General features: G+C 41.7%; 43 protein-coding genes, 2 pseudogenes and 1 riboswitch. Of the genes and pseudogenes, 25 read left to right on the top strand and 20 right to left on the bottom strand.

The window, feature by feature from the left end; genetic code table 11:
• The 7 genes and pseudogenes from O9332_RS19740 to O9332_RS19710 form a co-directional block, all read left to right on the top strand.
• Positions 1 to 332, top strand: a pseudogene (locus O9332_RS19740) (DUF3782 domain-containing protein); the annotation flags it as partial.
• Positions 303 to 461, top strand: a riboswitch (cobalamin riboswitch). Its footprint overlaps the pseudogene before it by 30 nt.
• A gap of 56 nt (positions 462 to 517) precedes the next feature.
• Positions 518 to 1942 (top strand): precorrin-3B synthase, encoded by a 1425-nt coding sequence (cobG, locus tag O9332_RS19735; protein WP_002759766.1) that lies wholly within the window; start codon positions 518 to 520, stop codon positions 1940 to 1942.
• Between the two features lies 1 nt (position 1943).
• Positions 1944 to 2570, top strand: a complete 627-nt coding sequence (locus O9332_RS19730) for a precorrin-8X methylmutase (RefSeq protein WP_043999110.1) — start codon at positions 1944 to 1946, stop codon at positions 2568 to 2570.
• A complete protein-coding gene (gene cobI, locus O9332_RS19725; protein WP_002759768.1) occupies positions 2567 to 3271 on the top strand; it encodes a precorrin-2 C(20)-methyltransferase in 705 nt (234 codons plus the stop codon). The genes O9332_RS19730 and cobI overlap by 4 nt, the downstream gene beginning before the upstream one ends.
• A 337-nt stretch (positions 3272 to 3608) precedes the next feature.
• Positions 3609 to 6171, top strand: a pseudogene (locus O9332_RS19720) (SUMF1/EgtB/PvdO family nonheme iron enzyme).
• 324 nt (positions 6172 to 6495) lie between these two features.
• Positions 6496 to 6735 carry a hypothetical protein gene (locus O9332_RS19715; RefSeq protein WP_002750429.1) on the top strand — a complete coding sequence of 80 codons (240 nt, stop codon included), beginning with the start codon at positions 6496 to 6498 and terminating at the stop codon, positions 6733 to 6735.
• Positions 6725 to 7063 carry a type II toxin-antitoxin system PemK/MazF family toxin gene (locus O9332_RS19710; protein ID WP_002759771.1) on the top strand — a complete coding sequence of 113 codons (339 nt, stop codon included), beginning with the start codon at positions 6725 to 6727 and terminating at the stop codon, positions 7061 to 7063. The genes O9332_RS19715 and O9332_RS19710 overlap by 11 nt, the downstream gene beginning before the upstream one ends.
• Positions 7064 to 7401: 338 nt before the next feature.
• Here the strand turns inward: O9332_RS19710 and O9332_RS19705 are convergent, their stop codons facing one another.
• Together O9332_RS19705 and O9332_RS19700 are read right to left on the bottom strand one after the other, a co-directional pair.
• Positions 7402 to 7734 carry a DUF5615 family PIN-like protein gene (locus O9332_RS19705; protein ID WP_002736383.1) on the bottom strand — a complete coding sequence of 111 codons (333 nt, stop codon included), beginning with the start codon at positions 7732 to 7734 and terminating at the stop codon, positions 7402 to 7404.
• Positions 7724 to 8041, bottom strand: coding sequence for a DUF433 domain-containing protein (locus O9332_RS19700; RefSeq protein WP_002750425.1), 318 nt, complete (start codon positions 8039 to 8041; stop codon positions 7724 to 7726). Before O9332_RS19700 ends, O9332_RS19705 begins: the two co-directional genes overlap by 11 nt.
• A 436-nt stretch (positions 8042 to 8477) precedes the next feature.
• On the opposite strand from O9332_RS19700, the gene dprA reads away from it, so the two are divergent.
• The gene (gene dprA / locus O9332_RS19695) at positions 8478 to 9626 is read left to right on the top strand and encodes a DNA-processing protein DprA (protein WP_288027022.1); all 1149 of its coding nucleotides are present in this window, start codon (positions 8478 to 8480) and stop codon (positions 9624 to 9626) included.
• 9 nt (positions 9627 to 9635) lie between these two features.
• Here dprA and trxA read toward each other — a convergent pair whose 3' ends face one another.
• On the bottom strand, positions 9636 to 9959 hold the full coding sequence (trxA, locus tag O9332_RS19690) for a thioredoxin (RefSeq protein WP_002759773.1): 324 nt from the start codon (positions 9957 to 9959) through the stop codon (positions 9636 to 9638).
• Positions 9960 to 10336: 377 nt separating this feature from the next.
• Between trxA and O9332_RS19685 the strand changes: the two genes are divergently transcribed.
• Complete coding sequence (locus tag O9332_RS19685) at positions 10337 to 11542, top strand: acetate kinase (protein ID WP_288027020.1); 1206 nt, start codon at positions 10337 to 10339, stop codon at positions 11540 to 11542.
• Between the two features lie 3 nt (positions 11543 to 11545).
• Here the strand turns inward: O9332_RS19685 and O9332_RS19680 are convergent, their stop codons facing one another.
• The 5 genes from O9332_RS19680 to O9332_RS19660 form a co-directional block, all read right to left on the bottom strand.
• Positions 11546 to 12097: an anti-sigma factor family protein gene (locus O9332_RS19680; protein WP_002759775.1), complete on the bottom strand. Its 552-nt coding sequence runs from the start codon at positions 12095 to 12097 to the stop codon at positions 11546 to 11548.
• A gap of 113 nt (positions 12098 to 12210) precedes the next feature.
• A complete protein-coding gene (locus O9332_RS19675; RefSeq protein ID WP_002759776.1) occupies positions 12211 to 12867 on the bottom strand; it encodes a sigma-70 family RNA polymerase sigma factor in 657 nt (218 codons plus the stop codon).
• A 102-nt stretch (positions 12868 to 12969) separates the two neighbouring features.
• Positions 12970 to 13095: a hypothetical protein gene (locus O9332_RS19670; RefSeq protein ID WP_288027017.1), complete on the bottom strand. Its 126-nt coding sequence runs from the start codon at positions 13093 to 13095 to the stop codon at positions 12970 to 12972.
• Between the two features lie 45 nt (positions 13096 to 13140).
• Entirely contained in the window at positions 13141 to 13731 is a 591-nt protein-coding gene (locus tag O9332_RS19665) for a PAP/fibrillin family protein (protein WP_002759778.1), read from the bottom strand.
• Positions 13732 to 14166: 435 nt separating this feature from the next.
• On the bottom strand, positions 14167 to 14436 hold the full coding sequence (locus O9332_RS19660; protein WP_002759779.1) for a globin family protein: 270 nt from the start codon (positions 14434 to 14436) through the stop codon (positions 14167 to 14169).
• Positions 14437 to 14585: 149 nt separating this feature from the next.
• Between O9332_RS19660 and rseP the strand changes: the two genes are divergently transcribed.
• From rseP to O9332_RS19645, 3 genes are all read left to right on the top strand, one after another.
• Positions 14586 to 15677, top strand: a complete 1092-nt coding sequence (rseP, locus tag O9332_RS19655; RefSeq protein WP_002759781.1) for an RIP metalloprotease RseP — start codon at positions 14586 to 14588, stop codon at positions 15675 to 15677.
• A complete protein-coding gene (nth, locus tag O9332_RS19650; RefSeq protein WP_002759789.1) occupies positions 15677 to 16333 on the top strand; it encodes an endonuclease III in 657 nt (218 codons plus the stop codon). The genes rseP and nth overlap by 1 nt, the downstream gene beginning before the upstream one ends.
• Before the next feature lie 218 nt (positions 16334 to 16551).
• Positions 16552 to 17160, top strand: coding sequence for a rhomboid family intramembrane serine protease (locus O9332_RS19645; protein WP_002759790.1), 609 nt, complete (start codon positions 16552 to 16554; stop codon positions 17158 to 17160).
• On the opposite strand, the gene O9332_RS19640 is transcribed toward O9332_RS19645, so the two are convergent.
• Positions 17157 to 17483, bottom strand: coding sequence for an antibiotic biosynthesis monooxygenase family protein (locus tag O9332_RS19640; protein ID WP_002759792.1), 327 nt, complete (start codon positions 17481 to 17483; stop codon positions 17157 to 17159). The genes O9332_RS19645 and O9332_RS19640 overlap by 4 nt on opposite strands.
• 160 nt (positions 17484 to 17643) lie before the next feature.
• On the opposite strand from O9332_RS19640, the gene O9332_RS19635 reads away from it, so the two are divergent.
• Positions 17644 to 18186, top strand: a complete 543-nt coding sequence (locus O9332_RS19635; protein WP_002759793.1) for an NADPH-dependent FMN reductase — start codon at positions 17644 to 17646, stop codon at positions 18184 to 18186.
• Here O9332_RS19635 and folB read toward each other — a convergent pair.
• Both folB and O9332_RS19625 read right to left on the bottom strand, forming a co-directional pair.
• Positions 18173 to 18529 carry a dihydroneopterin aldolase gene (folB, locus tag O9332_RS19630; protein WP_002759795.1) on the bottom strand — a complete coding sequence of 119 codons (357 nt, stop codon included), beginning with the start codon at positions 18527 to 18529 and terminating at the stop codon, positions 18173 to 18175. The two genes, O9332_RS19635 and folB, sit on opposite strands and share 14 nt — an antisense overlap.
• 239 nt (positions 18530 to 18768) lie before the next feature.
• Positions 18769 to 19752 (bottom strand): glycosyltransferase family 2 protein, encoded by a 984-nt coding sequence (locus O9332_RS19625; RefSeq protein ID WP_002759797.1) that lies wholly within the window; start codon positions 19750 to 19752, stop codon positions 18769 to 18771.
• 404 nt (positions 19753 to 20156) lie between these two features.
• Here O9332_RS19625 and O9332_RS19620 point away from each other — a divergent pair, with 404 nt between their 5' ends.
• The 6 genes from O9332_RS19620 to O9332_RS19595 all read left to right on the top strand — a co-directional run bounded on the left by O9332_RS19620 (position 20157) and on the right by O9332_RS19595 (position 25888).
• The gene (locus O9332_RS19620) at positions 20157 to 21077 is read left to right on the top strand and encodes a glycosyltransferase family 2 protein (protein WP_043999111.1); all 921 of its coding nucleotides are present in this window, start codon (positions 20157 to 20159) and stop codon (positions 21075 to 21077) included.
• Positions 21078 to 21091: 14 nt separating this feature from the next.
• Positions 21092 to 22051 carry a GDP-mannose 4,6-dehydratase gene (locus O9332_RS19615; RefSeq protein ID WP_002759805.1) on the top strand — a complete coding sequence of 320 codons (960 nt, stop codon included), beginning with the start codon at positions 21092 to 21094 and terminating at the stop codon, positions 22049 to 22051.
• Positions 22052 to 22053: 2 nt separating this feature from the next.
• Positions 22054 to 23271 (top strand): glycosyltransferase family 4 protein, encoded by a 1218-nt coding sequence (locus O9332_RS19610; RefSeq protein WP_002759807.1) that lies wholly within the window; start codon positions 22054 to 22056, stop codon positions 23269 to 23271.
• Between the two features lie 30 nt (positions 23272 to 23301).
• Positions 23302 to 24285, top strand: coding sequence for a glycosyltransferase family 2 protein (locus tag O9332_RS19605; RefSeq protein ID WP_002759808.1), 984 nt, complete (start codon positions 23302 to 23304; stop codon positions 24283 to 24285).
• 27 nt (positions 24286 to 24312) lie between these two features.
• The gene (locus O9332_RS19600; protein ID WP_002759809.1) at positions 24313 to 24867 is read left to right on the top strand and encodes a phycobiliprotein lyase; all 555 of its coding nucleotides are present in this window, start codon (positions 24313 to 24315) and stop codon (positions 24865 to 24867) included.
• 85 nt (positions 24868 to 24952) lie between these two features.
• Positions 24953 to 25888, top strand: coding sequence for a MerR family transcriptional regulator (locus tag O9332_RS19595; RefSeq protein WP_002759811.1), 936 nt, complete (start codon positions 24953 to 24955; stop codon positions 25886 to 25888).
• Positions 25889 to 26117: 229 nt separating this feature from the next.
• On the opposite strand, the gene O9332_RS19590 is transcribed toward O9332_RS19595, so the two are convergent.
• Together O9332_RS19590 and O9332_RS19585 are read right to left on the bottom strand one after the other, a co-directional pair.
• A complete protein-coding gene (locus tag O9332_RS19590) occupies positions 26118 to 27533 on the bottom strand; it encodes a mechanosensitive ion channel domain-containing protein (RefSeq protein ID WP_288027012.1) in 1416 nt (471 codons plus the stop codon).
• A 9-nt stretch (positions 27534 to 27542) separates the two neighbouring features.
• The gene (locus tag O9332_RS19585) at positions 27543 to 28193 is read right to left on the bottom strand and encodes a nitroreductase family protein (protein WP_002759814.1); all 651 of its coding nucleotides are present in this window, start codon (positions 28191 to 28193) and stop codon (positions 27543 to 27545) included.
• A gap of 459 nt (positions 28194 to 28652) precedes the next feature.
• Between O9332_RS19585 and O9332_RS19580 the strand changes: the two genes are divergently transcribed.
• Positions 28653 to 30077, top strand: a complete 1425-nt coding sequence (locus O9332_RS19580; protein WP_002759815.1) for a PP2C family protein-serine/threonine phosphatase — start codon at positions 28653 to 28655, stop codon at positions 30075 to 30077.
• A gap of 28 nt (positions 30078 to 30105) precedes the next feature.
• On the opposite strand, the gene O9332_RS19575 is transcribed toward O9332_RS19580, so the two are convergent.
• Positions 30106 to 31347 carry an AmpG family muropeptide MFS transporter gene (locus O9332_RS19575; protein WP_223213006.1) on the bottom strand — a complete coding sequence of 414 codons (1242 nt, stop codon included), beginning with the start codon at positions 31345 to 31347 and terminating at the stop codon, positions 30106 to 30108.
• Between the two features lie 306 nt (positions 31348 to 31653).
• Here O9332_RS19575 and O9332_RS19570 point away from each other — a divergent pair, with 306 nt between their 5' ends.
• Together O9332_RS19570 and O9332_RS19565 are read left to right on the top strand one after the other, a co-directional pair.
• Positions 31654 to 32274 (top strand): GNAT family N-acetyltransferase, encoded by a 621-nt coding sequence (locus O9332_RS19570; RefSeq protein WP_002759819.1) that lies wholly within the window; start codon positions 31654 to 31656, stop codon positions 32272 to 32274.
• 317 nt (positions 32275 to 32591) lie between these two features.
• Positions 32592 to 34004 (top strand): LCP family protein, encoded by a 1413-nt coding sequence (locus tag O9332_RS19565; RefSeq protein ID WP_288027007.1) that lies wholly within the window; start codon positions 32592 to 32594, stop codon positions 34002 to 34004.
• Between the two features lie 94 nt (positions 34005 to 34098).
• On the opposite strand, the gene O9332_RS19560 is transcribed toward O9332_RS19565, so the two are convergent.
• Both O9332_RS19560 and O9332_RS19555 read right to left on the bottom strand, forming a co-directional pair.
• On the bottom strand, positions 34099 to 34785 hold the full coding sequence (locus O9332_RS19560; RefSeq protein WP_288027005.1) for a Uma2 family endonuclease: 687 nt from the start codon (positions 34783 to 34785) through the stop codon (positions 34099 to 34101).
• A gap of 32 nt (positions 34786 to 34817) precedes the next feature.
• Entirely contained in the window at positions 34818 to 35510 is a 693-nt protein-coding gene (locus O9332_RS19555; protein ID WP_002759825.1) for a Uma2 family endonuclease, read from the bottom strand.
• Between the two features lie 155 nt (positions 35511 to 35665).
• On the opposite strand from O9332_RS19555, the gene O9332_RS19550 reads away from it, so the two are divergent.
• A complete protein-coding gene (locus tag O9332_RS19550) occupies positions 35666 to 36307 on the top strand; it encodes a Uma2 family endonuclease (RefSeq protein ID WP_002759827.1) in 642 nt (213 codons plus the stop codon).
• A 138-nt stretch (positions 36308 to 36445) separates the two neighbouring features.
• The gene (locus O9332_RS19545) at positions 36446 to 36949 is read left to right on the top strand and encodes a hydrogenase maturation protease (RefSeq protein ID WP_288027002.1); all 504 of its coding nucleotides are present in this window, start codon (positions 36446 to 36448) and stop codon (positions 36947 to 36949) included.
• On the opposite strand, the gene O9332_RS19540 is transcribed toward O9332_RS19545, so the two are convergent.
• The 3 genes from O9332_RS19540 to O9332_RS19530 all read right to left on the bottom strand — a co-directional run bounded on the left by O9332_RS19540 (position 36876) and on the right by O9332_RS19530 (position 41194).
• Positions 36876 to 38558 carry a mechanosensitive ion channel family protein gene (locus tag O9332_RS19540; protein ID WP_002759831.1) on the bottom strand — a complete coding sequence of 561 codons (1683 nt, stop codon included), beginning with the start codon at positions 38556 to 38558 and terminating at the stop codon, positions 36876 to 36878. The genes O9332_RS19545 and O9332_RS19540 overlap by 74 nt on opposite strands.
• A 3-nt stretch (positions 38559 to 38561) precedes the next feature.
• Positions 38562 to 39659, bottom strand: a complete 1098-nt coding sequence (locus tag O9332_RS19535; RefSeq protein ID WP_002759832.1) for a saccharopine dehydrogenase family protein — start codon at positions 39657 to 39659, stop codon at positions 38562 to 38564.
• 92 nt (positions 39660 to 39751) lie between these two features.
• Complete coding sequence (locus O9332_RS19530; RefSeq protein ID WP_002759833.1) at positions 39752 to 41194, bottom strand: sensor histidine kinase; 1443 nt, start codon at positions 41192 to 41194, stop codon at positions 39752 to 39754.
• Positions 41195 to 41901: 707 nt separating this feature from the next.
• Here O9332_RS19530 and O9332_RS19525 point away from each other — a divergent pair.
• Positions 41902 to 42882, top strand: coding sequence for a DUF3616 domain-containing protein (locus O9332_RS19525; protein WP_288026999.1), 981 nt, complete (start codon positions 41902 to 41904; stop codon positions 42880 to 42882).
• Between the two features lie 341 nt (positions 42883 to 43223).
• On the opposite strand, the gene tnpA is transcribed toward O9332_RS19525, so the two are convergent.
• A partial coding sequence (gene tnpA, locus O9332_RS19520) for an IS200/IS605 family transposase (protein WP_288026997.1) occupies positions 43224 to 43561 on the bottom strand: 338 nt, incomplete at its 5' end.

The raw sequence follows: 43561 nt of genomic DNA, 5'->3' as shown, positions 1-43561 counted from the left end.
TTAGTCAAAGAGTCAGAAAACGTCTCGACGGTAAAACCCTAGAAATTGATGTGTTAGTAACTAATGAGAATCATGTGCTAGTAGTGGAAGTCAAAAGTAGTTTAAGTGTAGATGATGTCAAAGAATTAATCAAGAATCTAATCGAATTTAGGCAATTTTTCCCAGAATATAACCACAAACAATTATATGGGGCAGTAGCCGGCATTGAAATCGAAGAAGGAGCGGATAAATATGCTTATCGTCAAGGTTTATTTGTCTTGGCACAAAGGGGTGAAAATGTAGCGATTCTTAACGATACTGAGTTTCAACCGAAAACGTGGTATAATATTTAAGCTTGTCTTTGGGAAAGTCCAGTGCAATTCTGGTACTGTGCCGCAGCTGTAATCAAGTAAAAAGTAAAAAGAGTACATCTTCCCTTTTTCCTTGCGAGTCAGAATGCCAATTACAAGTTTTTAATCGGTAGATAGACAAATAATTTTCTAACTACTTCTCTGCGTCGCATGGAGAACAAACAACGGTGAATTGGTTAGTTGAAGCAAATGCTTGTCCCGGTTTATTTTATGGAACTGCTGCCCAGGATGGGTTTTTAATTCGTCTCCGCACCCCCGGTGGATGGCTCAATTCTCCACAGGGAAAAGCGATCGCCACTTGGCTCGAACAATGGCAGACGACAATACAAGTTACCAATCGGGCAAATCTGCAAATTCGCGGACTGCAAAAATCCCCCAGTTTAGAAGAATTTCAAACCCTGCAAAAATTAGGGTTAGCTGCCCATAATCCCAGTATCGATCATCTGCGTAATATAATGTCTAGTCCCACGGCTGGAATTGACTGTCAAGAATCGATCGATACTCGTCCATTAGTCCAAGAATTAGATAATTTTATCCAAAATTATCCATCAATTGCCCAACTAAGTCCTAAATTTAGTATCGGCATCGATGGCGGTGGTGCAGTGGGAATTGGCACTGGTTCAACTATGGCCTGGCAACACCGCTATAACGAGATTCAGCTATCGGCAATTACCGTCAATAATCCGACAAATTTAACTTCTCTTGTTTGCTTTCGATTAGCCCTCGGAGGAGATAAACAATTCTATGACACGGACTTATTAATTGAGCCAGAAAACTGTTTAGCTGTGGTCAAAGCTCTAGTAAAGGTTTATGTCGATTATGTTCAACAAACCCCCAATATCAAGGGTAAAAAACCTCGGATGAAACACCTGCTCAAAGATTGGGGATTGGCCAAATATCTCGAACAAGTTAACTCCCAATTACATCGGACTTCTACCGGCATAATAAAAGGGCAAGAATACCAGCAGGCTGCCCATTCTACTCAACCCTATTTTCATCTAGGAATTCATCCTCAAAAGCAACCCGGATTGTCTTATATTGGTCTATCATTAAGATTAGGACAATTGACGGCTAATCAACTATGGGGATTAGCGGCACTATCAGAAACTTTTGGCAGTGGTCAGTTACGATTAACCCCTTGGCAGACTGTTATATTACCCGATATTCCCGATGAAAAAGTGTCAGAATTGTTGCCAAAACTGGCATCACTAGGATTATCCGCTTCTCTTGGATGGGATGCGGGGATAGTTGCCTGTAGCGGTAAACCGGGCTGTGCAGCGGCGGCCACTGCAACTCAAATTCATGCTTCTCTCTTGGCAGATTATTTGAAAGAACGCTTAACCTGCAATTCTCCTGTTAATATTCATTTGACAGGTTGTGCTAAATCCTGCGCTCAACCAGGTCTAGCCGAAATTACCCTTTTAGGAACTACCATCGAGGAAAATGGCCAAATAATGGAAGCTTATCAAGTCTATGTGGGTGATAGTCAAAAATTCTTAAAAACACCCATATTTGAGGGAGAATTTACCAAGATTCCCCCGCTCATAGCCCAAATTTTAAGCTCCCAAAAATCGAAAAATTTAGATGAATAGAATGGAATACATTAAGAATGGTGAGGAAATTTACCGCAAATCTTTTGCTATTATTCGGGCTGAAACTAACTGGAAAAATCTCCCCGATGATTTAGCTCATGTGGCGGTTCGTCTAATTCATTCCTGTGGGATGACAGACATAACAAAAGATTTAGAAGCATCACCGGACGCGGTTAAAATCGGACGAAATGCCCTCGCTGGGGGTGCAGCAATTCTCTGTGATTCTCAAATGGTCGCTAATGGCATTACCAAAGCCCGTTTACCTAAAAATAATCCGATTATTTGTACCCTCAATCATCCAGAAGTGACCGAGTTAGCACGGCAAATTAATAATACCCGCTCCGCTGCCGCTTTAGAACTTTGGCGACCTCATTTAGCTGGAGCGGTGGTAGCCATTGGTAATGCACCAACCGCACTTTTTCGCCTACTAGAATTGCTCGATCAAAATGTAGATAAACCAGCTTTGATTTTAGGCTTTCCCGTGGGATTTGTAGGAGCGGCAGAGTCGAAAACAGAATTAGCAACTAATAGTCGTGGCGTGCCATTTATTACCCTGCACGGACGTAGGGGAGGCAGCGCAATCGCGGCAGCAGCAGTCAATGCTTTAGCAAAAGAGAACGAATTATGAATAAATTAGGCAAACTTTATGGATTAGGAATCGGGCCCGGCGATCCCGAATTGTTGACGCTAAAAGCACACCGGATTCTCACAACTGTTCCGGTAATTGCCTATCCTACCTTAGAAAGTGGCAAAGTTTTGGCACGGGCAATTGTGTCGGATTTTATCCGTCCCGAGCAGATAGAAATTCCCATGCCTTTACCTTTTAGTGTCGAGCGCAGTTCTCAACCTCATTATGATATTGCCGCCGAAAATATCGCCGAACAGTTAAACTTAGGTCTAGATGTGGCGGTGCTATGTGTGGGCGATCCGATGTTGTATGGCACGTTTATGTATATCTTTAATCGCTTGTGTGATCGCTTTTCAATTGAAGTCGTGCCGGGTATTTCTTCAGTGATGGCAAGTGCAGCAATGCTGGGTGTACCTATCACTTATCGAAATGACGTATTTAGTATCATGCCCGCTACTTTAGAGGCGGAAATATTGCGGGATCGCCTAGTATTTATTGATGCAGCGGCGATTATTAAATTAGGCAGACATTTCGCTAAAGTTCGCGATATTCTCGATGAATTAGGATTATTAGAACGCGCCCTCTACATCGAACGAGCAACCTTACCCAATCAGCAAATTATTCCGATTACAGAAGTCGATCCAGAGGCTGTCACCTACTGGTCATTAATTCTGATTCCTAGTAAAACTAAACCCCAATAACTCTATAGACACTAAGTTAAATCTTCTATCCCCTAACTGACAGAACCTATAGGGTTTAGATAATATTATGAAAATGTCTTTTCTTCGTTGCTTTTTTTGTTGCATAGGAGGCTATATACAGCGTTTCTCGGATTGATAAGTAGGTAGGCGTTAAAAATTATCAGATGCCCCCCTTATCAAGGGGGGATTAAAGGGGGGACTAAGGGGGGATCGGCACCCCCCTTATCAAGGGGGGCAGGGGGGATCGAACCTAAAATCTATTTTTAATTTAATTATAACCAGCTACTTAAGGTAATCTATTTTCTTCTCCGTTCTCTGTCACCTAAAAATAACTACCATGTCCGATTTTCCTGAATCTATCCGCAATACTAGCGTCAGCGATCAAGCGACTAATAATGATGCTCTCGGATTTGAGCCTTATGTAATAGCGATCGCTGAATTTTTGTTGCATCAGCAGACACAACCACCCCTAACTTTATCGGTTGAGGGAGAGTGGGGTAGTGGCAAGTCTTCTTTTATGAAAATGTTAGAGGAATATTTACGAGAAAAGGGAGGTCGGACGGTTTGGTTTAATGCTTGGCGACACGATAAAGCGGAGTCGGTATGGGCAGCTTTTGCGCTGTCTTTTATTAAGCAGATTTCTACGCCCAAAAATTGGCGAGATTTGCCTCGAATTATCCTAGGACACTTTAAATTACAATTATTGCGTTTTAACCTAGAAAAAGGCTTATTTGAATTAATTAAAGCTTTACCAGTAATAATTTTTGTGATTTGTGCCTCAATTGCCATTCCTTTTATTTTAATCATTTATGGAGTTGAAGGAATTAACGAATTAATCAGAGCAGCAACCTCTCAAGATGTTTTTTGGAGCAAAATTAATTCAGTTTTTAAGTTATTATTTACTGCGGTCGGTGTCACCTTATCAGGAGCGGGGATTTTCGCTGGTATTAAGAGTTTATTGAGAAATTTTCAAAGGTTACTCCAAAACCCTAAAAACAACCTAATTAAATACATAGAAGCCCCAGATTATAAAAAACAATCGGCATTTGTAGAAGAATTTCATGAAGATTTTGCTAAAATTGTCGATGCTTATATTGGCAATGATCGGGTATATGTATTTATTGACGATTTAGATCGTTGTGAACATCCAAAATCAGCGGACTTGATGCAGGCGATTAACTTGATGATTGCTGATGATCCTTCAGTGGTGTTTATTTTAGGAATGGACAGAGAAAAAGTAGCCGCTAGTTTAGCGGTAAAATACGAAAACATTCTCAAGTATTTACCGTCGGAAACCACAGAAATTGATCCTGATATTTTAGCGAGACGTAGTGCTAATAAAGGGTTGGCTTATGGTTATACTTTCATTGAAAAGTTTGTCCAGCTTCCCTCTTTTTTTAGTTCCCCAACCATCCCGGTCAGATTTTGAGCATTTTTTGATTCAGCTTGCTACTTCAACTCCTCCCAATTTACAGCCAGCTAAATCCCGTTCCCAATTTTTTCAGTCATTCTGGGGTAAGTTTAAGTTAGCTTTACCCCAGAGAAATAATTCGCAAAAGCATCTCACTTCCCCAACAAGTAATCAGACAAGTGATTTAAAAAACTTGTCTCTAGATAATCCTTCGATAGAATCCGAACAAACCGAAAAACAGAAAGCACAAGCAGCTGTAATTAAGCGATTAGAAGCGATTCAAGTCAACAAATCTGATAATAGAGATTCCCAAACAGTGCGGAATGTCATTATGATGGTGGCTCCCGCATTGGATTACAATCCGCGACGGATTAAACACTTTATCAATGTCTTTCGTCTCAAGGTTTATATCGCTAATGAAACTGGTTTATTTTTTGAGAAGCGAGACAAGGATGATAATTTGTTAGAGCCTTCTTTGACTTTTGAACAGTTAGGTAAATTTACTGCCATTAGTTTAAAATGGCCATTGTTATTGTCAGATTTAGAAAATGATCAGCAAATTTTAGCAAAATTAGAAGAATTTGCACTAGATGAAGAAAAAACCCAAGAATATGAAGAGTCGATTCGCTATTGGGGTAGTCATACTAAGCTTAAAGCTTTAATGGCTTACGGTCATGAAAAATCGGCAGCTAACTCTAAATTTAGCTTGGCAGAGGTAAATGTTGATAAATTATTACAAGTATCGCCCAAGATAATTCGGCAACCTGAAACTGTAATTTTACCAAACTTTAACCCAGAAATGGTGGATATACCCGCTGGTAAATTTAACATGGGTTCTAATGAGAATGAGAATGAAAAACCGATACATGAAGTAATTGTGCCAGCATTTCAGATAGGCAAATATCCTATCACCCAAGCACAGTATCAAGCGGTGATGGGATATAATCCTTCCAGGTTTTCAGGAAATCCCCAGAACCCGGTAGAAACCATTAATTGGTTTGATGCTCAAGAGTTTTGTGAAAAATTGAGCCAGTTAACCGGAAAAAACTACCGTTTGCCTACAGAAGCAGAATGGGAATATGCCTGTCGCGCTGGTACAAAAACCCGATTTAGTTTTGGCGATGATAAAGAGCAACTAGGAGATTATGCCTGGGTTGATGGTAATTCAAATAATACAACCCATCCTGTTGGGGAAAAGCGGCCTAATCCTTGGGGAATCTATGATATGCACGGCAATGTTTGGGAATGGTGTGCTGATCAAAATCATGAAAGTTATGCTCGCAAACCAGACAATATTAGAGAAAATGGCAGTCTTGCATGGAGAGATAACAATATAACTAATAAGTCATCAATAATACGGCGTGGCGGTTCGTGGTGCCGCGACCCTTTGGCCTATAGCTCAGCGTATCGAGGCAAAAGCGTTGCCGATATTCGCAACGATATCGGTTTTCGTGTTGTGTGCGATCTCCCCCAATCAGTTAACAGTTAACTGTTAACTGTTATCAGTTGGGAGCCACCATTGGCGCAATAATATTGTAGGGGCGAATTGCATTCGCCCTCTTTGAATAACTTCTACTGCTCACCTATAGGTGAGGGAAAGTCACAAATAGGAGATGCAGCCGATAATTTTCTGGAAATATAGTCTTTAAACCCTTGTCTGGCAAAACTACAAGGAATAATCAGCACTGATTATCACACAAAGTCGAGGAGAGCCATAGGGCGAGCCTGAGAATGGAGATCGCTGTAGTTGCCCGTCACCGCTTTTCAAGGTTACTTTAATGTTAGAATCGAATCACTTCTTTTAGGTTTTGCTATGCGTGCGATTGAAACCACTGGTATCCTCAATACCCAAGGGCAAATTCAACTTGATCATCCTATTCCCCAAGAAAAAGATCGGTTTGTGCGCGTCATTCTTTTGATGTCGGAGGATGAACTGAACGAAAAAAACTGGCTAGATGCCGTTTCCCATAACCCTAGCTTTGCTTTTCTGCAAGATCCCGAAGAAGATATTTATACCCTTAACGATGGACAACCTGTAACTAATGAAGGGTAAAATTGTATTAATTCAATTTCCCTTCGACGATTTATCTTCCAGTAAGGTTCGTCCTGCTTATTGCCTAACCAATCAAATTGGAGGCTATCAACACATTATCTTTGCCCTAATTACCAGTCGTATTCCAGAAAATCCCCTTCATACAGATATTATTCTGAGACCAGAAAATCCAGATTTTATGATCAGTGGTCTTCGCCAATCGTCAGCCATCAGACTCGATCATTTAGTAACACTTCGCTCTTCACTGATTCAGCGTGAACTAGGCTCATTATCATTAAAAACACAAACCTTAATTGTAGATATTTTGTCCGATATTCTACGTTCTTAAAAAAAATACGATCACTGATTTCTTCGGGGGCATTATTTAACGCAGTTTTTAGCTTTAAATTACGATAAATTTATCCGCTTTATACGTTACGCTATGCTAACCCATTCTACGGTTACTCATCGGCCATATTATCAGGAATAATGGGTATTTCCGTCACTCCCCAATCGGTCGGATAAAGCCCTCAATCAATGAAACGATAAACACCAGGAAAAGGCCAATACTACGGTTTTAAACATAACCCATGCCGCACAGGATTGTAATGAATATAATCACAGTGTAAAGATTCAATCTTGTAAATTGCGTTACCCAACCTACCTTTTTTCTCTGAATTATGATTTTTATAAAAACTCAACATTTTTATACATATAATCAGGCTCTAAACATTCCCAAATTAAAACTAAATCACTAATAATTTTGCCAATAGATTGACGTTGATGTGAATAAATAATCCCCCAATGCTCTAATCCCATTGAAGACAAAACCAGAAAATCATCATCAAAAGTAAAAATGACTCGGCCTTGCGATAAAGCATAAGCTAATTGTTCCTCATCGGAAGACCCCATCAGTCCTTTTTCTGGAGAAGTTGTAACATCAATCCCTCGCATTCTTAAACCTTTAGCGATCGCATTAGAGACGCTTTCATCTAGGTGAAACTTAAGCTTATTGGCCATTATTTCCCTTTAAAAGTTTTTCGACCAATGAAGGTTTATCCCCTTGTAACTGTTTAGCAAAATTTTCGCTGGATTCAATATCTTGGCGAATTTCTTCTCGATGATCATGGTAATAAGCTAAAGCTGCATAAACATCAGCTAAAGTAATCGTTGGATAATTATAAACAATTTCATCAGGACACATCGCCATTCTTTCATGCCAAATAACAATGTCTTGTACCTTAATACGATGTCCAGCAATACGAGGTTTACCGCCACAAACACCGGGTGTTACTTCAATATGCTGTTTAAGCACTAAAGATGACATAATAACTCATTTACTCTACTTCTAGATATCCTAGCATTTTTCTTGAAAAAACGCAACCACCGATCTTTTAGGATACGTTACCTAACGTGCCTTTTAATGTGAAACATTTTAGACATTTTCATATTATTATCCGTTACGCTATACTAAAATATTCTACCGTTACTGCTACAATTGGCTCCAAAGACCACTATAACCAACTAAAACCATGACTCAAGCCACTTTTGCAGAAATACTAGAAGCAACTGAACAACTTCCCCGAAAAGATCAAGAACAACTTATTCACATTTTAAAAAAGTGAAAGACATTGACGAGGCTCAACAATACCTCAACAACTAATGGAAGGGATTCCGGCAAGATTAAAATAAATTAAGGTCATCTGGCCGCAGTCAGTTTTAACCGACTGAAAATATTACTTGGTCTGAGGAGCTTTTTCAAATTGACAGACGATCGCGTTTATTGGTTAGCATGGTCAAGTATTGCTGGAGTTGGGCCAATTTCCCTGAAGCGACTCTATCAGCATTTTGGCAGTGTCGCTGTGGCCTGGAATGCCACCGATACTGCGATCGCAGAAGTGGCGGGATTTGGCAAAAAGTTAATGGTAGCGGTACGGGAAGGGCGATCGCAAATTGACCCAGAAGCTCTTTTCGCCGAACATATCCAGAAAAACCCCCTTTTTTGGACTCCTAGCGACCCAGAATATCCCCGCTTTCTCTGGGAAATTCCCAGTCCTCCCCCCTTACTTTACTATCAAGGAAAGGTCAATTTAGAGGAAAATCAGGGAAATATCCCCACCGTCGCCATTGTGGGTACTCGTAACCCCACGGATCACGGCCGGCGCTGGGCGCGGCGCTTAAGTACCCTTTTGGCCCAACAGGGATTTACTATTGTTTCTGGTATGGCCGAAGGAATTGATGGCGAGGCACACCAAAGCTGTTTAAAAGCGGGGGGAAGAACGATTGCCGTCTTGGGAACGGGGGTCGATGTGGTTTATCCTAGTCGTCATCGGCAGCTACACGCGGACATCCAAAAGCAGGGTTTAGTCATTAGTGAACATCCCGCCGCAACTCAACCGAATAAAGCCCATTTTCCCAGTCGTAATCGCATTATCGCCGGTTTAAGTCGCGCGACTATTGTTATCGAGGCCCCCGAAAGGTCTGGCTCCCTGATTACGGCCAGTTATGCTAACGAATTCGGCGGCGATATCTATGCTTTACCCAATTCTCCCGATATTGCCGCCGCTAGGGGCTGTTTACAACTGATTCATCAGGGGGCAGAAATTATCGTTTCTGAGGAGAAATTATTAGAAATGTTGGGGGCAATTCCCACCACGAACCAATCCGCACCGGTTAATCTCTCCCCTTCACTCCCTCTAGAGACATCCCCGGTCGTTAATGCTGCTCCTCCAGTCAATCTAGAACCTAGACTAGCACAAGTCTATCAGTTATTTGACAGAGATGCCCTGTTGTTTGACATTATTGTTCAAAAAATGCAAATCCCCACCTCAGAAGTGGCGGGGATCTTATTGGAATTAGAATTAATCGGTTTAGTGACTCAGTTACCCGGTATGCGTTACCAGAAAACCTAGTCAACTCCTCTACAGGTGTTTATCTATGGTGGTAGCTAAAGTGGTTTTCGGTACAGCCCCGACCACCATATCAACTTTTTGACCTCCTTTGAAGATCATCAGAGTGGGAATACTGCGAATCCCATACTGACTAGCGATAATGGGGTTTTCGTCGGTGTTGAGTTTCACCACCTTGACTTGCCCTTCGAACTGTGCGGCAATTTCTCCCACAACGGGAGCCACCATTCGACAGGGGCCGCACCAAGGAGCCCAGAAATCCACTAGGACAAGGTCGGCACTATCTAAAACTTCATCTTTAAAGGTGGCATCTGTAACGGCAGTAACCTCTGACATACTTAAGAAATCCTCTAGTAATCACGGTTATCTAGAATACGCAAAAATTCCGTTCTAGAGATTCGTGGTGCGATGTTGACATTCCACTGGTGAAAAGGACGAGAACTAGCTCTAAATCCACTATAGAGGCCTTAACTTGCATCAGAGGTAGCTTCTTGGATTAATTTCACAAGGGGTATTCTTCTATTTTATAACCCTAGAGGCTCTATTTTGACTTTTTTTTGATAAAGTTTTGTAATATTGCCCGAGTCAGGGATGGGTGATCACAGCCGGATAAAATTTTCTTGAAGAAAAACCCGAAAAGTCAGCGATTTTATCTAGACTTAACCTGAGTTTGATTATGATCGCCATAGGCCACCTCCTAATTGAGCTTTTCTATGAAAATTCTGGTCTTAAATGCGGGATCGAGCAGTCAAAAAAGTTGTTTATACGATTTAGATATTCTCCCCTCCCATCCTCCCCAACCAATTTGGGCAGCGGGGATCGATTGGACAGTTAACCCTGATTACGCGGTTTTAACGGTAAAAGCTCAGGGAATTAAACAGGAAATTAATCTTTCTAGTCAGGATCGTCCGGCAGGAATTGCTCGGATGTTAGATACCTTAGTCACTGGCGAAACTAAGGTAGTAGCCAACCTCGCAGACATTAGTATAGTCGGTCATCGAGTTGTCCATGGTGGCACGGAATATTCCCAGGCAACTATGATCACTCCCCAAGTCAAAGAAACGATTAAAAAGCTGATTCCCCTGGCTCCTAGTCATAATCCCGCTCATTTAGAAGGAATTGAAGCGATCGAGCAAGTTTTCGGCGATGTTCCTCAAGTAGCAGTGTTTGACACCGCTTTTCATCGTTCTATCCCTCCCGAATCTTCTCTTTATCCCATTCCCTACCAATGGAGTGAACTGGGAATCCGTCGCTATGGTTTTCATGGCACCAGTCATCAGTACTGCTCCCAACGAGCCGCCGAATTGTTAGGAAAACCCCTGGAATCCTTGAAAATGGTGATCTGTCATCTGGGCAATGGTGCTTCCCTATCGGCAGTCAAGGGGGGTAAAAGTATCGATACTACTATGGGATTTACTCCCCTAGAGGGATTGATGATGGGAACCCGCAGCGGTTCGATCGATCCAGGGATTCTGATTTATCTAGAGCGAGAATATCAATATAATCCCGATAGTTTAAATAGTTTACTCAATAAAGAATCGGGTTTAAAGGGAATTTCGGGTATTTCTGGGGATATGCGGGCAATTACGACGGCGATGGCCGAAGGCAACGAGAGGGCAAAATTAGCATTTGAGATGTATATTCATCGTCTGAAAGGTTTAATCGGATCGATGATCGCTTCTCTAGAGGGGTTGGATGTGTTGGTATTTACGGCAGGAATCGGCGAAAATTCAGCTTTAGTACGGGAAAAAGCCAGTCAAGGCTGGCCTTTTTTGGGTTTAGAGTTAGATTTAGCTAAAAATGCCGCTCGTCCCCGGGATGAGGATATCGCCAGCGAGACATCTAAAGTGCGAGTGATGGTAATTGCTACGGCGGAAGATTGGGCGATCGCACGAGAATGCTGGCATTTATCTCCATAGACCTTACCTTTGGCCATTCTCTTTTGGCTGTTCCGTTGCGGGAATCTCCATAATCGGATGGTTAAGAGCAATCATCAAATGGTCTCCCTCTTGGCTAATACTGCTCGGACTGCTCGCCATTTGGGAGAGGGGATCATTGCGTCCCGAGACGAAGTAGGAGCCAACAGCGATCGCCATAGCGGTGAAAATTGCGCCACCATAAACATAATATTGCCGACGACGCTGACCATCGACTTTTCTGAACACCTGTTCTGCCAATCGGTCGCTGGCCATAGTAGCCGGTACGGGAATTTGCTTTAAATTAGTTTGTAATCCCAAGAGCTGCTGATAGAGTTTTTTAGCGGCAGCATCATGGTCTAACCAATGCTGAACTAGCTTCCGTTCCTCTACCGTTACTTCGTTATCAATATAGGCGCTAATTAAATCGAAACGATGAGCTTCTTCGTTATCCTCATCTAAGAATAAAATATCCTCGGTTGCGGAGTTGCCATCGCTGTCATCGTGACGTAACAAAGACTTGATCCATTGAACGTCTTCGGGTTGATAATTATTCATGGTTGACCTCGACCAGAAGCGATCGGTATGCAATCACTTTTCACCAGCACGGAGCTAGTTAAATTTAACGACTCCTCACTTCGGCCGTTAGTGCCGAATCACCACAATTTTATTTAGCCTTCCGTAAAATAGGGCTGTAAAACAGATTGTAATTTAGCGCGAGCGCGAGCAATGCGGGATTTAACAGTTCCTAAAGAAACTCCCGTCATCTCGGCAATTTCTTCGTAGGCCATGCCTTCAATTTCTCGCAGAATAATAGTTGTCCGAAAAGCTTCTGGTAAATCAGCGATCGCCGCCTGTAATTGATCGTAGAATTCGTGGGTGGTGAGATGTTCATCGGGACTGGGGTAATCGGACTCGATATCCCAATCGATTTCGCCATCTTCCACGCGCCGGGGAGCATCGAGGGAAATGGGGTGATTAACCCGCTTGCGTTTCCGCAATTCGTCGTAAAAAAGATTAGTGGCAATGCGACTTAACCAACCGCGGAACTTGAGGGGTTCATGGAGACGGTTAATATTGCGATAGACGCGAATCCAGACCTCTTGAGCCAAATCAGCGCGATCTTGCCAATCGGGAGCCAAATGATAGAGTAATTTATCAATATGAGCTTGATAGCGCCGCAGCAGTTCCGCAAAAGCTGCTCGATCGGGCTGGCACCCTTCCTGACAGCGTGCAATTAGATCGTAGTTGGAGAGTTTGTCAGGGGACACGGGGTTTTGAGACTTTTTGGCCTCAAGTGACCAAGATGCTGGAATCGATTGACTCATGGGATTTCCTCTAAGGATATAAACTCCTCACTCAGAGCTTGAGGACGGGAGAATTCAGTAAAGGTTCCCGAAAATAAATAATTTTTTTCCCATATTTTGATTCTAACCGATCGGGGCATTCATCTGGGGGAGCAAGTGGGGAGGTGGGGTAGTGGGGTAGTGGGGTGTCGGGTGTGGGGTAGTGGGGAGGTGGGGTAGTGGGGTAGTGGGGTAGTGGGGAGAATACATAAAAGCTGTCTCGGAGTCTCGGAGTCTCCTGAATAGCTCTGTAAGTTAGGTTTTTTCCTTAGCGAGAATAAAGACGCTGCCCTCGCTGCCGCGGCCGATGCGGAGATCTTCATCGAGATAGGTGATATCGAGCCAACCTGTTTGTTGGCGATTATTGAAAGAAAAATCGAGGGGAGGAAATTTTTTGCCACTCTCGATCGCATCGATAAATTCTTGGGGAGAATGATAATTGAGAAGACGTTGCAGACCGAGGATCGAGCGCTCAAATTTGACCATTACCCGGCGCTCGGATGTGGGTTCAAAGGTAGCGGAGACGATTACTACCCCTTCTAGCCAAGGTAGTCCGATAATTTCGGCGATATTGTAGAGTTTGGCCTTGTTCAGGTCGAGATATTGATAAATTTGCCCTAATTGAAAAAAAGGTAGGCGATCTATTCCCAGAATGTTGCGGCTGCTGGTGAATAGCAAACGCCAATTGCCCCCTAATAGTTGTTTAACTTCGAGGGGATGGGGATGGGGATTGTGATCCTCCAATTGTTCGATCGCCGCTAAAATCCGCACGCGGTCGCTTTCTGTCGCCAGGAGTCCGCGATTTCTACCAGCGATCAATTCTAATAATTTCGCTTTGGCATCCATAGAATAGACCTCCTGTAAAAATCAAAAATTGTTGTTAGGGTTAGGAATCAGTAGCTAGGAGAATTAAGAATGAATAATAATCAATTAAATAGTCTATTTACAGATTTTATACAATTTAATCGTTATTTGTGCCGTTTTTGAACCCTCAAAACTAATTATGCAAGAGGTTTAATCTCCCTTACTTTTATAAACTGCCTCGACCCGCTAGGTACTCGCTCAAGGTTTTTGCTGATCCCAAGAGGCTCACCTGCGCCGATGATTTGAGAGTTTCAACGGGGTTTTAACCTCGGTGAGCGGCATTTTCAACTGTTGACTTGATTATTTTAACACAGATTAAATGCCTCGGTTTTAAAACTTTTTCATAACCGTAATTAAATGATCGAAATAGGAAGTAATTGCGTTTTTTTCTGAGTCGCTAAAATACTCTAAGCTGTATTATTTTAAAGCTTCTAACCCCGAAATAATCGCCCGATCGTTATCAACGATACTATTAGAATTATCCCGCAGTTTTCGAGCTTGTTGACTATAAACAAGTAAATCAGGCTCTAAATTGACGATAGTATCTAAATCGCTATCGCTGAGATAGCAAGTTTGATCATCCGCTTGTTGCCAAATAGCGATCGCTGATTGCTGATAGGGCCAATTAGCGAAACTGATGATTCTCGCTTTTGGGATCAATTGCTGGGTGCGCTCACTCAAAGGCATCGATCGCTCTCCGTTAGGTCAGATTAGGCAGTTAAGATCACTTCTATCATAAATGATCGAAAAATTAGCGATAACTCCAGATTTTTTGAAATCTGTCCAAGAGGATCGCTTACAATAAACAAAAGCTAAGTCATTATAATTTGATCATCATGTCAGTTTTAATAGCGATCGGTGTACTTGCCCTATTAATTGTCGTTCACGAATTGGGTCATTTTGCCGCTGCTCGTTGGCAATCTATCCATGTTAATCGCTTTTCCATCGGTTTTGGTCCAGCTTTAGCTAAATATCAAGGTAAAGAAACGGAATACGCCCTCCGCGCCATTCCTTTAGGGGGTTACGTTGGTTTTCCCGATGACGATCCCGATAGTCAAATTCCCAATAACGATCCTGATTTATTACGCAATCGTCCTGTTTTCGATCGAGCTATCGTCATTAGTGCGGGAGTAATTGCTAATTTAATTTTTGCCTATTTTTTGCTTGTTACCCAAGTCGCTACGGTGGGTTTTCCCCAAATTAACTATCAAGAAGGGGTAATTATTCCAGAGGTTTTTACGGCTGAAAATTCCGTCGCTAAACAAGCGGGAATACAAGCGGGTGATATCGTCCTCGCTATCAATGATCAGCCCCTTGGTGCTTCTCAAAATGCCATTATTGACTTCCGTGACATTATTCAATCTTCCCCCAATCAACCCCTAAAATTAACCATCAAACGCCCGACAGAAACTCTCGATTTAATTGTTACTCCTGAATTGGGAAGTGATGGTCAGGGTAAAATTGGGGTTAGATTGGCTCCCAACGGTCAAGAAACTCGCCTGAAAGCCGATAGTTTTGGCCAAGCTTTTAGCTTAGGTGCGGGTGAATTTCAACGATTAACCCTATTAACCGTGCAAGGTTTTGGGCAGTTAGTTAGTAACTTTAAAGACAGTGTTCAACAGGTAGCAGGACCGGTTAAAATTGTCGAATACGGAGCCGCAATCGCTCGTAATGATGCGGGTAATCTTTTTCAATTTGCCGCCCTAATTAGTATTAACTTAGCGGTGATTAATATTCTGCCTTTACCTGCTCTTGATGGTGGTCAGTTGGTATTTTTATTAATCGAGGCTTTGGTAGGTAAACCTCTCCCGACTAAACTGCAAGATAACATCATGCAAACAGGTCTAGTTTTACTCTTAGGATTAGGAGTTTTCTTAATCGTGCGCGACACGGCTAACCTAGCAGTTTTTCAGGATTTATTCCAGTGATGGACTCTCGAAAAAAAACTGAACCTCAACTGCGCGCCCTAGAAATTTTAAGCAACTTAAAGCGATTATATCCAGAGGCAACCTGTAGCTTAAATTATCAAACTCCCGTGCAGTTATTGGTGGCAGTGATTCTCTCGGCACAATGCACTGATGAGCGGGTAAATAAGGTAACTCCTGCTTTATTCGCTCGTTTTCCCGATGCTAAATCCTTAGCTTTTGCCGAGCGAGAGGAGTTAGAAACTCTCATTCGTTCCACGGGATTCTATCGCAATAAAGCTAAAAATATTCAGGGTGCTTGTCAAAAAATCCTCAAGGATTTTCAGGGGGAAGTACCCAAGACAATGGCGGAATTATTAACGTTACCCGGGGTAGCTAGAAAAACGGCTAATGTGGTACTTGCTCACGCTTACGGGATTATTGAGGGGGTGACAGTAGATACCCACGTTAAGCGCTTAAGTAATCGTTTGGGTTTAACTACTAATAACGATCCAGTGAAAATTGAACGGGATTTAATGGCTTTACTACCTCAACCAGATTGGGAAACTTTTTCTATTAGTATTATTTACCACGGCCGGGCAGTTTGTAAAGCAAGAAATCCCGCTTGTTTTTCCTGTCAATTAGCCCCTCTTTGTCCCGCAGCAAACAGTAAACAGTAAACTGATAACTCACACCTGATAAGTAGGGAGGCAAAATTATTTGTAGGATGGGTTAGCGGTAGCGTAACACAATCGGGCGTTGGGTTTCATGCTTCAACCCAACCTACGTTCATCTTATATTTAATTCCACCCACCTACTTAACTGGTAACTGAATCACTGGTAACTGAATCACTGATAACTGATAACTGATAACTGATAACTGATGTGGGGGGCTATAATGGGAAAAAATAACTCATCCATCAATCTTATGAGTCAAGGATCTCGGCAAGAAATAAAAACCCAAGCAATAATCCTCGCTACCTTTGTGGCGATTTTTTGGCTGTTAGAGATTTTAGATCAATTTGTTTTTCGGGGCAGTTTAGACATTTTCGGGATTATTCCGCATCAAGTCATCGGATTGCGGGGTATTCTTTTCGCACCTTTCCTACACGGTGACTTTCCCCATCTTATCGCTAATACCGTTCCTTTCCTGATTCTTGGTTGGTTGGTGATGTTACAGGAAACCAGTGACTTTTTTATTGTGACTGGGTTAACTATGCTGGTGGGGGGGTTAGGAGTCTGGTTATTTGCTGCTCCCGGATCCATCCATATCGGAGCAAGTATCTTGATTTTTGGCTATTTAGGTTTTTTATTACTGCGGGGCTATTTCCAGAGAAATATTCCTTCTATACTCTTGTCAATTCTAGTCTTCTTACTCTACGGTGGCACAATTTGGGGCGTTTTGCCTTCCCGTCCGGGGATTTCTTGGCAAGGACATTTATTTGGTTTCCTAGGCGGGGTTTTAGCCGCCAAATTAATCGCCACCGAAAAGAAACATTATCCCTAAATGGGGGAACCTTCTATCTCGCTACATACTTCATAAAAATCGGTGACAGGCGGTTTCGCAAACAGAGGAGCCATGGATTTCAGCAATAATTCGTGGGCTTCGCTTTTATTTGCCTCCATATCATCGATTTTATCCCAGATGATCACGGCAATTCCTTCGTCGGTTCCGGGTTTTTGCAACAGAAAAGCTCCCTGGAATCCCGTGGAATAGGTGGAAACGGCTTTTTCGTAGAGTTTTTGGGCTTCGGAAAAACACCCCGGTTTAAATTCACCAATAGCCACATAGGCATATTTATGTTTGAGAAAATCGAGAAATTCTGGCATGGCAATGAGGGGAAATGGAATAAATCTTTCTTTCTACTCCTATTAAAACTTAGATCGATCGCCCCCTCCGCCCCATCGACATATTTTTTTAACTAAGCTTCCCCAATTGTCTCTTTTTTTGTTAGCTTATATGTAGTCGTTATGAGTTTGTATAAGTTCTATGATCAAAATTGTTGGTATTAATGGCAGTTTACGCCCAGGATCCTATAGTGCGATGGCGTTAGAAGTTGCTATCAGTCGAGTACAGGCGTTAGGAGTAGAAACGGAGATAATTGACCTGAGAAAACTCTCTTTACCCTTCTGTAACGGGGGAGATGACTATTCTGACTATCCCGATGTGGCCAAAATGCAGCAAACGGTTAAATCGGCAGCGGGATTAATTTTGGCGACACCGGAGTATCATGGCAGTGTCAGTGGTGTGATGAAGAATGCCCTAGATTTAATGAGTTTTGAGGAGTTATCGGGAAAGGTTGCTGGATTAATCAGTGTTTTAGGCGGCCAATCCAATAGTAACGCCCTAAATGACTTAAGAATCATTCTCCGTTGGGTTCATGCTTGGGTAATTCCCGAACAAATTAGCTTAGGACAAGCGTGGAAAGTCTTCAACGAAGACGGAAAAATCCTTGACGAGAAGCTTTCCCAACGTTTTGACGCTTTTGCGCGAAGTTTAGTCGATAATACCCGTAAACTCAACGGGATCTAGTAATATCGATGGTGATTTTACCGGTGAAATGGGGAATTGGGGCGGCAGGTTTCGATAATTGTACTCTTACCTGTCGCACTCGATCGAGTTCTAGGATATCCTCAGCGATAACCGTGGCCAATTTTTCCACTAGGGCAAATTTGCCGGTTTCAATCTGGTGTTTGACAATTTTGATCGCCTGTCGATAATCTAGAGTATCTTCAATCGCGTCACTTTTGCCAGCAATGCTGATATCAACTTCTAGGGATAAATCCACCTCAAACCATTGACCTAAAACCTGTTCTTCGGCCAGATATCCTGTGTAACCGTAGGCCCGAATTCCTGTAACGTGAATAGTATCCATAGATAGTTAAATTAAAAAACTGGCGGCTTTTCCCACAAAGATGAAGTGTAACCTAATTTGGTATCGACGACCCACTCCCCAAAAGGAAAACTTCCTATCTTGTCACCATTAAGATAACTGCTAAGTAAGTGGTTCTAATTAAATAGAAGATAGATTTTGCCTTCGATACCCCCTTAATCCCCCCTTGATAAGGGGGGTGTCTGACAATTTTTAACACCTACCTACTTATAAGTTATCGTTTACACGGCTCTCACCTGTTCGGCGTAATCTTTGGGACGTAGTTGACGGAAACCTTGAAAAGCCAATTGTCTCAAGTTTAGAGGTAAATAGGAAAGCAGTAAACCCAGTCTGGCCCGTCGGGATTTTCCTGACAATTTCGAGGCTTTTTCTATTAAAACTCGCCCGGCTTCGGTTTCTCCCTTTTCAATTAATTTTATCCCCAAACATTCCTGTAAAAAAGCCGTCCTTTTCACTCTTTCTTCTTCTAATTTTACATCATTAAAGTGATAACCTTCTGTACAAAACAAGTTTGCTTGCAAAAAGTGAACCGCTTGTTTTAAGCTAGTTTGCCCCCCATGGAAACGATATTCCATTAATAATTCTGGCAGAAAATAAGCTTGTTTTCCCGCTAAAGCTAAACGCACTAATAAATCAAAATCTTCACAACCATCCGCCTGAGGGCGCATATAATCCACATCGGCTAAAGATTGATAACGAAAAAGAGTCGAACCCACCTGTAAACTTTTACAGGAAAAAGTTTGTCTTTCTAAATCAGGAATAATCCCTTGTTGTAATCTATCTTTGCCCCATTTCGCTGAATTTTTTTTTGTTGCTGATGCAACTCTTTGTCCAAATCTATCAATAATCCAGTGATCTGTACAGACAAAATCAACGTTTTTTTCTTGATCTAAAATAGGGACAGTTTTCGCTAAAAATTCAGGAGTTAGTCCATCGTCATCATCGAATTTAATAAAATATTCTCCCCGAGCAGCCGTAAAACCCGATCGCATATTTAAACTTCTACCAAGATTTTGGGGATGACGCAGATAAATTATTCTCGAATCCTGAAATGCTGCCACCACTTCTGGGGTATGATCAGAAGAACCATCATCACAAACAATTAACTCAAAATCTTCATAAGTCTGCCGCAAGACACTATTAATCGAATAGCTGAGATAATCGGCGCGGTTATAGGTGGGAATACAAACAGTTACTTTCGGCATAATATTTTCAGTAATCAGTAATCAGTAATCAGTAATCAGCTTCTGAAGGCAAGAGGCAACAGGCAAAAGGCACAAGACAGTATCTGGCAATTCTCCTACCTAAAAAGAAGGTTATAAACTAAGTACATCAAAGCTTTTAGCTTAACAAATTAGGTTTTAGATTGGTCGAGTGGAGAGTGTTATAGCAGTTATCTTCATGGTGAGATAGGAAGTTTTCCTTTTGGGGAGTCGGTCGTCAATACCAAATTAGGTTATACTTCATCTTTACGAGAAACGCTATAAGTAAAAAGCAATCTCGGAGTCTCGGAGTCTCCTGTCTCCTGTCTCCAGGTTAAAAAAGTATTTTTACATTTTTGCAAAGGAATGTTAAGTTTTAGGGTATTGAATGAGTAACCTTGATAGCCATGGCTCCTAAAATAGCAGGGATTATCTGTACCCACAACCGCGATCACTACCTAGAAGGAGCGATCGATAGTCTTTTAGGGCAAACCTGCCCAGATTGTGAGATTTTAGTGGTTGATAACGCATCTACCGATAAAACCCGTCAAGTGGCCCAGTCGCGTCTGGGAGATGGGCGGCTAAAATACGTTTACGAACCTATTTTAGGGCTATCTACCGCCAGAAATCGCGGGGCGAAGGAAACTAGAGCGCCGATTTTAGCCTATTTGGATGACGATGCGATCGCTAGTCCTCAATGGTTGCAAATTCTGTTAAATGCCTACGAAAATAACGACAAACTGGCAGTAGCGGGGGGAAAAGTCACCTTAATTTGGCCGCAAGGCTACAGTCAACCCAATTGGTTATCCGATGAGTTAGCAGCGGGTTTAGGGGCTTTCGATTTGGGCGACAATGTGGTATACATCAGCCAAGCGGATTTAACTCCGCGAGGGGTTAATTACTCAATCCGGCGAGATTTCTGGGAGAAGATTGGCGGTTTTGACCCTAATTTGGGAAGAATTGGTAAAAAACTTCTTTCTAACGAGGAATTATACACTACAGAACTAGCACTCGCCCAGGGATGGCAAGTAGGCTATTTTCCCGCAGCATTGGTGGAACACAATGTTGCCCCGGAAAGAATCAATCGTCAATGGTTTATGCGTCGTAGTTGGTGGCAAGGCATCAGCGAACACTACCGGGAAGAAGTGGCAGGAAGAACGGGATTGGCTCAATTTAGGCGAGGAGGTGAGCGTTTGGTGAGAGGATTGGTTAAATCTGTCAAATTTATCAATGATCCCGCTAAAAGGTTTGAGAATCTTCTCTATGCCTACGGACAAATCGGTTATTTAAGCGAGGCCGCCAAGGCGATGTTAACCCCTCAAAAGTAAATTATTGTAAATAAATGGGTAAAAAAGCGTTAATTTGTGGTATATCGGGCCAGGATGGAGCCTACCTAGCCGAATTACTGTTAAAAGCTGGCTATACAGTTTGTGGCACCTCCCGGGATGCCCAAATGTCCTCTTTTAGTAACCTGAAACGTTTGGGAATCAAGGAACAGGTAAAACTAGAATCGATGGCACTGAACGACTTTCGCAGTGTCCTACAAGTCTTAATTAAAATTCAGCCCGATGAGGTCTATAATTTGGCTGGACAAAGTTCTGTGGGTTTATCCTTCGAGCAGCCGGTGGAAACCTTAGAAAGTATTGCCACGGGAACCTTAAATCTCTTAGAAGCAATTCGATTTACCGGAGCAAAAATTAAATTATATAATGCAGGATCGAGTGAATGTTTCGGGGATATCGGCGATAATTCTGCCGACGAAAATACCCCTTTTCGTCCTCGCAGTCCCTACGCTGTGGCCAAATCGGCGGCTTTTTGGGAAGTGGCTAATTATCGAGAAGCCTACGGAATTTTTGCCTGTTCAGGCATACTTTTCAATCATGAATCTCCCCTGCGTCCCGAGCGCTTTGTTACCCAAAAAATTATCGCTGCCGTGGCTAAAATTGCCCGGGGAAGTATCGAGACTTTACACTTAGGAAATATGGATATTCAAAGGGATTGGGGTTGGGCACCGGAGTACGTTGAAGCGATGTATTTAATGCTGCAACAGGAGCAACCCGATGATTACGTCATTGCCACGGGAGAAAGTTCAAAACTGGAGGATTTTGTCGCCACAGCTTTTGCTACTGTGGGCTTAAATTGGCCAGATCATGTAATTTCCGATCAAAGTTTATTAAGACCAACAGATTTAGCCATTAGTCGCGGCAATCCCAACAAAGCTAAGGAAAAATTAGGTTGGCAAGCACGATACAAAATGACCGATATTGTCCGCATGATGGTAGAAAATCGTTTAGAGGAATAGCTATGAATATCTTAATGATTAGTTCCGCCTTCCCCTATCCACCAACCAGAGGGGGAACTCAGGGCAGAACTTTTAATTTACTCAAGTATCTCAGCAAAAATCATGATATTACTCTCATCGTTCAGCGTACTGCTGATGTCAGCGATGAGGAGGTAGAAAAGTTAGGTAACTTTGTTAGTGAATTGGTAGTTTTTCCCCGTCCTCGAGATGCCAAAACTGGAATAATTGCTAAACTGCAAAGATTAGCTCAATTCCTGCAAACGGGAACCCCTCCCAATGTACTTTTTGGCTATTCTCAAGAGATGCAGAACTGGATAGATAGGGCAGTTAATAGTCAAAAATTCTCAGTAATTACCAGTGAACATAGTGTTAATGAAATTTATATTCGTCCCCAATGGCAACAGCAAATTAGGACAGTAATTGATGTGCATAGTTCCCTCTATCAAACCTGCAAAAGTCAATTAGAAATTGGGGTTTCTAGTCAAGAATTACGGGATCGTCTCTACCTTCCTCTCATGGGTCGCTACGAACAAAAAACTGTGCAGAAATTCTCAAAAATTGTCGTCACTACCGATGATGATCAAAAACAAATGGAAGAATTTGCCCCCAATGGAGAGATTTATTTAATTCCTAATGCAGTCGATTTAGATTTATTTCCCTATCGTCCCGAGGAGCCTGCTGGACATAATTTAGTTTTTATCGGTGGGTTAGATTATTGGGTTAATATCGATGCGGCCTGTTTTTTAGCTAGGGAAATTTTACCTCGTATTCAAATTACTTATCCCGAGACTACTTTAACTCTAGTCGGTGCTAATCCATCCCTAGAAGTGCAAGAATTAACTAAGTTAAAAGGAGTAATTGTGACGGGACGAGTACCATCAATGACTACCTATCTTCATCAGGCAACTGTGGCAGTTATTCCCCTAAGAACAGGTTTTGGAATGAAGTTTAAAACCCTAGAATCTATGGCTGCGGGGGTGCCAGTGGTAGCCAGCGATCGAGGTTTAGAAGGATTAACAGTTGAAGGAAATAATGTTCCTTTAGCAGCCTTAAGGGCTAATAGTATTGAGGAATATTGTACGGCGGTTAGTAGTCTTTTTGAATCGGCAGAGTTGCGAGAAAAATTATCTAGAAATGCTCGCAAATTAATCGAAGATAATTATACTTGGCAGCAAGCGGCAGCTAAGTACGAACAAGTTTTGATTGCTGACATTTGTTAGAAAATTTCTCTAATTTTTTTGTAAATTAATATGCTATCAAATCAAATACCCGTGAAAATATCTGTTGTTGTTCCTCTTTATAACGAAGAAGAAAACATCGATGCTCTCTTTAGGCGACTTTTAGCGGTTTTAGAGGCACTAAATACCAGTTATGAGATCGTTTGCGTCAATGATGGTAGTCGTGACAATACTCTCAAAAATCTCCTGGAATATCATCAACGTTACCCACAAATTAAAGTGGTTAATTTATCCCGGAATTTTGGTAAAGATATTGCCATGTCAGCAGGAATTGATTACAGTCAAGGAATGGCAGTCATTCCTATTGATGCTGATTTACAAGATCCCCCCGAATTAATTGCCGAAATGATCGAAAAATGGCAGCAGGGTTATGATGTGGTTTATGCGTCCCGTCGGGTTAGAATTGGCGAAAGTTGGTTGAAACGTTTCACCGCAGAAGGTTTCTATCAAGTCATTAATAAATTAAGTCGGGTTCCTATTCCCCCTAATACGGGAGATTTTCGCTTGATTGATCGCCGAGTGGTAGAATCAATTAAAAAGATGCCCGAACGTCAAAGATTTATGAAAGGAATATTTGCTTGGGTGGGATATAAACAGACATCAATTTTATTCGATCGAGAACCCCGGTATCAAGGACAAACTAAATGGAATTACTGGAAATTATGGAATTTTGCCATCGATGGTATTACCTCTTTTAGTTTTTTACCTCTGAAAGTCTGGACCTATGTAGGATTTATCATTGCACTTGTTAGTCTTGTTTATGCTAGTTTTTTAATTCTTAGGACTATCATTTTAGGAATCGATGTACCCGGGTACGCTTCTCTGATGGTTGCTATCTTATTTTTAGGAGGAATTCAATTACTGACTCTTGGTATTATTGGCGAATATATTGGCAGGGTTTATGAGGAAGTAAAGGGCCGACCACTTTATCTGGTTCGAGATTGTTATGGTTTTGAAAATCGGGAACAAGTTACTGATAAAATAACTCAAAATTAAAATACTGACAAGAGGAGAATGAAGTCTATGAATACCGAAGTTTTTCAGCAATTTTTTGCCTATTGTGTCGGTAGTTGGCAAACGGAAAGAACCTATCATTATCTAGCCGATCAAGAAGTGGAACGTTCCCGTACTGAATTCCTCATTCAACCCCTGACTAGGGAGATTAAACAGAAAGTTCTGACAGATAATAACTATCCTGATATTGCGGATTTAGAAAGTATCCCCGGGTTTAATTTAGGTTTCTATACCATCTCGGAAAAAGGGGAAGAAGTGCGACAAAATCTTAATCTTTTATTTGTGGTTAAAGCAGAAAATAACGGTTATTTAGAAGGGGATTATCTTCGTGATCGCGCCTACGAAGAAGCAAGACCAATTATCTCCGCTTTTCGCTTTGATTCCACTACCAGAGAGTTATTAATGACCACCAATTATACTCGCAGTGTTTCCGTGGATTCAATTACTTTAATCAATCCAGACCTGCGAATTCGCAAAATTATTAACTATCAACGTCCCAAGGAGGGGGAACCCTTGGAAAAAGTTCTCTTGGTCGGTTTTGGAGTTGAGTGTAAAGTCAGTTAAAAAAATATTTCTTTCCCCCCCCTTGATTCTCCAGTCAGGGGGAGATTTTATAATAGGGTAACGATAGGATTAAGGAGCAAAAATAATGCTCAAAATCGGTCAACTTTCCCTAGAAAGTGGTGTTTCAATTAAAACGATTCGTTATTACGAGGAATTAGGACTAATTCAGTCCCCTGAGAGGACAGAGGGACAATTTCGCCTATTTACTCCCGATACTGTCCATCGCTTGCTGTTTGTCAAAAGATTACAATCTTTGGGTTTAAGTCTGCAAGAGATCCGCGAATGTTTAGTAATTCATGACCATGGTGAGTTAAATCTTGATTCTAGTCGTCCCCTTTCTTTTGATGATGCTGAGAGTCTTGGTTTTGGGGAACAATCGATAGAATTTGGAGGAAGTCTAGTCTTTCCTGAAAATAGTAATCTCGGGGGTGATTTTGATCTTGAATACCTCAACGGTATTATTCGCAATGGTCATATTATTATCGGCATCGATCCGCAGGTGGGAGGTCGAGTTAATAGTGATGATACGGATTTTGATGTGGGAAATTTATCTGTAGGTTTTTTCTATAATTTCAATCGTGAATACGATAATGTTCCCGCTTTTGCCATTCGTACCGATTTAGGATTACCGACGGGAAATAATGCTAGGGGATTAGATTTTCGTCTGCGGGGAATTGCCAGTAAAACTGTTGGTCAATTCCATCGCGTGCATCTTAATCTCGATTTAAACATAAACACTGACCCCGATGACGGCGATCAATCTTTTTTACCGGCAGCAATTCTCGGTTACTCGCGACCAATTGGTTATCCGAAACGTTTTGATCGCACTTTTTTAGCAGAATTGGGCGTAATTACCAGCGATAATAGTAATGGTGGGGTTTTAATTCGCACTGGTATGGGAATTGGTCAGCAAATTAATCGCCAAGGTGTGATCGATTGGGGTATCGAGGGATATATTGCCACTAATGGCAATGATCAAAGTCAATTAAAGTTAAAAATCGGTTATTCTTTCGGATTTTAGGATTTTTCCCTAGCCTGCTATTAAAAGCTAAAATAGATGAAGTATAACTTAAATTTTGGTTTGACTGGGAGTATGAGGGGGTTTGGAAGTCCACATCTTCTCATCCCTGAAAACAACAGGGATATCTGATCAGTTGTCCGCAGGTAGCGACTCCCTATTCTCAGCTTCGTACCTCATCATTAAGATAACTGCTAGAGAAAAAAGGCTGTAAATCTGTTGTCATTCCCTTTTAAGTCGCAAAAAAGCTCTTTAACCGTTGTCGCAGCCAAGAGACGGGATTTTTCAGGTCTTCCGAGTCTAAAAGCCCCATTTCTCGCAATTTCTGCTGACATTCGCGCAATTCCTCTTGACGTTGGGTGAGTGCCTGAGTGAATTCCTCCGCTAGAGCCGGATAAGTAGTGATAAGATGCTGAAACCCCTGACGATCGAGCAAAAATAACAAGGTTTCCCCCACTGCTTGCATAGTGGTGGGATAGGGAACCTCTAATATTAACGGTAATTCCCCAAAATATTGACCTTTATTAAAAGTAAAAATTTTACGACTGATTTTATCGTTTTCATAAAAAGCATCCATTTGTCCCTGCAAAACAATACAGAAATAATTAGTTCTTTCTCCCTGTCTAATTAAAATATCCCCGTCCTGGAGATGTTTACGACAACCCATTTCAATTAATACACGCAATTGCAGATCGTTAAAATGTTTAAAGTAACTCACCTCCAATAACATTTCTTTTAACGATAGCGGTTTTGAAGGTTTAACTATCTCCTGATCCTGTTCCTTAACTGCCTCAAAACTGTCGGTATTATGCAACCATAACTCTCGCTGGGGAAAAGGAATCGTTATGCCCCGATGACGCAGATTATGCTCGATAATGAAGTGTAGGGAACTTCTCATAAAAACGGCCCGTTCGACTTTTTCCACCCATACCCACAACTCAAAATTTAAAGCACTATCACCAAAACCGTTAAAAATCACCTTGGGAAGCGGATTAAAGGCAATTTCTACCGACATATAGGCTGATTGCAGCAGAATTTCCGTCACTATCAAAGGATCTGTACCGTAGGCAACTCCCACTGGCACAATGACTCGAATGCGCGAGTCGGGATAATGCCAATTCTGGACGCGATTGCTAGTTAAGATTGTGTTAGGAACGATTAACTCTGCACCATCCACAGTGCGAATGGTGGTGGAACGAATCGATATTTCCTGGATATAACCCTTTGTTTGCTCAAATTCGATAAAATCGCCCACTTTTAACTTGCGTTCCACCAACAAAGTTAAACCACTGGTGAGATTTTTGGTTAACTCCTGCAAACCGAAACCGATACCCACCCCCAAACCACCGGCTAAAACAGCGATCGAAGCGAGATTGAATCCAGTCAATTGTAGGGCGATAATATAACCAAAAGCCCCAAAAGCAAAACTAGCCAGAGTTGCGATCGCTTCTCGATTACCTTCATCAAAACCGATACTTTTCAGCAGACGATTTTTTAGTAAACTTTTAAAAGCGATCGTCAGACAGGTGACAAGAATAAACAGTACAAGAATACCAATAGTCCAACCAAGAGTGATCGACACACCCCCAGCGCGCCAAAGGGGAGTGTTAAAAAAGGGCGTTAACCAAGCTGAGGGAGAGAAAGTCATCGCTAAAGTTTAGATTTGATAGGGATTACCCAAGCGATCCACAAAAACATTGTAATCTAAGGGTAAACGCCCCGGATTAAGCCGTGGTTCCGCCGCGTAACCGATGGGAACGACAACAGCGATCGCCAGATGGGGATGATCGGCAGCACCAATGACAGCTTTTACCTTGTCCTCGATCCAACCGTTGAGAAAACAACTAGATAAACCGAGACTTTCGGCAGCCAAAACCAGATGAGTAGCGGCGATCATGGCATCTTTAATCGCGTATTCCCGGGTTTTTTCGCCCAAATCCTGGTGAAATCCCGGGATTGCCTGTTGAAAATATTTTACCGTGCCTTCGTTCCAGGCACCTGTACTGAGAGCCTGTTCATAGATAGGAGTTAGATCTCCTCCTCCTGCGGCAGCATCGGCAGCGAAAACAAAAGTAACCGGCGCTTGGATAATTTGCTTTTGTCCCCAAGCGGCCTCGGCTAAAGCGGCCTTTTGTGCCTCATCTTGTACTAAAATAATTCGCCAATCTTGGATGTTGAAACTACTAGGTGCGGCAACGGTTAATTCTACTAGGGTTTTCAGCAGTTCTGGGGCGATCGGATCGGTGGTAAAATTTTTAATAGAACGACGTTGATTGATCGCCGTGGGAACATCGAGAGGCAAGGTCATAAAGTCAATGGATTGAGTTACATATTCCTAATTATTATAGGGTCAAGCTATCAGCCTCAGACTTCGGTGTGACAAAACAGAAATGGGGTGCATCTCACATTTGCAGAAATACCGACAATCAGCAATTATCAGTGACTTAAATGATGACAAATGTATCAGCAGCTGTCTGTAAGCATCCCACCGAAAAACTAATGCGCTCCAGCTTTTGGGGGGTAGAACCCACCAAAAGCTGGGATTGAGTGATAAAATCGCAAGTAATGCCCAATTTTAAAAGAGAGTTTCCCCTGAAAAATCCCAACTTAGTAGATTGACAAAAATGAGATGCACCCACAGAAATAGTAAAACATCAGGATTAAATTGTGGCGGTCAGGAAAAGATCAACTATACTGTTAGACTTAAACAGGTCATAACCCAATGACCATCTAGCTATAATCATGTCACCGCCACAAAGATCATTTTATGCTTTCTGAGCCGGAACCGAGCGACACCCTCACCACTGCCACAGTCAATATGGGCGATCAAAGTACCGATATCAAGCCAATTTTAGCCTTAAAAGAGTTGGTCGCTAGTTTATATCGCGAACAAAACAAAGTTCAAAATCTCTTAAGTTCCCTCGGTTTTGCCCTGCGGAGTTTCAATAATTTAAACCAATTCCTCGATCTTACCCCCTTGATGGCCGCACGAGTGGCAGACGCGGAGGGAGGGGCATTGATTTTGAGCAAAAATAACGGTCAAGTGGCGCTTGATCAACTCCATTGCCAAGATAATCAAATTAATGGGGAACTACGCCGACAATTAGAGGCAATTATCCGACAATTAAACCAAGAAGCGGCACTTGAGAATAAAAATAGTCGATCGCTTCTCGATAGTCTCGACCATAAAATCCGGCAAACTCTCGGACAGGGTACGCAGGTTTATAGTACACCTGTTTTGGTAAAAAATAGTGAGCGGGGGCGTTTATACGTTTTCAGTCGCGATCCCGATTATGGTTGGACACCCACCCGTCGTAAACTGTTGCAGCTAGTGGCCGATCAAACGGCGGTGGCTATAGCTAATAATGAATTAACGATCGAATTACGTTCTAAGGAACGTCAGGATCGAGAGTTAGAAATCGCTGCGGAAATCCAAAATCGTCTTTTACCCCGGCAATGTCCGAAAATTCAGGGGGTAGAATTAGCAGCCCACTGCAAAACGGCTAATCGCGTTGGTGGCGATTATTATGATTTTATCCCCTGCAACTACGATCAATTTAAACCGGCAAGGGAGGCGGAAAGGGAAGCCAGTGCCGCTCCTTGGAGTATAGTCATCGGTGATGTCATGGGAAAAGGTGTCCCAGCAGGATTATTGATGACCATGACCCGGGGAATGTTGCGAGCGGAAGTGTTAAATCGTCACTCCCCGGCCCAGATTTTGCGTCATCTCAATCGGGTTATGTATGCCGATCTCGATAATTCTCATCGTTTCGTGACATTATTTTATTCCGAGTATGATCCCCTGACGCGCCGTCTTGGCTACAGTAATGCTGCCCATTATCCCACCCTCTGGTGGCGAGCTAAACGGGGAGAGTTAGAGTCTCTCGACACGGAAGGGACATTAGTTGGTTTAGAGGCCGATTCTATCTATGACGATGCCCAAGTGCAATTAGAAGCGGGAGATACGCTGATCTATTACACCGATGGCTTTACCGATGCAGTTAACTCGAAAGGGGAAAGATTTGATCAGAAAAATTGGCTATCGGCAGTTAAAGAAGCCTGTCAAAAGTACACCGATCCCGAACAGATTCTAGAATATTTATTTGGGAAAGTTGCCGCTTTTACTGGGTTGGGAAATGACAGTAGCGACGATATGACTTTAGTAGTTATGCGAGTGAAATCGGAGGAATAAATCATCACTTCCTAGCTCATAAATTAGCTTAATCCTGCTCTTGCCAAGGAGCGAATAAAGGCAATAACGCTAACCCGGGTAAAGCGGCGATTACCGTGATTAAAAAGAACCACTGCCAACCGATCGCCTCAGCTAAAACTCCGGCGGGAGCCACCAAAATATCGCGACTAAAGGCCATTAAACTCGATAAAAGGGCGAACTGAGTAGCGGTAAAACGAGCATTACAAAGACTCATTAAAAAAGCCACAAAAGCGGCAGTTACTAAGCCACCGCAGAAGTTTTCAATATTAATAGCCAAGACCATAAAAGGATAATTTTGCCCTAAATTTGCTAAAATAAAATAGGCTAAATTACTAACAGCTTGCAACAGACCAAATATCCAGAGCGATCGATTAATTCCCCAACGACTTAACAGGGAACCACCTAATAAAACTCCCACCATAGTTGCTATCATGCCCATGCCCCCTTGGATCGCTCCGATATCGGTTTGACTGAAACCAGTTTTTAAGAGAAAAGGAGTCACCATATTATTAACTAAAGCATCCCCTAAACGATAGAGAACAATAAAGGCGAGAATGCCCATTCCTTGACCTAATCGATAGCGTTGAAAAAACTCTTGGAAAGGCAACCAAACTGCCTCTAAAAGAGTTTGAGGAGTATCATCTCTAGGGGGAGTAGCTGGGGCGAAAAAAGACCAAATAATCGTTAAAGCCATCAATCCAGCTAGGAAAAGATAGACGAGAGGCCAGGGAAAGTGATCGGCTAAAATTAAAGCGATCGAACCAGTTAAAATTAAAGCCAAACGATAACCTAAAACCCCGATCGCTACCCCAGCCCCCATCTCCCATTTTTCTAAAATATCTGTGCGATAGGCATCGTAGGCAATATCTTGGCTGGCACTAAAAAAAGCAATCAGTAAAGCATTAATTGCCAATAATTCTAAAGATCGTTGCGGTTGTTGAAAAGCCATGGCTGCAATCGCTAAAGTTAAACAAATTTGAGCGATTAAAATCCAACCGCGACGACGACCAAGCAGCGGGGGAACATAGCGATCGAGTAAGGGAGACCAAAGAAATTTGAGAGAGTAGGGGAGAGCGACTAAACTAAATAAACCGATCGATTTCAGATCAACTCCTTCGGTGGTCATCCAAGCTTGCAGGGTGCGACTGGTGAGCAACAAGGGCAATCCAGAAGCGAAACCTAAGAATAACAAAGCCGCCATTTTTTGACTGCGGAACACTTGCAAATAAGCGGAAATTTCTTTGATCATGGAGGGGATAGGAGGATAGATTAGATTAAAGAATATAGTTAATTGACCCAAAAAGAAAGAAATTAGTTCTGACCGGCATCGTCCCATCTTAACCATGGCCCGGCGATCAAAAAAAATTCCCGAAAAATAGCGGTCTTTCCCCCAACTGGGGCTATAGGCAGTAGAATGGATGAGATTTTGATTCAGTAGTCTTGAAAAATTGCGGTATTCTCCTTAAGATAGATGCTTGATTCTCCCAACTAGCTCCTACCCCTATTTACCTTTCCCAGATAAGGACTGCCATCCCCACCTTCCCTGCCGACTCCTGTGATTAAAGTGGACTCCTGTTTTATCTCATACCTATTGTCTAATCCCTCCGACTCGGAAGCGACCGGTGACAATGCCACCATTGCCGTCGAGGTGCGTTTGGCCCAAAGCCAAGATCTCAAAAGCTTGGCGGAAATTCTCACCGATAGTTTTTTCCCCACGGCCAATTATTGGTCTTTTCTGCGTCCTATCTTTAAATTAGGCATTTACGAGGACTTACGGGGACGATTGCGCGCCGATACCCCTTACTATCACTGTCTGGTAGTCAGTCACACCAGCGTCACCGTCACGGGTCCTCAGGAAATTATTGTTGCTACGGCGGAAATCGGCTTAAAATCCAGTTCTTTTTTAGCTGTTCCCATTCCTTATATCTCTAATTTAGCCGTTAGTCCCGATCGCCGGCGTGCCGGTCTGGCCCGGAGATTGCTGCTCAAGTGTGATCAGATCGCTAGAGAATGGGGTTTTGAGGAACTTTCCCTCCATGTTCTCGATAATAATCTAGCGGCCCAGTCACTGTACTTAAGTAGCGGTTATCGTCTGCAAAAAACCGACGGTTGGTTGATCAATTGGTTATTTAATCGACCACAAAAGTTATTTCTGCACAAAAAAATCAGCCAATGAGGAGATAGGAGACAGGATTCAGGAGTCAGGATTCAGGAGTCAGGAGCCGGTCGTCAGGAGATTATTTTTATTTATTCTCCCTTCTCCCCACACCCCACACCCCACACCCCACTTCCCCACCAGCAACCCCTAGTATAGATATTTCGACAAAATTGCGATGGAGAACAACGATAAGGAAAAATTCTGCTATATTATCTGCTAACTCTCTAAAAAACCCAATTAGTTTAATAATCTTTTCCGGGTATCTGAGAAAACAAATAGTTTATCTCTTTAAATATGGTTTTAGGGAGATATTTAGTGACCGTGTGAGGCAATTTGTGGTTAATAAGACAAAATCAAGACTTAAAAGCGGAAAATCAGGGAAATTAGCGGCTAAACCTGTTAAAAAGCGGCGATTATCCAGTACATGGTTCCTGACAGCCCTAGGCTTAACCGGCTGCGCCCTAGTTTCCGCTACGGCGGGTGCTATGTTGGCCGTGTCTCTCTCCTCCACACCCTTGCGACAAGCTGCTCTTAGTCCCGAAGAAGCCGCCGCTTTTAACAATCAGCAGGCCATATCCTATCAAAATCTGCAACTTCCCGCCCTCAACCGTCCCGTTAATATTCTGGTAGTTGGCGCGAAAGTGTTGACATCCGATGTCAAGGAGGCACAAACCCCAGATCTGGGTTATCATGCCCCGGTTAATTCCTTGGATGGTTTAACCGATACCATGCTGTTACTGCGTTTTGACCCCCAAAGACAGAAGTTAACCATGCTTTCCATCCCCCGGGATACCCGCACCGATATCGAGGGTTACGGGGAGAAAAAAATCAATGAAGCTAACGCCCTCGGTGGACCTGCTTTAACGGCGGAAACGGTTAGTCATCTTTTGGACGGAGTGGCTATCGATCGCTATATTCGCATTAATGTGCAGGGTGTGGAAAAATTAATTGATGCTTTGGGGGGGGTGACGGTATATGTTCCCAAAGACATGAAGTATCAAGATTTTAGTCAACACCTCTACATTGACCTGAAAAAAGGGGAACAACACCTCAACGGCGAGAAATTCCTCCAGTTTGCCCGTTTTCGTCACGATGCTAACGGCGATATCGGTCGTATCCAACGACAACAGCAATTAATGCGGTCTTTAGTGGAACAAACCCTAAAACCAGCAACTTTATTGAAAATTCCCGATATTATCGAGGTTATCCGCAATAATATCGATACTAATCTCAGTTTAGAGGAGTTACTCGCCCTAGCTGGCTTTGCCTCCAAAACTCAGCGCACTGATGTGCAAATGCTACTACTACCCGGAGACTTTAATGGTGATGGTCGGCAAGGGATCAGTTATTGGCTACCCAATCAAAGTAAAATTCAAGAGCTAGTGGCTCAACATTTTAACCACGGCTTTTTTATGGCTGACATTGAGGAAACCATGCGAACGACTCGCATAGCTGTGGAGGATAGCATCGATAATCCAGAAGCGGTGCAAACTCTAGTCAGCTATCTGCGCTCATTGGGTTATGAAAATGTTTTTGTCTCTAAGTCTTCATCGCCAATTCTAGAAACTACCAAAATTATTGCTCAAAAAGGGGATAATTCCCTCGCTGCTGCCCTGCATAATAGCCTTGGCGTCGGGGAAGTTTTGGTGGAAAGTACGGGGAATCTCGCTTCTGATGTGACGATTAAAATCGGTCAAGATTGGCAAGAAAAATCTGCTAATCTTTCTGGTCTATCCCTAGGCAACTAAGAAAAAAATTAAGTTTATCTGGGTTATTTATTAGCGTTGGGTTTCCTGCTTCAACCCAACCTACGTTCTCAGAAAAAAATCAAGTTTATCTGGGTTATTTATTAGCCAAAGTTTGACAAAAATCTTGGTGTTCTTGACTAACTATTCCTTGCTGTAACATTGCCAAAACTTCGGCTAAATTACCCGATAATAAAGCATTTTTATCCAGCCATAATCCAGGGAATACTTGGGAGCAAAAGATGTTATTTTGATTAGATTCTAGGGGCAAATATTCCCCATCAGTTAAGCGAAACCAATCCAATTGAACATCATAAACTCGCCAGATAATATACTCTTGCACTCCCTGGCGACGATAAACTTTGAGTTTTTCGTGTAAATCGTAGGAAGCAGTAGAAGCGGCAATTTCTACGATTAATTCCGGCGCGCCTTCTACATAATCATCTTCACTAATGCTTGATTGTCCACCGGTTTCTATTCTTAATAAAGCATCTGGTTGTGGTTGACTATCCCCATCCAGTCGCACAGTAGTATTATCCAGTGTTTCTACTCCCGGTGTCGCCACTTCGTAGGCAGTTAACCAACCGATAATATTAGCGTGGGGTTTACCGTGGTTTTTGGCTCTCACCGCGGCTGCCATATAAACAACTCCTGCGATTAATTCAGCTTTTTTTAGCTGTGTCATTGCTTGATAACGGCGCTCGAATTCGGGACGAGTTAATCTATCCCCATTTTCGAGAGGGGGAATAGATACAGGGGAAATTATCGAAGTAGATAAGCTCATAATGTTTACCGATAGTTGAAATTTTTCCCTCGCTAGATGGAATTAGCATTGAGCAAATTTTCTCGAAATATTTGATATTCTTGACTAGCTATTCCTTGCTTTAACACCTCTAAAACTTCGGCTAAATTACCCGATAATAAAGCATTTTTATCCAGCCATAATCCAGGGAAGACTTGGGAGCAAAATATCTTATCTTGATTTGATTCTAGGGGCAAATATTCCCCATCAGTTAAGCGAAACCAATCCAATTCTTGGTCATCTACTCGCCAGATAATATACTCTTGCACTCCATGGCGACGATAAACTTTGAGTTTTTCGTGTAAATCGTAGGAAGCGGTAGAAGCAGCAATTTCCACGATTAATTCCGGCGCGCCTTCCAGATAACCATCCTCGGTAATGCTTGATTGTCCACCGGTTTCTATTCTTAATAAAGCATCCGGTTGTGGTTCATTATCCCCATCCAGTCGCACAGTAGTATTATCTGCTAATTCTACCCCCGGTGTAACAGACCAATAGTATCCTAACCAAGTGATAATACGAGCGTGAGGATTGCCATGATTTTTGATGCGGACGGGGGATGCCATATAAACAACTCCTGCGATTAATTCAGCTTTTTTTAGCTGTGTCATTGCTTGATAACGGCGCTCGAATTCGGGACGGGTTAATCTATCGCCATTTTCGAGAGGGGGAATAATATGGGGGGAAACTGTGTTAGTCGATAGCATAATTTTTGGCTCATCAAGAAACTACTATCAAGGCTTAAGTTTTCTTACCAGACTCAGTTAATTTATCGATTAGGTTAAGCTGGGTATCGAGAGCATCGAAGATATCCTATACTTATTTTACAGCGTTTCTCATCATTTACCTGGAACCTTGCGCCATGTTTGCCTTAGTTTCACCAGATAAAATCGATCTACCAGCGGGATCCTTAGTGAGATTACCTGCCACTTGGCTAGATTATCAAACTTTGTCTCGGCAAAGGGGCGACAATTCTCGACCTAAAATCAAATATCACAATGGAGAAGTCTTGCTTATGTCTCCACTTCCCAAGCATGGGCGGGATGCCCATTTAATTGCTAATATTATCATCACCTTATTGGATTATCTGGGGCGTGAGTACGAGGCTTTTACTCCCGTAACCATGGAATTACCAGAAACAAGTGGTATTGAACCAGATTATAGTTTTTATATTGACCATTGGCCGGCTATAGCAGGGAAAGCCAGAATTGACTGGGTAAATGATCCTCCCCCCGATTTAGTATTAGAAATTGATGTCACCAGTTACTCGAATGTGGATGATTATCTGCCTTATCAAGTGCCTGAAATTTGGTTGTATCGTCAGAAAAATCTCTATATTTATTGGCTAGAGAATCAAGAGTATATCCCTCGCCATCAAAGTCAATATTTTCCTAACTTTAACCTACAAAATTTAGTTTCTTTCTGTGGAGAAATTGCCGACAATCGCAATAGTAGTATGGCAATTCGGCAACTAAAACAACATCTCGAAGATTTTTATAAGTAGGGAGGCACAATTATTTGTAGGATGGGTTAGCGGTAGCGTAACATGAGCGGGCGTTGGGTTTCACGCTTCAACCCAACCTACGTTCATCTTATATTTAATTACACTTTGTACCTCATCATTAAGATAACTGCTATAACCATGAATAATTTTAAAATACTGCTCATCGGTTACGGTAATACTTTAAGAAATGATGACGGAGTGGGAGTGAGAATAGCCGAAATTATTGCCGAGGAGAATTTGCCTAATGTGCAAGTCATCGCTACCCATCAATTGACTCCTGAGTTAGCAGCCGATATAGCTGATGCTTCTCTAGTTATTTTTGTTGATGCGGTATTATCTAGTCAAACCGATATCCGGATAGAAAAATTAGCGGCAGTTACCGAATGGAATAATTTCGGTCATGCAGAAAGTCCCGCTTCTTTATTAGCATTAACTCAAGCAATTTATCAACAAACTCCCAGGGCCTGGGGAATATTTATTCCTGCTATTAATTGTGAATTTGGTGAAGAATTATCAACAATAACTCAAAAGGGCTTGACAAAAGCGATTAAAGCTATTAGGAAAATTATTACTTCTGAGGATTTGACTGAATACCAAAAGCCGGACTTTGATAATCTTCCGGCAGATAATTTTCAGGAATAGTGCTGTGATTGCCATCCCGGAGAGCCTTGTAGTGAGGAGACATAATTTCGATACCGACTTCGTTACATTTATCCTGAATATTTTGATGTAATTCAGAATAAATATACACCATTTTGCTAGGATGATCAGTGTAGGCATTTAGCTGATAGCTGACATAAAAATCATCGAGACTGGTTTGCAAGACAAAAGGAGCAGGTTCTGAGACAATAAATTTAGTTGCTAGGGCTGCTTCTTTCAGGGTTGTGTGAACTTTACGCCAAGGTAAATCATAACCAAGAGTGACCGTGGTTTGCAAAATTAAAGGCTGTTTGAATTCCCGTTGAGAGACGCTAAAGTTAATCACATTGGTGTTTAACAGCGATGAATTAGGAATCGTGATAATTCTATTAGCTGGTGTGCGAATACGGGTGACTAATAATCCTTTTTCAATCACATCTCCAATAACATCACCAATAGAAATTTTATCTCCTAGTTGAAAAGAGCGGGTATAGATGAGGATAATTCCCCCCACCACGTTAGCGATAGCAGAGGTGGAACCCAAGGAAAATAGTACCCCTAAAAATACCGACACCCCCTGAAAAGCAGGAGAATTAAATCCGGGTAGATAGGGAAAAGCGATGACTATAGCTAAGGCAATTATCAGCAGTGACAGTAGATTATAGGTTGGTTTTGCCCAATCGGGATAGAAACCATTAATTACTAAATTTTCTCTTTCCAATCCAGTGAAAAATGGTTTAATTGCTCTCAACAGATAGTGAGTTATAAAAACAATTATCAGTATAATAAAAATACTGGGTAAATATTTTGCTATCTCTTGGGAAACAACTTCTAAAGCACTAAAAAAGTATTGCAGAAAACCATCACCAAATTTTCTAGTCCAGGGAAAAAGACGAAGGACAAAAGTTAAATAAAAATAGAGAATAGTTAAAATAATTAGAGTTCGGATAAATTGCAAAACTCTTAGGGAAAAAATTCCTATTGTCTGGGAACTAATAATCTCAAAATTTTGGAATACGACCCCAGGAACTAGGGAGGTGATTAATCTCTGAATCTGGGGAAAAACCCGCGAAGATATAAAAATTATTACCCAGAAAATTAAGACCGTGGCCAAGGTAGCACTTACCGTCAAAACTGCATCTTTGAAGAGGTTATCTGGTTGACGTTCTTGACGATAACGGACAATGGCTGCTTTCATCTTTGCCAAAGCTCGTTCGGCCAATACTTCTTGACTGACCGCGTGTAATTTGGCATCTCTAGAAGTAATAGTAGCAATAACCGTATCTCCCAAAATAATCGAAGGGTTTTTGTCTTCAGGATCAATTTTTATAGTTAAATCTTCAGGAGAAAGAGCATCGTCATCGGCAATTTTTTCAATTCTGTCTGTAATCGATTTCGCTCTTTCTTGCGCTGAAAAAGAACCTATTCCCTGCCGAATCGTAAAAAGTTCTTGATTATCAAGCATGACGGGAAAAACTTCTCCCAAAGTTTCCAGGGGTGTTTCCTGTCCTTGTTTAGCAGGATTATTCTGGGCTGCTATCATGAAGATGGGGGATAAAGTCAGTAACAAAACTAAACAAAACAGTCCTAGGTAACGCCAGATTTTTTTCATCTTCTAAGCCACAATTGTACAGGAGCGATCGAGTTTAATACCTCTTTTTTTCATCGTAGCATGGAATAGTTCTGTGGATAACACCTGTTCCACGGGATAAATCCCGGCTTTTTGGAGTTTTGCCGCTAAGATTAATTCTGCCACGCTGCCAGTTCCCCAGCCGGCTGCTTGGGCAGTGTTCTCGTGAAGCATAGTTGCTTGATAAACTGCTTTTTGCTGCCCTTGCCATCCGGCCACTTTGGCTAACATTGCTACCCCAATTCCCGAAAATTTATCGGTTACTTCTGTCATGCGATAACTAACTTGGGAAAAAAACTCAATTCCCCGAGAACTTTCTACCCAAGCATCGGGAAAAATATGGGCAGTAATCCAAGTTAAATGATTATAAAAATCGGGAATAGAACCAAATTTTGTGATCACATTTTGCACTTGAAAAGATTCAGCAAAAGTATAGGTTTCTGGCATATCAAACCAATAAACACCAGTTTTACCCAAAGGAGCGGGAAAGTCAATTACTTCTCTAGCAGTATAGGGTTTAATCTCTTGCCATTGTCCCTCAATCCAAGCTAAAAAAGGCTTTTTTAAGCCGAGAAAAGTAGTCCGCATCACAGTTAATCCCGCACCTCCGGAACCGGCTACGGCATAATTTAAACGGATCGTTTCTACCCTATCTAACTGTTCGACTCCCTCTCGCACTATACTATTAGAAATACCGGGAAAAATTCCCGTATTAACCACGGCAGTTATTCCCGCTTTTATCGCTAATTCTCGATAGGGGATTAACTTTTGATAAAAAGAACGATGATCACTAACATCAATATAATTGACTTTTTCTTCGATGCAAATTTTTACTACCCTGCCATCGCGATAATGAAAGGGACCGGCACAATGAACGACTAAATCACTATTTTTAATTGCCTGTCTAAGCTTGTCTATTTCTTCTAAATCTAAAGCCAAAAACTGCATTCTTGGCAGTAATTTAATGGCTTTTTCCTTGCGTCCTGTGATAATAATTTTAGCTGCAGTATGATTAATAATATCTAGGGCTACACTTTGACCAATGCGACCAGTGCCACCTAAAATTAAAACAGTTTTTTCCATGGCAACTATCAATAATATTTGTTGCCCTAGTATAGCATCCTCTTGGCAATTTTGCCTATTTTACAAGATGAAAAATTGAGAATAATCACAACTTATTTAATGCGTCCGAGGGGCAAGAAAATGGTTAAAATCTCACCTTCTTCGGGTTTTTCACGCACAATCAATTTACCTCCCAAAGCTTGAAAAAGGTTTTTAGTCACCTTCATATTCAGACTTAAACTACCGGTTTCTGGTTGAAACATTAGGACTTTTCCCAAAGCTTTGAGGGTAAGATTAGGTGATTTTATTTGAGTTTGAAACTGCATTTTTAATTGATTTCCTGCCGTTGATATATGTACTTGCAACAGGCCACCACTAGCCATACTGCGAGTACATTTTTCCACGACTCCATTTAACATTTGATCCAATAAATTCGGATCACTAATTACCGAAGGCAATTTTTTCGGTACATTAACTTCTAAATTGACATTGCGCCTTTTAGCTTGTTTTTGCCACCGGGGAATACTATCTTGAAAGACTTTTTCTAGAGCAATTGGAATTAATTGAATCGGTTTATCCCCCAGAGGATTAATACCCAATTCTGCGGCTCGGAAAATTAATTCCATGCGCTGAATTTGTTCACTACATTCTAAATCGATTGTTTCTAAATATTTCTGCACATCTTCCGTTACTTTTGCCCGTTTTAATAATAATCGGGTAATGGTGCGAATGGTGGTTAAAGGGGTGCGAATTTCGTGGGTTAAAGCGCGCAATAATTCCAAATCACAACCCGATTCTAAATTAGAATTATCTTCCTTTGGCGGAGTGATTTCGGCATTGATAGGCGATTTCGTTTTTTTCAGGTCTAAATTAGGCTGGTTGGGTAAATTTTGCAGTAATTGGCGACTAAATTGGCTAACTAGACGATAATCTGGCGAGGGACTGCCATTAGCCTCGATAATTGCCTCTAAAGTCCCGATTTGCGGATAACGCAGATTAACTAATCGTTGCCGCAACTGCTGCCAGGCTTGCTGAGTGAGGACGGGATCAAAGGAAAATTGAAAAGAGGACAAACCCCACTGATCCTCGCCTAAAACCAGCAAAAGAGCGAAACTTTCGCTAAAAACCAGACAAAATCTTTCATTAGCAATCGGATCCGTTGGCAAGAGAGGCAATTCATGAATCTCCGTCGGGGAAACATCGGCGGCGGATTTTTCCTGAGAAGGCAATTGAAAACCCGGCCATTGTAAATGTTTTAAAGCTTTAACAGTAAAAACACCAAATTCAAAACCCGTTAAAGCCTTGCTTTCTCTAACTAAAGCCGTCGGACCGGAGAGAATTAAACCCCGACCGGCGGCAGCATTATTTTGGTTTTGTAATAAGATATTTTCTAAAGCGGCGATCGCTGCGAACCATTCACTTTCCGCTTTCAGTTGCGCTCGCTTGAGCCATTCCGATAAATTAGGATAAAAAGCATTGGGGGTGAAAGTTTCCCGGTCCTGATGGTCAGTCGGCGGGAAAATATCGCTTAATTTCGGTAAAGACCCCTTTAACATCGTCTTCATCACTGACTAGATACAAATTCCTTACCTAGAATATTACCCCCGTTAATGCTCATCCCATAACGGTAAAACCGAACTCTATTGGCAGTGATATCCGCGTTTTTATAGCAGTTATCTTAATGGTGAGGTACGAATTTTTGGTTTTGGGGAGTCGGTCGTCGATACCAAATTAGGTTACACTAAATCCGTTGAGCATAGGCTACTTATGAGGACAGGCACTCATGCACTCTTGCAATAGGCAAAAGGGGGAATAAATAATCATTCTTTAATAACCGGATTTAGTATTACACTTCATCTTTAGTTGATCACCTATGCCAGTTGTGGGGTTCGTGGCTCAATTCAACCTCGATAAGTCTGATATTTAATTACACCTCCCCACTTATGTATTTTTTTGTTACATTTAAGTATTTTTTGCCTATCTATAGTTATTATTGAATGAGTTAAAGTGTTCCCCAATTATTTCCCCAACTAACCAATCTTTGATCTCAAAACCTTTTGCCTTGACGTTAGGTCAATGGGAGGAATCATCGGGTCTTGGAGGGACTAACATAAATTATGACACGCGACAAACTTTTGAACTTAGGAGAAATTAGTTATTCAAACCAGTTCTTTATTAGATTATTTCTGGTGATTTCTTGTCTTTTTGTCTTTTATTGCCTATAATTTTCCTCACTTTTCTCATTAACAAGGAGAATACAATCATGCAATCTCTCAACTTTTCTATTATCCAAGAAATCAAACATCAAGGAATTTGTGATGCTTCTGCAGCCACTGCTTTAGGAGAAAATAAATTTGTTGTTGGTAATGATGAGGCGGATCCAGAATTAGGTAATATTCTCTGGATTTATTCCTCTCAAGAGTCGGGAAAAGCACTGGAAACAATTGACATTAATGGTTGGCTGAAAAACAATCCTAAAAATAAAGAAATCGACTTGGAGGGGGTAACTGTACTCAATGACATAATCTATTGGATTACTTCCCATGGCCGCAATAAAAATGCTGAACGAAAACTCCCTCGTCATCAATTTTTTGCTAGTAAAATTACCGATGACGGCTCTAGTATAGTTCAAGTGGGTGAGTCTTATACTCAGTTAGTCTTGCGCGATATTATCGAAGACTCTCAATTGGCTGAAATATTTGATTTCAAAACAGCAGAAACCAAAGCTCCCAAAGCTAAAGGTGGATTAAATATTGAAGGTTTAACGGCAACTCCAGACGGAAATATCTTAATCGGTTTTCGTAATCCTGTCCCCAACGATAAAGCTCTTTTATTAACTCTAAAAAATCCTTACAGTTTAGTTAATAATTCCAGCAATGCTCGGTCTGATTTTGGTGATCCTATCCTGTTAGATTTGGGAGGATTAGGAATTCGTAGCATTGAATTTTGGCCAGCTTTAGAAGTATATTTAATTATTGCCGGAGAATTTCATGGAGGCGATCAATTTGTTTTCTATACTTGGTCAGGAAAAAAAGAAGATGCACCGGAAAAGATAGAATCACTGCAATTCCCTGACGGTTTTCGTCCAGAAGCTTTGTTGTTTTATCCCCATTTCCCAGATCGCTTTCAGATTTTAAGCGATGATGGTACAATCGAGCGAGTTGGTAATACTCCCTGTAAAGATATTATCGATAAAAATAGTCCCGAAAAATATTTCCGCAGTATTTGGGTAAAAGTTAATTAATACCAATTCTCACCCATCAAAACTACAGATCGAATTATCGAATTTAAGTTCCCATTTCCCCTTTTTCCCATTTTAAGGGAGACGAAGGCAGGGGGATCGAACTCTTGTAGCCGGATTTTGGAGAATTGATATAATTAGACATCCCTCTTAGTGGAACCTCAACAAAACCTAGAACAAAAATAGCTTTAAACCCATATAGGGATAAGCTTTAAGCTCAAAAAAACCGTTGATCACGTCTTTTCAATGGTTTTTTATCCTAGAAGCTCTATCTCAATGGAGCGAGAGGACTCCCGTTAAACCGCGTAGCGGTTAACGGGAGATAAATCGCCACCGGAATGAAACTAACGCGGTAGCGTTTCCACTTTTGGGGAGTTTTGGTTCTCGACGTATTTTTTTAGTTGTTCGATGGTAACGCCGCCACAACTAGCCACGAAATAACCTCCCGTCCAAAAATAAGGTTTATTGTCGAAATACTTTGCCGCCAAATCCAGAAATTCTTTTCTAATTAAGCGACTACTAACTGTTTTAAGGTTAGCGATTAGTTTGGATAAAGCAATGTCAGGTTTGTCATCGATAATCAGGTGAACGTAATCCGATTCACCGTTGAAATCAAGTAATGTGCTGTCCCATTTCGTGAGCGTTGACACAAAAATTTCTTTAAGTCGGGCTAAGATTTCAT

The sequence above is a fragment of the Microcystis sp. LE19-10.1B genome (assembly GCF_027530565.1).
Taxonomy (GTDB): domain Bacteria; phylum Cyanobacteriota; class Cyanobacteriia; order Cyanobacteriales; family Microcystaceae; genus Microcystis; species Microcystis aeruginosa.
This window is presented reverse-complemented; position numbering and strand designations above follow the sequence as displayed.

Coding starts and splice junctions, on each gene's coding strand:
- O9332_RS19730 (WP_043999110.1), top strand. CDS start 1,944: ATGGAATACATTAAGAATGGTGAGGAAATTTACCGCAAATCTTTTGCT.
- cobI (WP_002759768.1), top strand. CDS start 2,567: ATGAATAAATTAGGCAAACTTTATGGATTAGGAATCGGGCCCGGCGAT.
- O9332_RS19715 (WP_002750429.1), top strand. CDS start 6,496: ATGCGTGCGATTGAAACCACTGGTATCCTCAATACCCAAGGGCAAATT.
- O9332_RS19710 (WP_002759771.1), top strand. CDS start 6,725: ATGAAGGGTAAAATTGTATTAATTCAATTTCCCTTCGACGATTTATCT.
- O9332_RS19705 (WP_002736383.1), bottom strand. CDS start 7,734: ATGGCCAATAAGCTTAAGTTTCACCTAGATGAAAGCGTCTCTAATGCG.
- O9332_RS19700 (WP_002750425.1), bottom strand. CDS start 8,041: ATGTCATCTTTAGTGCTTAAACAGCATATTGAAGTAACACCCGGTGTT.
- trxA (WP_002759773.1), bottom strand. CDS start 9,959: ATGTCAGAGGTTACTGCCGTTACAGATGCCACCTTTAAAGATGAAGTT.
- O9332_RS19685 (WP_288027020.1), top strand. CDS start 10,337: ATGAAAATTCTGGTCTTAAATGCGGGATCGAGCAGTCAAAAAAGTTGT.
- O9332_RS19680 (WP_002759775.1), bottom strand. CDS start 12,097: ATGAATAATTATCAACCCGAAGACGTTCAATGGATCAAGTCTTTGTTA.
- O9332_RS19675 (WP_002759776.1), bottom strand. CDS start 12,867: ATGAGTCAATCGATTCCAGCATCTTGGTCACTTGAGGCCAAAAAGTCT.
- O9332_RS19670 (WP_288027017.1), bottom strand. CDS start 13,095: ATGTATTCTCCCCACTACCCCACTACCCCACTACCCCACCTCCCCACT.
- O9332_RS19665 (WP_002759778.1), bottom strand. CDS start 13,731: ATGGATGCCAAAGCGAAATTATTAGAATTGATCGCTGGTAGAAATCGC.
- O9332_RS19660 (WP_002759779.1), bottom strand. CDS start 14,436: ATGCCTTTGAGTGAGCGCACCCAGCAATTGATCCCAAAAGCGAGAATC.
- rseP (WP_002759781.1), top strand. CDS start 14,586: ATGTCAGTTTTAATAGCGATCGGTGTACTTGCCCTATTAATTGTCGTT.
- nth (WP_002759789.1), top strand. CDS start 15,677: ATGGACTCTCGAAAAAAAACTGAACCTCAACTGCGCGCCCTAGAAATT.
- O9332_RS19645 (WP_002759790.1), top strand. CDS start 16,552: ATGGGAAAAAATAACTCATCCATCAATCTTATGAGTCAAGGATCTCGG.
- O9332_RS19640 (WP_002759792.1), bottom strand. CDS start 17,483: ATGCCAGAATTTCTCGATTTTCTCAAACATAAATATGCCTATGTGGCT.
- O9332_RS19635 (WP_002759793.1), top strand. CDS start 17,644: ATGATCAAAATTGTTGGTATTAATGGCAGTTTACGCCCAGGATCCTAT.
- folB (WP_002759795.1), bottom strand. CDS start 18,529: ATGGATACTATTCACGTTACAGGAATTCGGGCCTACGGTTACACAGGA.
- O9332_RS19625 (WP_002759797.1), bottom strand. CDS start 19,752: ATGCCGAAAGTAACTGTTTGTATTCCCACCTATAACCGCGCCGATTAT.
- O9332_RS19620 (WP_043999111.1), top strand. CDS start 20,157: ATGGCTCCTAAAATAGCAGGGATTATCTGTACCCACAACCGCGATCAC.
- O9332_RS19615 (WP_002759805.1), top strand. CDS start 21,092: ATGGGTAAAAAAGCGTTAATTTGTGGTATATCGGGCCAGGATGGAGCC.
- O9332_RS19610 (WP_002759807.1), top strand. CDS start 22,054: ATGAATATCTTAATGATTAGTTCCGCCTTCCCCTATCCACCAACCAGA.
- O9332_RS19605 (WP_002759808.1), top strand. CDS start 23,302: ATGCTATCAAATCAAATACCCGTGAAAATATCTGTTGTTGTTCCTCTT.
- O9332_RS19600 (WP_002759809.1), top strand. CDS start 24,313: ATGAATACCGAAGTTTTTCAGCAATTTTTTGCCTATTGTGTCGGTAGT.
- O9332_RS19595 (WP_002759811.1), top strand. CDS start 24,953: ATGCTCAAAATCGGTCAACTTTCCCTAGAAAGTGGTGTTTCAATTAAA.
- O9332_RS19590 (WP_288027012.1), bottom strand. CDS start 27,533: ATGACTTTCTCTCCCTCAGCTTGGTTAACGCCCTTTTTTAACACTCCC.
- O9332_RS19585 (WP_002759814.1), bottom strand. CDS start 28,193: ATGACCTTGCCTCTCGATGTTCCCACGGCGATCAATCAACGTCGTTCT.
- O9332_RS19580 (WP_002759815.1), top strand. CDS start 28,653: ATGCTTTCTGAGCCGGAACCGAGCGACACCCTCACCACTGCCACAGTC.
- O9332_RS19575 (WP_223213006.1), bottom strand. CDS start 31,347: ATGATCAAAGAAATTTCCGCTTATTTGCAAGTGTTCCGCAGTCAAAAA.
- O9332_RS19560 (WP_288027005.1), bottom strand. CDS start 34,785: ATGAGCTTATCTACTTCGATAATTTCCCCTGTATCTATTCCCCCTCTC.
- O9332_RS19555 (WP_002759825.1), bottom strand. CDS start 35,510: ATGCTATCGACTAACACAGTTTCCCCCCATATTATTCCCCCTCTCGAA.
- O9332_RS19550 (WP_002759827.1), top strand. CDS start 35,666: ATGTTTGCCTTAGTTTCACCAGATAAAATCGATCTACCAGCGGGATCC.
- O9332_RS19545 (WP_288027002.1), top strand. CDS start 36,446: ATGAATAATTTTAAAATACTGCTCATCGGTTACGGTAATACTTTAAGA.
- O9332_RS19540 (WP_002759831.1), bottom strand. CDS start 38,558: ATGAAAAAAATCTGGCGTTACCTAGGACTGTTTTGTTTAGTTTTGTTA.
- O9332_RS19535 (WP_002759832.1), bottom strand. CDS start 39,659: ATGGAAAAAACTGTTTTAATTTTAGGTGGCACTGGTCGCATTGGTCAA.
- O9332_RS19530 (WP_002759833.1), bottom strand. CDS start 41,194: ATGTTAAAGGGGTCTTTACCGAAATTAAGCGATATTTTCCCGCCGACT.
- O9332_RS19525 (WP_288026999.1), top strand. CDS start 41,902: ATGCAATCTCTCAACTTTTCTATTATCCAAGAAATCAAACATCAAGGA.